Origin of the sequence: Actinomadura sp., assembly GCF_044508335.1 — a bacterium.
GTDB lineage: Bacteria > Actinomycetota > Actinomycetes > Streptosporangiales > Streptosporangiaceae > Spirillospora.
In genome coordinates, this window is sequence record NZ_JBIQHY010000018.1 from 1 (window position 1) to 57325 (window position 57325).

Sequence of the window (57325 nt, forward strand, 5' to 3'; positions counted from 1 at the left end):
CCCGGCGCGGCGCCCGCAGCCCGCCGTGCACTGCGCGCGCGCCGCGGCGCGCACGGCCGGCGCGGTCCGCGCGGCGGGAGGCGCCCGGTGATCCCGAAGGTGGCCAACATCGTCATCGACTGCGCCGACCTGGACGCCATGGCCGCGTTCTGGGGCGAGCTGCTCGGCATGCGCACGACGCGCGCCGACGACGACTGGCTCGACCTCGCGCCGCTCGGCGGGAACGGGCCCGTCCTGTCGTTCCAGCGGGTCCCGGAACGCAAGACGGCCAAGAACCGGCTGCACTTCGACCTGGACGTGCCCGACGTCCGGGCGGCCGGTGAGCGGGCGGCGGGCCTCGGCGCGACGCGGGCGCCCACCCCGCCGGGCGCGTCCTTCCAGGTGTGGCGCGACCCCGAGGGCAACGAGTTCTGCCTGTGCCCCCTCCCGTGACGGGGCTCCGGCGGACCCGCCCCGGGGTCGGTCCTCGACGATCTGGGCGAGCGGCGTCCCCGCGTGTCGACGGCCGGAGCGCGATCACGTCCCGACCATGATCATCCCATGGGGGGTTCCTGGGGTACGTCGTCCGGGACGCCCCGCTCGTCCGGGATCATTGCGTGATGGAGCACAAGGGGCGGGTCGCGAGAATCGCACGCAGGCTGCTGCGCTGGACCGGATGGGCGGCGGCGTACGTGCTCGGCCTCGCCGCCCTCGTCTTCGCGGGGGCGTGGGTCTGGTGGCAGCCCGAGCCGCACGCGCGCGGCACCGAGACCAACGCGCTGTGGGCGCGGCACCAGTGGGTGGGGGAGCCGCACAGCGACGCCGAGTACCGCGCGTTCGGCGACCTGCTCAAGCGGAACCGCATCACCGACGTGTTCTTCCACGCGGGCCCGGTCGAGGCGGACGGGACGGTCCCCGCGTCGAAGTACCGCTATGCGCGGCGGCTCATCGAATCCATGCGCGAGTACGCACCGGGCGTCCGCTCCCAGGCGTACCTGGGGCAGATCCGGATGGTCGACGGCAAGGGGGTCATCGACCTGGACGACCCGGCCGTCCGGGACAGGGTCGTCAGGACCGACGCCGCCTTCCTGGACGCCGGCTTCGACGGCATCCACTACGACTTCGAGCCGATCTACCCCGACGACAGGGCGTTCATGGCGCTCCTGGACCGCACGCGCGAGCTGACCGGGGCGCGGGGCAAGGTGCTGTCGGTGGCGCTGGAGCAGCCGACGCTCATCGACGCCCTGCAGCCCGTCTACAAGGCGCTGATCCCGCGCACCGGGCCGGTCCACTACCCGCCGCGCCCGACGCGGGACTTCCTGCGCGCCGTCGCCGACCGCGCCGACCAGGTCGCGATCATGACCTACGACGTGTCGCTGCCGACCCGCTCCCTGGCCGGCCGGCACTTCGCCCGGCACACCCGCGAGACGCTGGAGCTCATCGGCGACCGGGCGACCGTGTTCATCGGCGTCCCGACCTACCGCCCCCTCATGGAGTGGGCGGAGGACCTGTCCGTCGCGCTGCGCGGCGTCCGGCGCGGGGTCGACCAGCTGGAGCGCCCGCCGAAGCGCCCCTACGGCGTCGGCGTGTACGCGGACTGGACGACCCGGCCGGACGAGTGGGCCCGTTACCGCTCCATCTGGCTGCCCCGGACGACAGAAAGTCCTGCCGGTTGAGAAACCTCCCCGGCCACGTTCCCTTTCCCTTGTCCGCGCAGGTAGAAAGGGTTGGATAGCCCTTCACCTTCGGGGGTATTGCCCCGTGCGGAAGTCAAGACGGAACCACCGGACGGCAAAGGAAGTGGGGACGAGGCCGATGGGCGTTCAGCAGACCGCGCGACGCGACGCCGACCGGATCGGCGAGCTGTCAGCCGAGTTCGCCGGCTGGCGGATCGGACGGGGCGGATCCGGCCTCTGGTGGGCCGTCCGCGGCAACGATCTCGTGCGCACCCCCGACGTCGAGGAGCTGCGCGTCCGGCTGCATGAGATGACCGCTGGGTCACGTTATCCGATCGAGTCCGGGAAGTGGCCGGACTGACCCCGTAACGCGGCTTTTGCGTGCCACGATGTGGTGATGGAAGCCGCCGCCACGCGTACCCCCGAGCGCGTGGCGGCGGCTTCTCCTTTTATGTACGACCTGCGGGTCCAAGGAGAACGGCCGGAACGGTACCGTTCGTTGCATGGCACCCAGCACAACGACTGACGCCCCGTTTGGACGGATGCTGACCGCCATGGTCACCCCGTTCCTCCCCGACGGCGGCGTCGACTACGACGGCGCCGCGCGCCTCGCGACCCACCTGGTCGACGAGCGGCGCCACGACGGCCTCGTCGTCAACGGGACGACGGGCGAGTCGCCGACGACGAGCGACGACGAGAAGAGCAAGCTTCTGCGCGCGGTCATCGAGGCGGTCGGCGACCGCGCCGTGATCGTCGCCGGTGCCGGCACCAACCACACCGAGCACACCCTGCAGCTCGCGCGGCAGGCCGAGGCCGCCGGCGCGCACGGGCTGCTCGTGGTCACCCCCTACTACAACAAGCCCCCGCAGGAGGGCCTCGTCCGCCACTTCACCGCCGTGGCCGACGCGACGGGGCTGCCCTGCATGCTGTACGACATCCCGGGGCGCGCCGGGGTGCCGATCGAGAACGACACGCTCGTCCAGCTCGCCGAGCATCCGCGGATCATCGCCGTCAAGGACGCCAAGGGCGACCTGTTCGGCGCGTCCCGCGTGATGGCGCAGACCGACCTGGTCTGGTACTCCGGCGACGACAACCTCAACCTGCCCTGGCTCTCGGTCGGCGCGGCGGGGTTCGTCAGCGTGGTCGGGCATGTCGTCGGCGTCGAACTCCATGAGATGATCGACGCATACCGCGCCGGTGACCACGGCCGGGCGCTGGAGATCCACCGCCGGCTGCTGCCCGTGGTCACCGCCATCATGACCCGTACGCAGGGCGCCATCGCCGTCAAGGCAGCGCTGAACCTGCTCGGCCTCCCCGGAGGCGGCCCGCTCCGCGCGCCGCTGGTGGAGGCCACGCCGGAGTTCGCGGCGCGCCTGCGAGAAGACCTCACGATAGGGGGAGTCAAAGTGCCGGAGGTCGCCATCCCGGAGGTCACCCGGTGAGTCATCCTCACCCGGAGCTCTCGGACCCGCCCGCGCCGCCCGAGGGCGGCCTGCGCATCGTCGCGCTCGGCGGGCTCGGGGAGATCGGCCGCAACATGACGGTGTTCGAGTACGGCGGACGCCTGCTCGTCGTCGACTGCGGCGTGCTGTTCCCCGAGACCGAGCAGCCCGGTGTCGATCTGATACTGCCCGACTTCGAGTACATCAGGGACCGCCTCGACGACGTCGAGGCCGTCATCCTCACGCACGGCCACGAGGACCACATCGGCGCCGTCCCCTACCTGCTGCGCGAGCGCCGCGACATCCCCCTCGTCGGCTCGAGGCTGACGCTCGCGCTGCTGGAGGCCAAGCTCACCGAGCACCGCATCAAGCCGGTGACGGAGGTGGTCGCGGAGGGCGGGCGGCGGAACTTCGGCCCGTTCGACTGCGAGTTCCTCGCCGTCAACCACTCCATCCCCGACGCGCTGGCCGTCGCCGTCCGCACGCCCGCCGGGCTCGTCCTGCACACCGGCGACTTCAAGATGGACCAGCTGCCGCTGGACGGCCGGCTCACCGACCTGCCGGGCTTCGCCCGGCTCGGCGCCGAGGGCATCGACCTGCTGATGGCCGACTCGACCAACGCCGAGGTGCCCGGGTTCGTCACCAGCGAGCGCAACATCGGGCCGGTCGTGGACGAGGTGTTCCGCACCGCGCAGGAGCGGCTCATCGTCGCCTGCTTCGCCTCGCACATCCACCGCGTCCAACAGGTCCTGGACGCCGCCGTCGCCAACGGCCGCAAGGTCTGCTTCATCGGCCGGTCCATGGTCCGCAACATGGGCGTCGCGCGGGAGCTGGGCTACCTGGACGTGCCCGACGGCATCATGGTGGAGCAGAAGGATCTGGACGACATTCCCGGCGACCGGCTGGTGCTGGTGTGCACCGGGTCGCAGGGCGAGCCGATGTCGGCGCTGTCGCGGATGGCGAACCGCGACCACTCGATCCGCATCACCGAGGGCGACACCGTGCTGCTGGCGTCCTCGCTGATCCCCGGCAACGAGAACGCGGTCAACCGCGTGATCAACGGCCTCACCCGCTGGGGCGCCCGCATCGTGCACAAGGGCAACGCGCTCGTGCACGTGTCCGGGCACGCCTCGGCCGGCGAGCTGCTGTACGTGCTGAACGTGACCAAGCCGGCCAACTTCATCCCCATCCACGGGGAGTGGCGGCACCTGCGCGCGCACGCCAAGCTCGCCGCGCTCACCGGCGTCCCCGAGGAGGGGATCGTCATCGCCGAGGACGGCGTCGTCGTCGACCTCGTGGACGGCCGCGCCAAGATCGCCGGTGCCGTCCCCGCCGGGTACGTGTACGTGGACGGGCTCTCGGTCGGCGAGGTCACCGAGACCTCGCTGAAGGACCGGCGCATCCTCGGCGAGGAGGGGTTCGTCTCCATCGTCGTCGGCATCGACTCGACGTCCGGCAAGGTCGTCGCCGGGCCGGAGGTGCACGCCCGCGGCGCCGGCATCCTCAACGAGGACTTCGACGAGGTCATCGCGCGGATCGAGGACGCGCTGCGGGACGCCGCCGGCGACGGCGTGAACGACCTGCACCAGATGAGCCAGCTGATCCGGCGCACCGTCGGCAAGTGGGTGAGCGACAACTACCGGCGCCGCCCGATGATCGTCCCGGTGGTCGTGGAGGTCTGAGGCCGGGTCCGGACGGCCGCGGGCCCCGCGGCCGTCCGTTCTCCAACACGCCTTGCGTCATCCCCGGAACCCCCGAGGTCCTTGGTTACTCTCATAACCATGGCCACACGTGCGTCCGGGGGTGCGAGAACCTCTTCGCGTGCGGGGGGCACGGCGGCCCGCAAGTCCGCAGGTTCGTCCCCCCGGAAGCGACCGAGCGGCGGCGCCTCCAAGGGCCGCGGCTCGGGTCGGGGGCGGCCCCCGCAGAAGCCCGACCCGATCTCCCAGGCCGTCCTCGGGTTCTTCAAGCTCCTGTTCAGGCTGTACCTGCTCGCGGCCGTCGCGGTCGGGTCGGTCTTCCGCGCCTACGGGCACGGCGCCCGCAACCTCGACCCCGAGCACCGGCGCGACGGGCTCGGGCTGGCGCTGCTCGGCTCCTCGATCGTGCTGGCCTCCGTCACCTGGTTCCGGCCGGACGGCGTCGTCACGATCGCGCTGGAGAAGGTCGCGCGCGGCGGCCTCGGCATCATGGCGATGGCGCTGCCCGTGCTGCTGGCGCTGCTGGCGTGGCGGACGCTGCGCCACCCCGAGGACCACGAGGACACCGGCCGCATCGTCATCGGCATGACCGCGCTCGGCGTCGGCGTGCTCGGCATCCTGCACATCGCCGCCGGCGTCCCGTCCCCGGCGAGGGACATGGCGGGCGTCCGCGAGTCCGGCGGCGTCGTCGGCTGGCTGGTGTCGGCCCCGCTGGAGGCGGCGCTCAGCGGGTGGGTGGCCGTCCCGCTGCTGCTGCTCCTGTCCGGGTTCGGGCTGCTGGTCGTCACCGCGACGCCGATCGCGAAGGTGCCCGAGCGGGTCGCCGACCTGTGGGCGATGGCGACGCTGCAGGGCCGCCCGGAGCGCGCGCCCGCCGGCGGGCGGGAGGGCGAGGACGCGCCGAAGAGGCGGCGGCGCAGGAAGCGCGCCGAGGACGGCGGCGACGAGCTGGAGGTCGGCGAGCACTCCCGGCCGTACGACTCGCCGCTGCTGGAGGACGCGCCGAAGAAGGCCGAGCCGCCGCGCCGCGACCTCGCCGACGAGCTGTTCGAGCCCGATCCGTTCGGCGCCGAGGTCCCGCCGCCGGCCCCGCCCGCCGACGACGAGCCCCCCGGCCCGCCCGGGGACGAGCGCGCGGCGGGCGAGTCCGCGTCCGGGGTGCCGCACGACGTGCCCGACCCGACGCCCGCGCCGCGCCGCTCCGAGCAGCTGCCGCTGTCGTCGTCCGGCGAGATCTACGTGCTGCCCGACCCGTCGATGCTGCGTCCCGGCAGCGTGTCCAAGCCGCGGACGAAGGCCAACGACACGGTCGTGAACGCGCTCACCGGCGTGCTGGAGCAGTTCGACATCGACGCGCAGGTCACCGGGTTCACCCGCGGCCCGACGATCACCCGGTACGAGATCGAGCTGGGCCCGGCGGTGAAGGTCGAGAAGGTCACCGCGCTCACCAAGAACATCGCCTACGCGGTGAAGAGCGCCGACGTGCGGATCATCTCCCCGATCCCCGGCAAGTCGGCGATCGGGGTGGAGATCCCCAACACCGACAAGGACATCGTCAGCCTCGGCGACGTGCTGCGCTCCCCGGCCGCGACCAACGAGCACCACCCGATGATCGTCGGGCTCGGCAAGGACGTCGAGGGCCGCACGGTCGTGGCGAACCTGGCGAAGATGCCGCACATCCTCATCGCGGGCGCCACCGGCGCGGGCAAGTCGACGTGCATCAACGGGCTCATCACCTCGATCCTGATGCGCGCCTCGCCGGACGAGGTGCGGATGGTCCTGGTCGACCCCAAGCGGGTCGAGCTGACGATGTACCAGGGCATCCCGCACCTGATCACGCCGATCATCACGAACCCGAAGAAGGCCGCCGAGGCCCTCGAATGGGTCGTCGGCGAGATGGACCGCCGCTACGACGACCTGGCCGCGTCCGGGTACCGCCACATCGACGACTTCAACAAGGCGGTGAAGGCGAACAAGCTCAAGCCGCCGCCCGGCAGCGAGCGCGTCTACACCCCGTACCCGTACATGCTCGTCATCGTCGACGAGCTGGCCGACCTGATGATGGTCGCGCCCCGCGACGTGGAGGACTCGGTCGTCCGCATCACCCAGCTCGCCCGCGCCGCCGGCATCCACCTCGTCCTGGCGACGCAGCGGCCCTCGGTGGACGTCGTCACCGGGCTCATCAAGGCCAACGTGCCGTCCCGGCTGGCGTTCGCGACCTCCTCGCTGTCCGACAGCCGCGTCATCCTCGACCAGCCGGGCGCGGAGAAGCTGGTCGGGCAGGGCGACGCGCTGTTCCTGCCGATGGGCGCGAGCAAGCCGATGCGCATCCAGAACGCCTACGTGTCGGAGAAGGAGATCCACGGGGTCGTCGACCACTGCAAGCAGCAGATGGAGGCGGAGTACCGCGAGGACGTCGGCGAGTCGAACAAGCCGAAGAAGGAGATCGACGAGGAGATCGGCGACGACATGGACCTGCTCGTCCAGGCCATCGAGCTGGTCGTGTCGACGCAGTTCGGGTCGACGTCGATGCTGCAGCGCAAGCTCCGCGTCGGGTTCGCCAAGGCCGGGCGGCTGATGGACCTGATGGAGAGCCGCGACATCGTCGGGCCGAGCGAGGGGTCCAAGGCGCGGGACGTGCTGGCCAAGCCGGACGATCTTCCCCGGGTGCTCGCGGAACTGCGCGGCGAGGGCGGCTGAGCGACCCCGGCCAGGGCATTACGGAATGATGCGAAATCTTGCCCTGTTTCGAACGTGTCGGCTGTCGCCCAGCGGGCATTCCCGTTCCTAGACTGGTGTCCCTGAAGATCGGCCACGAGTGCCCCCAAAGGAGGCCCGAGGTGAGCATCGGTGAGACCTTGGCGGAGGAGCGCGAGCGAGCCGGTCTCTCGGTGACACAGGTCAGTCTCCAGACGCGGATACGGGAAACCGTCATCCGCGGCATGGAGGCCGACGATTTCTCGCTCTGCGGTGGCAACTTCTACGCCCGCGGTCATATCCGCAGCATCTGCCGGGTCATCGGCATCGACCCGGAGCCGCTCGTCGCCGAGTTCGACGCCGCGCACGGCGGCGCCCCGCAGCCCGTCTCGGCGGTGTCGGCGTTCGAGCCGGAGCAGCCCGTCGCGTTCCGGGAGCGCAAGGCGCCGAACTGGAGCGCCGCGATGGCCTTCGCGCTCGCCCTCGTCGTCATCTACGGCGTCGTCCAGGTGGTCGGGCACGACGGCGGCGGCGAGCAGCGCACCGCGCAGCAGGTCGCCGGGACGCCCGCGCCGCCCTCCCCGTCGCCGTCCGCGTCCGCGCCGAAGACCGGCGCGCCCATCGCGGAGGCCCCGCGCACGAAGGTCGAGGTGCGGCTGGAGGCCAAGCGCACCACGTGGCTGAACGTCATCGGCGACAAGGGCAGGACGCTGTTCATCGGCACCCTGCACAAGGGCGATGAGAAGGAGTTCACCGCCAAGAAGAAGGTCAAGCTCGTGATCGGCGTCGGCGGCAGCGTCGACCTGACCGTGAACGGCAAGGACATCGGCTCGCCCGGCAAGGGCGAGGGCGTGCAGCGGCTGAGCTTCGACAAGAACGACCCCGAGCCCGCGTAGGGGCCGCCGGTACGTCCCGGCGCCGGGGCCCATTACCTTTAGGGGCATGTCCACTCGCCGCAAGGTCTCGCTCATCACGCTCGGCTGCGCACGCAACGAGGTCGACTCCGAAGAACTCGCCGCGCGCATCGAGAACGCCGGCTGGGACCTGGCCGACGGCGCCGACGGCGCGGACGTCGTGGTCGTCAACACCTGCGGGTTCATCGAGGCCGCGAAGAAGGACTCCATCGACACGCTGCTCGCCGCGCACGACTCGGGCGCCAAGGTGGTGGCGGCCGGCTGCATGGCCGAGCGGTACGGCAGGGAGCTGGCCGAGGCGCTGCCGGAGGCCGACGCGGTGCTCGGCTTCGACGACTACGAGGGCATCGCCGAGCGGCTCGACGACGTGATGGCGGGCCGCAGGCGGGAGGCGCACACCCCCCGCGACCGCCGCACCCTGCTGCCGATCAGCCCGGTGGACCGGCCGGCGTCGCACGTGGCGGTCCCCGGGCACGGCGCCCCGGCCGACCTGCCGGACGGGGTGGCGCCCGCGTCCGGCCCCCGGGTGCTGCGGCGGCGGCTCGGCGGCGGCCCGGTCGCGCCGCTGAAGCTGGCGTCCGGCTGCGACCGGCGCTGCACGTTCTGCGCGATCCCCGCGTTCCGCGGCGCGTACGTCTCGCGCCCGCCGGCGGAGGTGCTGGAGGAGGCGCGCTGGCTCGCCGGGCACGGCGTCCGCGAGGTGGTCCTCGTCAGCGAGAACTCGACGTCCTACGGCAAGGACCTCGGCGACCTGCGCGCGCTGGAGAGGCTGCTGCCCCGCCTGGCCGCCGTGGACGGCATCGAGCGCGTCCGGGTGAGCTACCTGCAGCCCGCCGAGACCCGGCCCGGCCTCATCGAGGCGATCTGCGGCACGCCCGGCGTCGCCCCCTACTTCGACCTGTCGTTCCAGCACGCGTCCGGCCCGGTGCTGCGCTCGATGCGGCGGTTCGGCGACCGGGAGCGGTTCCTCGGGCTGCTCGACCAGATCCGCGAGCTCGCCCCCGAGGCGGGCGTGCGGTCCAACTTCATCGTCGGCTTCCCCGGCGAGACCGAGGACGACTTCGAGGAGCTGGCGGAGTTCCTGTCCGCCGCGCGGCTGGACGCGATCGGCGTGTTCGGCTACTCCGACGAGGACGGCACGGAGGCCGCCGGCCTGGACGGCAAGCTCGACCCGGCCGAGGTCGCCCGCCGCGTCGACGAGCTGTCCGGGCTCGCCGAGGAGCTGACGGCGCAGCGGGCCGAGGACCGGATCGGCTCGGCCGTCCGCGTCCTGCTGGAGGACAAGGCCCTGCCGGAGGACGGGCGGGGCGGCTTCGAGGGGCGCGCCGAGCACCAGGCGCCGGAGGTGGACGGGACGGTCCTCGTCCGCGGCGAGGGCCTGGCGCTGGGCGAGATCGTCGAGGCGCGCGTCACCGGGAGCGACGGCGTGGACCTGGTCGCGGAACCGATCGCGGGCCCGATCGCGGGCACCGCATGATCGCGGACGCCACGGGGCCGGTCGCCGGCGCCCCGGAGCCGCCCCCCGCGGGGGTGTGGAACATCGCCAACGCCCTGACGATGATCCGGATCGTGCTGGTCCCGGTCTTCGTGTGGCTGCTGTTCCTGGACGGCACCGGCTGGCGGCTCGCCGCGTTCGCGGTGTTCGCGGCCGCCTCCATCACCGACAAGATCGACGGGGACATCGCGCGGGCCCGCGGCATCGTCACCGACTTCGGCAAGATCGCCGACCCGATCGCCGACAAGGCGCTCACCGGCGCCGCGCTGGTCAGCCTGTCGCTGATGGGGGAGCTGTGGTGGTGGGTGACCGCCGCGATCATGGTCCGCGAGATCGGCATCACCGTGCTGCGCTTCGTGGTGATCCGGTACGGGGTGATCCCGGCGAGCAAGGGCGGGAAGCTGAAGACGATGCTGCAGGTCGTCGCCATCGGCTTCTACATCCTGCCCGGCCCGCTCGACTACGTCCGGTGGGTCACCATGGGCGCCGCCCTCGTCGTCACCGTCGTCACCGGCGCGGACTACCTCGTCCGCGCGTGGCGGCTGCGCCGCGCGCCCCGCGCGTCCTGACCGCCTAGGACGCGGCCAGTTCGTCGCCGACGCGCAGGACGCCCGTCGCGCGGGGGACGCCGAGGCGGCCGAACATGATCCCGCGGGCGCCGCCGAACCGGGCGAGGCGGTAGCGGGCGAGCGCGCGGAGCGTTCCGGGGGAGCGCCGGGCGGTCTCCTGGTCGGTGTTGACGATCATGCAGCGGTCCGCCGGCCGGATCAGCTCGATCTCGGCGGCGGCGCCGCGCAGCCGGGTGGCGGCGTCCTCCCCGTAGGGGCCGAGGCCGCGCAGGACGATGTTGGGCCGGAACCGGGACATCGGCAGCGGTTCCCCGACCCGCCGGTTGAGGTCGTCGAGCGACTCGGCGGACAGCACCGAGACCGGGTAGCCGTCGGCGAACGCGAGCGTCCCGCCGCCGAGCGGGGTGGGCCGCGTGCCGGTGAACCGGACGAGGCGGCAGGGGGCGCCGAGCGCGGTCGAGAACCAGCGGGCCGCGTCGTCGCCCTGGTCGACTCCCCGGCAGGGGCGCTTGTGGACGGTGACGTCGAGCGCCGGGCCGTCCGCCGCCTCGCACACCAGCGGCGCGCCCGCCAGCGGGCTGGAGACGGTGAGCTTCACGCCGTCGAAGACGGGCTGGAGCAGGGCCATCTCGGGGATCTCCCGCTGCGACAGGTGCCGCCCGTCCGGGCGGACGAGCATGAACTCGCGGTCGTGCCGCAGCCCGGTGGGCGTCAGCTCGGCCTCGGCGAGCGCGACGCCGCCCGCGCTCTTGACGGGGAAGACGTTGAGTCCGGCCACGATGGCGGTCATGTGCGGGACGCTACGCGGCCCCCGCCCGCGCGGGCCAGGGGAAGCGGCGATACTTGACGGCGATTCGTCAGCTTGGGGGTAAAAGGCCGGTGACGGCACTGGACTTCACGTACGCCGAGGTCGGCGCGACGCGTGACGCGGAGCGCCCGGCCGGGTACCGGCATCTGCGCGAGCGCACGCCGGTCGGGAGCGGCCCGGAGGTCTTCCGGAACGCGGCCGACGCGCTCATGGAGTTCTGGATGCACCGGGCGCTGCCGCTCCGGGTGGACGCCTCGGCTCCGCGCGCGGCCCCCGGCGTCACCGTCGTGCTCGGGCTCGGGCTCGGCCCGCTGCGGCTGCGCGCGCCCTGCCGGATCGTGTGGACCCGCGAGGAGGACCGCTGCGCCGGGTGGGCGTACGGGACAGTGCCGGGGCATCCGGAGTCGGGCGAGGAGTCGTTCGTCGTGCACCGGGACGAGGAGGACGACGTGTGGCTGACCGTCACGGCGTTCAGCCGCCCGGCGGCGGCCGCGGTGCGGCTGGCGGGCCCGCTCGGGCCGGCGTTCCAGCGCCGCTACGCCCGCCGCTGCGGCGCCGTGCTGCGCCGGCTGGCGCGCCCCTGAGCGAGTGCCGCCCCCGGCGCGGGGGGCTGCGGACGGGCCGTGGCGCCCGCGGGCGGCCGCGAGGCCACGCCCACCCCGGTCGTGGTCCCGCGGCCCCGGTTCGCGGGCGCCACGCGATTCGATTATCCCCGCCCGCGTCCGTGCGGACGAATCGATCAAATGAGTTTTGACTCACAATGTGACCTGGGCTTCTCGGCATTGTTGGACCGCAGGTCGATGCCGCGCGGCGACGATGCGCGTCCACTCGGGCGTCTTCTCCGCGCGGCGTGGCGGAAGCGGTCCCGTCCCGGCGGACAAAGCGCGGCCGCCTCTTTCCCGCGGCGACGGAAAAGGTGATGGGCCGTTGGACCGGTTCGAACACCCGCGCGGCGCTTCCGTCCTCATTCGGCCGATTTTCATGGTGAACCGGGGGCGCGCCGGGGCCGTCGCGGGCGGGCGCCGGTAGATTCGGACGCCATGCGAATCGAACTGCTCACGGTCGGGGACGAGCTGCTCCTCGGCGACACGGTCAACGGCAACGCGGCCTGGCTCGGCCGGCGCCTCGCCGACCACGGCGTGGACGTCACCCGCAGCGTCGTGGTGGGCGATGAGCCGGACGTGATCGCGGCGGCCGTGACGTCGGCGCTCGAGCGGGCCGACGCGGTGATCACCACCGGCGGGCTGGGGCCCACCTACGACGACCTCACCCGGGACGCGCTCGCCGCGGCGGCGGGCGTCCCGCTCGTCCGCGACCCCGGCCTGGAGCGGCGGCTGCGCGAGCGGGTCGCCCGCGCCGGCCGCGAGCTGCAGCCGATGGCGCTGCGCATGGCCGACGTGCCGAAGGGCGCGCGGGTGCTGGCGAACTCCGCGGGCTCAGCGCCCGGCCTGCGCGTCGAGCTGCCCGGCGGGGTCGTGTACGCGCTGCCCGGCGTCCCGTTCGAGATGCGCACGATCATGGACGAGGCGGTGCTGCCGGAGCTGGTCCGCGTCGCCGGGCTGCCCGCGGTCGCGCGCCGGACGCTGCGCACCGCGCGGATGTGGGAGTCGGCCGTGGCGGCGCGGCTCGCCGAGGTCGAGGCGATGGACGGCGTGAAGCTCGCCTACCTGCCCGACCCCGCCGAGGTGAAGATCCGGATCACCGTGACCGGGCCGGACGCCGCCGGGCGGCTGGAGGGCGTGGAGGCGCGCGTCCGGAGGCTGCTGGGCTCGGCCGTCTACGGGGCCGAGGACGAGACGCTGGACCGGGTCGTCCACCGGCTGCTCGCCGCCCGCGGGGAGACGGTCGCGGCGGCGGAGTCGGTGACCGGCGGGCTCATCGGCGCCGAGCTGACCGCGATGCCCGGCTCGTCCGCCACCTACGCGGGCGGCCTGGTGACGTACGCGACGGAGGCGAAGGAGCGGCTGCTCGGCGTCCCGGCCGACCTGCTCGCCGAGCACGGCGCCGTCCACCCGGACGTGGCCGCCGCGATGGCCGCGGGCGTGCGCGACGCGGTCGGCGCGACCTACGGGCTCGCCGTCACCGGCGTCGCCGGCCCCGACACGCAGGACGGCCGCCCCGTGGGAACGGTCTATATCGGCGTGGCCGGTCCCGGTAACTCGCGCACTGTGGCCAGCCCGAAACTCCCCGTGTCGGGCACCGGACCGGAGATCCGCGCGGTGATCCGGCGGATGACCGTCGTGCACGCCCTTGAGCTGCTGAGACGCGTCCTGCTGGGGCTTGACGCCGAGGGTGAGAGCGAGGAGGCTCAGGCAGATCGGGAAGACCGGGACTGATTACAGCGTTACGTTCCGAGCGAACACGAAATCAACGGTCTGCCATGGTCACCGTCAAGGCGGGTACGGTGGAACCGGCAGATGGTCCGAACTGAGGGAGGGAGCGAGACGATGGTCCTGCTTCGCCAGCTGCTCGGTGACGTACTGCGGCAGCTGCGGCTGCGCCAGGGACGCACCCTCCGTGAGGTGTCCGCGGCGGCGCGGGTGTCACTCGGCTATCTCTCCGAGGTCGAGCGGGGACAGAAGGAGGCATCCTCGGAGCTGCTGTCCTCGATCTGCAAAGCCCTGGGCGTTCCGCTGTCGCACGTGCTGAGGGAAGTCGCGGATCAGCTCGCCCTCGCCGAGCTGCAGCACGAGCCCGTCATGGCGGGCGCGCCGGAGCACGAGCGCATTTCCGCCGAGAGCATTCCGGAGACGCCGGAGGAGATCACCGGGGAGTTCCGCGCCGACATGGTCGCGGCCTGACCCGCTCCCCTGCGTTCATGCCTGATCAGAGGCCGCGGGTGTGCGCGGCCTCACGCATGAGCGCGACATTTCTGGGGATCTTTCCGTGTTGTACGGGACAAGGTAACGACGCGGAAGGAACCCGACAATGGCGACGGTCAAGAGCCCGCTTCCCGACGATGCGGTGAAGGTGGTCGGACAGGCCCTGCAGGGCGCACTCATCGACCTCATCGATCTCGCCCTGGTGGCCAAACAGGCGCACTGGAACCTGACCGGACGCAATTTCAAGGTCGTGCACGAGCACCTGGACGAGGTGGTCGCCCTCGCCCGCACCGGCCAGGACGACGTGGCCGAGCGCGCGGTCGCGATCGGCGTGAACCCCGACGGCCGTGCCCGCACGGTCGCCGATCGCACCGAGCTGCCGCAGCTGGAGGCCGGCTACCTGGACGACGACAAGGTCGTCGCCGCGATCACCGACATCCTGGCCCAGATGATCGCGCGTTTCCGGGAGCGCATCGCCGCGACCGACGAGCCTGACCAGGTCACCCAGGACCTGCTGATCGGCATCACCGCCGAGCTGGAGAAGCAGCACTGGATGTTCCAGGCCCAGACCTGACCCGCCACCGGGCCCGCGCCGCGCCGCCACGATCCCGGCGCGAACCGGACCCGGGTGCGTTGGCCCCGGCCCCCGCCGATCCGTTCGGCGGGGGCCGGGGCCTTTCCGCGTCCGCCCGCTGCTCCCGCAGGGCTACCGCGGGGCCGGCTGGCAGCGGGGGCACCAGAACGTGACGCGCCCGCCGGTCTGCTCGGCCCGCTCGATCCGCGTCCCGCAGCGCCGGCAGGGCCGCCCGGCCCGCCCGTACACCCAGTGCTCCCGCCCGCGCCCCCGGTCGCCGGTGGTGATGTGGCCGTGCCGGTCCTTGTTGGCGTCCAGGAGCCGGTGAGACAGCTCCACGAGGGCCGGCAGGCCGGGGACGTCCCCGACCCGCGCCCACGGGTTCACGCCCCGCAGGAACAGGACCTCGGCCTTGTAGACGTTGCCGATCCCGGCGAGCCGGGTCTGGTCGAGCAGGGCCTCGCCGATGGGCCGCGCGGGCTGCTCGCCCAGCCGCGCGACGGCCTCGGCGGCGGTCCCGGGGCCCCAGGACGGGTCGAGCAGGTCGGGCCCGAGGTGGCCGACCGCCCGGTCCTCCTCGGCGGTGCGCAGCAGCTCGACCAGGCCGAGCGAGTAGCCGACCGCCTGCCACTCCGCGTTCGCCAGCACGAGGCGGACCCTGTGGTCGCGCGGGGCGGGGCCCGCCCGGCGGATCTGCCAGCGCCCCTCCATCAGCAGGTGCGTGTGGACGGTGAGCCCGTCCTCGACCCGGGTGAGCAGGTGCTTGCCGCGCGGGACGGTGTCCAGGACGGTCCGCCCGCGCAGGTCGGCGGTGGCGTACCGGGGGACGCGGAAGTCCGAGCGCGCGAGCACCCGCCCGGTGAGCGCCTCGCGCAGCCGCCGGGCCGTCAGCCAGACGACGTCCCCTTCCGGCATGGGCCGTGCCTCCTCCGCGGGCGGGGCTCAGATCAGGGAGGGGCTCTCCCAGGCGGCCGGGTCCTCGGTGAGCTTCTGGACGGCGGGGGGCAGTTCCCCGGACGCGATGTGCGCGAGCGTGACCTGCTCCAGGATCGAGCGTTCGCTGGCGCGCAGCGCGATCCACACCTCCTGCAGGGACCGCGCCGGCCCCTCGTACCCGACGTGCTCGGGGCGCTCGCCCCGGACGCCGAGCAGCGGCCCGTCGATGGCGCGGATGATGTCGGCGAGGGAGATCCGCTCCGCGGGCCGCGCCAGCCAGTAGCCGCCCTCGGGGCCCCGCTGGCTCCGGACGAGGCCGGAGCGGCGCAGCTGGCCGAGGATGTTCTCGAGGAATTTGGGCGGGATCTGCTGCGCCTCGGCGAGCTGCACCGCGGTCACCGGGTGACTCCCGGCGACCGCCAGCTCCGCGGCGGCGCGCAACGCGTAATCGACCCGGGCGGACAATCGCATGAACGTATTATCCCTGGCCGATGGGACCAGTCGGGCATCCGGCGCCGCGGGCGGCGTGACGCGCCCGCCGGAACCGGGCTCTGTCCTCCGGCGGGCGCGCCACGGGTCTAGCCGGCCGAGCCCGGCGCGCCGGTCAGCCCGAGGAGCTCGGCGGCGGCCTGGGCGTTGGCGGCGGCGGCGCCGTAGGTGGCCAGGTAGACGGCCGATCCGGGGCGCCAGACGGGCAGGCCCATCTCCACCACGACGGTGTCGGGGCGGGCGGTGAGCAGGGCCGTGGTGAGGGCGCGCTGGGCCGCGTGCCGGTGCGCGTCGCGCAGGACGACGATCAGCCCGCGCCCCTCGGCGCGCGCGAGGACGCGCTCGGCCGCCCCGTCCGAGCCGTCGGCCCGCACGGCGTCGGGCGCCCACGGGTGCAGCCCCCACGGGGTCGGTCCGACGGCGATGTTGCCGGTCGACTCGGTCTCGACGACCAGGGGCGGCCCGGTCCAGCCTGGGAGCGCTCCCGTGACGCGCACGGCGCGGCGCGCGGCCTCCATCCCGGCGGCGCGGTCCACCGCGGCGGCGCCCTGCCCGGCGAGCCACTCCTTGAGCCGCGCCGTGCGCTCCGCGGCGTCCAGCAGCCGGCCCATGGACAGCCGCCCGGTGCGGACGGCCGCGTCGATCGCGCCGAGGGTCGCCTCGACGGTCTCCGCGTGCTCGCGCGGGCCGAGGCACAGCAGGTCGGCGCCCGCGGCGAGGGCCCGCACGGACGCCTCCGGGATGCCGATCGCGCCGCTCGCGCCCTCCATGTCGAGCGCGTCGGTGACGATCACGCCCGAGTAGCCGAGCCGCTCGCGCAGCAGCCCGGTGATCGCGGCGTGCGACAGGGTCGCCGGCGCGCCCCCGGTGATCGCCGGCAGGTTCAGGTGGCCGGTCATCACCGCGCGGGTGCCGGCGGCGATCGCCGCCCGGAACGGGACCAGCTCGCGGCGGTCCAGCAGCTCCAGGTCGGCGTCCACGAGCGGGATCGACAGGTGCGAGTCGTCCACCGTGGCGCCGTGGCCGGGGAAGTGCTTCGCGCAGGCGGCGACGCCCGCCTCCTGCGTCCCGGTGACGGACGCGGCGGCGTGCCGGGCGACCAGCTCGGGGTCGGAGCCGAACGAGCGGGTGCCGATCACCGGGTTGTCGTCGGCGGTGTTGACGTCCACCGACGGCGCGAAGTTGAAGTTGACGCCGACCTCGGCCAGCTCCGCGCCCATGGAGCGGTAGATGCGCCGGGTCAGCTCCGGGTCGTCCACGGCGCCGAGCGCCGCGTTGCCCGGGTAGGGGCTGCCGGTGGCGTGGCCGCCGAGCCGGGTGACGTCGCCGCCCTCCTCGTCGATCGTGATGAACGGGTCGCCCGCCTTGCGCAGCTGCGCGGTGAGCGCGGCGAGCGACTCGGGGCTCGGCACGTTGCCGGTGAGGGCGAAGAGCGTGACGCCGCCGAGGCCGGCCTCCAGCTCGTCCAGCAGCCAGCGCGGCGCGGTCGCCCCGGGGAAGGACGGGAGCAGCGTGCCGCGGGCCAGCCGGGCGATCTCCGCCGTGGTCGCGATGTCGTCGGTCGTCACCCCTTCACCGCCCCGGCGGTGAGGCCGGACACCATGCGGCGCTGGACGAGCAGGAAGAAGGCGATGACGGGAATGGTGAGCAGCGTGGACGCTGCCATGATGGGCCCCCAGGCGTTGCCGCTGCGGCCGAAGAAGAACTGCAGCATGATCGGCAAGGTGTACTTGTTCTGGTCTTCCAGGAACGTGTAGGCGAAGATGAACTCGTTCCAGGCGGTGATGAAGGAGAAGATGCTGGTCGCCACGAGTCCGGGCGCGACCAGCGGGAGCAGGACGGTGAAGAACGTCCGGACCGGGCCGGCGCCGTCGATCGCGGCGGCCTCCTCCAGCTCGCGCGGCACCGCGGCGACGAACCCGCGCAGCATCCAGATCGCGAACGGCACCGCGAACCCGATGTAGACGAGCGAGAGGCCCGCCAGGCTGTTCAGCAGGTCGAGCCGCTTCAGGTCGAGGAACAGCGGGATGACGAGCGCCTCCAGCGGCACCATCTGCACCACCAGCAGCATCACCAGGAAGGTGGTGCGGAACCGGAAGCGGAACCGGGCGACGGCGGTCGCGGCCATCAGCGCGAGCAGGCCGGACGCGAGCACGGTGACGACGGCGAGGATCGCGCTGTTGGCGAAGTACTCCCAGAAGGAGACCTCGGCGATGCCGCCGTTCAGCACCAGGTCGAAGTGCTTGAGCGTCGGGTGGGCGGGGAGCGGTTTCGGCGTCGTGCTGAAGATCTCGTTGTTCGGCTTGAACGCGGTGGACGCCATCCAGAAGACGGGGAAGACCGCGATCGCGAAGACGAGCAGGCCCGTCCCGTTCAGCAGGATCTTGCGCGGCAGCGAGGTCCTCATCGCGTCTCCCCCTGGCGGACCATGACCCGCACGTACAGGGCGGTGACGATGAGCAGGATGAACGTGAGCACGAGCGCGATCGCCGAGCCCATGCCGAGCTTCGGATTGAGCGACCCGAACGCCTCGGAGTAGGCGTACAGCGACAGGTTGAACGCGTCGCGGTTGGCCAGCCCGGACATGATGAACAGCTGCGTGAAGACCTTGAAGTCCCAGATGATCGACATGACCAGCAGCACCATGAAGATCGGCTTGAGCGTCGGGTAGGTGATGCTCCAGAACGTCCGCCACGGGCCGGAGCCGTCCACCCGGGCCGCCTCGTACAGCTCGCCGGGGACGCTCTTCAGCCCGGCCAGGACGGACACGGCGATGAACGGGCACGCCTGCCACACCACGCACACGGTCAGCACGGTGTAGGTCGACAGCGGGGTGGCGAACCAGTTGTAGTCGAGCCAGCCGCCGCCGACGAGGGCGTCGGGCAGCAGGTCGAGGAACCAGTTCACGAGGCCGCCGGTGGTGCCGAACAGCCAGCTGAAGATGATCGCCGCGGTGACCGGCGGGGTCGCCCAGGCGACCATCACGCCGCCGGCGACGAAGCCCGACATCTTCCTGCCGAGCTTGTTGAGCAGCAGCCCCACCAGCGTCCCGATGACCAGGGTCAGGGTCACCGCGACGACGGCGAACAGCACGGTGTGCTCGAAGGTCTGCCAGAAGAACGGGTCGTTGAGGATCTTGTCGAAGTTCTCGGCGCCCACCTGCTCGGCCGGCTCGCCGCGCAGCTGGCGGTTGCCGACCTTCTGGAACGACATGATCCCGATCTGGATCATCGGCCAGAACATCAGGACGGCGATCACGAGCACGGTCGGTGCGATCAGCAGGTAGGGCCCGAAACGGGGCCGGCGGCCGGGGCGCGCCCGGCCGGAGGTCCTCCGGCCGGGCGCTCTCCGCACCGCGGGAGCGGTGTCGAGCATGGACGTTCCGATCAGCCGGTACTACGGGTTCAGCAGGGTGTTGGCCTGCTCGTTCGCCTTCTTCATCTGCTCATCGGCGTTCTTGCCCTGCATGATCGCCTTGACCGTGTTCGGCAGCACCTTCTTGGCCTGCTCGAACTCGGCCCAGCCGGGGCCGATCGGGGGGAACTTGGTGTTGGTGGCGATCTGGGTGAAGATCTCCAGCTTCGGGTCGGTGAACTTCACGTCCGAGCGCATGGACGAGAAGCCGCTGTAGTCGGCCCACCCCTTGGCGTTCTTGGCGTTGTTCAGGACCGTGATGTAGTCGAAGGCCGCCGCCTTGGCCTTGCTGTCCTTCCAGACGGCGAGGTCGGAGCCGCCCGCCATGACCGGGGCGTTGCCGCCGGTCTTGCTCGGGATCGGGAAGACGCCCCACTTGTCGGCGTTCTTGGCGGAGACCTTCTTCATCTCCTTCAGGGCCCAGCTGCCGTCGATGTACATGCCGAGCTTGCCGAGGGCGAAGTCGCGCTGCGGGCCTTCCAGCTCGTTCTTGCCGATGTACTTCTCGGGCGCGACCTTCTCGGTGCTGACCAGGCCGGCGTAGTACTTGACGGCCTCGATCGCCTGCGGCTGGTCGAGCTGGCCCTTCCAGCCGCCGTTGCCGTCCTCGACGGCCACGGCGCCGTTGTTGCCCCAGATGAAGCTGAGCAGGGCGTTGGTCTGGTCGCTCGGGATGCCGATGCCGGGCACCTTCTTGGCGTCCTGCACCTTCTTCGCCGCGGCGGTCAGCTCCGCCCAGGTCTTCGGCTGCTGGATGCCGAGCTCCTGGAACCAGTCGGTGCGGTACCAGATGCCGCGGACGCCGCCGTACCACGGCACCGCGTAGATCTTGCCGTCGCTGGTGTCGTTGCCGAGCGCGGTCTTGTTGAGGGTCTTGCCGTCCGCCCAGCCGTTGAACTCGTCGGTGATGTCGGCCAGGCTGCCCTGCTCGATGTGGGACTGGACGTCGGTGTTGCCGAGCTCGGTGACGTCCGGGCCCTCGCCGCCGGCGGCCGCCTTCTGGAACGTGGTGGCGACTTGCGGCCACGGCACGTACTTGATCTGGACGTCGGTGCTCGGGTGCTTCTGCTTGAACTCCGTCTCGACGGAGTCGAGGAACTTGGTCTGCTCGGGCGTCCCGTCGCCCATCATCCAGACCTTGAGCTGCGCCGGGTCCTTGCCGGCGTCGGCCGCGTCGTCCTTCTTCTCGCCGCCGCAGGCCGTGGCGGCCAGGGCGATCGCGGCCGCCGCGGCCGCAACCTTGATGTACTTCACTGGGGGATCCTTTCCGGCATCGCCTCGCGCGGCCTTGTGGCCCGCTTACCGGGGATACGGCTCCGACCCTTTAAGGTCCTGGCCATGTCCCTCTCGCTTCCGCATCGCTCGCGGGCACCCTGCTCGCCGGTCCGCGCTCTGCGCGCGCCCCCGGCCCGGGGTACCGGACCGGTCGGCGCTTGGGCGTAAACTAACAAGAAACTTTCCTAAACAAAACTGCTCGTTAGCGGATTGAGACATCGAGGGGGCCGGCATGGCCAGACGCCCGGGAACGCCGAGGCTGCTGCGTGAGCTCAACGACCGCGCGGCGCTGGACCTGCTCGTCGAGCAGGGCCCGCTGACCCGCGCGCAGATCGGCGAGCACACCGGGCTATCGAAGGTAACCGCCTCGCAGCTGTTGTCGAGACTGGAGGACCGCGGCCTCGTCTCGGTCGTCGGCGAGCAGGCCGGGGGGCGGGGGCCCAACGCCGCCCTGTACGCGGTCGTCCCGTCCAGCGCCTACGTCGCCGGGCTCGAAGTGGGGCCGGACGGGATCACCGCCGGCGTCGCCGACATCACCGGGCGCATCGCCGCCCAGGTCACCGTGGACCCGAACGGCGCCGACGAGCCGGTGAAGGCGGTGCACAACGCCGTGGTCAAGGCGTGCCGCTCCGCCAAGGTCGCCGTGTCGCGGCTGAGCGCCTTCGTCATCGGGACGCCCGGCGTCGTCGACCCGCGCTCGGGCGACGTCCAGTTCGCCTTCGACCTGCCGTCCTGGCACGAGGGCGTCCTCGCCGCGCTGCGCACCGACCTGCGCCGGCCGGTGACCATCGAGAACGACGTCAACCTCGCCGCCATCGCCGAGCGGGCCTACGGCTCCGCGCGGGGCGCCGACGACTTCGCGCTCATGTGGTTCGACCGCGGCATGGGCCTGTCGGTCATGCTGGGCGGCCGGCTGCACCGCGGCCGGTGGGGCGGCGCCGGGGAGATCGGCTACCTGCCGGTGCCGGGCGCGCCGCTGCCGTTCGGCGCCGCCCGCCGCGGCCCGATGGACGAGGGCGTCACCGAGTCCACGACCTGGAACAAGCCGACCCTGGCCGGCGGGTACGGGGCGCTGGTCGGCGCGGACGCGGTCCGGGCCCTGGCCCACGAGCACGGCATCGCCGAGGCGACCGCGTTCGACTGCGTCAGCGCGGCCGCCGCCGACGAGGACCGCGGCGGCGCGTTCCTGGACGAGCTCGCCACCCGCATCTCCTACGGCGTGACCTCGGTCAACATCGTCCTGGACCCGGGGCTCGTGGTCCTGTCGGGCAGCCTCGGCCGGGCCGGCGGCGCGCCCCTCGCCACGCGCATAGAGCGGATCGTCGGACGGATCAGCCCGACCAGGCCGACCGTGGCCGTGACCGAGGTGGAGGGCAACCCCGTGCTCCGCGGCGCCCTGTACGCCGCGCTGCAGCAGGCCCGCGACGACGTCTTCTCGGCGGGCGGCGCGTCCTAGCCGGGGTGCCCCGGGCCGGCGTCCGTGAAGATCGCGGCAAGGGAAGAGCCCCCGGCCGGGCGGCGGGGGCTCTTCCCTTGCGCGGAACGTTCCTTCGCCGCCGCTCGGTGCGGCTACTTGGCGGACGCCGCCGCCGCGACGGCGGCCTCTTTGTGGCGCCGCGGGTCGTTGAGCGCGCGGTCGATGACGGTCTGACTGATGATCTGGCGCCTGCGCCGGAGCGCGGCGGCCTTCCGTGCCGTAGGTGTCATGCCGAACCCCGTTCCGCGGTGGCGCTTTCCCCTTGGCCACCGCAAACCCCGTGATGCCCTCATGCTCTCAAACGAGAGGGGCCGAGGGGATCCGTCCGAGGAATGAAATCGAGGTCAGACCTACAGCGTAGAGCGCCCCGGGCGGCTTCCGGGGTCCCCCTGGGATCATGGAGGGAACGACCGTCCCGTATCCGCCGTTGGGGGGACCGTGAACGAAGAACCGAGGGGCCGCCATGGCGCTGCGTGACCGGCTGCGGCGGCTCGTCCAGAAGCCGGGCAGCGTCGACCTGGCGCCCTTCCGCGCCGTGGTGGCCGAGGCGGGCGCGCGCGAGTCCCGGGTCCGGGAGCTGTCCGACGCCGGGCTGACCGCAGCCGCGGAGGCCCTGCGGGAGGAGGAGGACCTCGCGGAGCTGTGCGCCCTCGGCCGGGAGGCCGCGCGGCGGACGCTGGGGGAGCGGCCCTTCGACGTCCAGCTGCTCGGGACGCTGGCGCTGCTGTCCGGGCACGTCGCCGAGATGGCCACCGGGGAGGGCAAGACCCTGTCCGGGGCGCTGGCCGCCGCCGGGTACGCGCTGCGCGGCCGCCGGGTGCACGTGATGTCGGTCAACGACTACCTGGCGCGCCGCGACGCCGAATGGATGGGCCCGCTGTACGCGATGCTCGGCGTGACCGCGGGCTGGATCGGGCAGTCGTCCACCCCCGGCGAGCGGCGGGCCGCGTACGCGGCCGACGTGACGTACGCGCCGGTCAGCGAGGTCGGGTTCGACCTCCTCCGGGACAGGCTCGCCACCGACCCCGCCGACGTCGTCCAGCCCGAGCCGTCCGTCGCCTTGATCGACGAGGCCGACTCGGTGCTGGTGGACGAGGCCATGGTGCCGCTCGTCCTCGCGGGCGCCGCCGACCTCGACGCCGCCGACCCCCGGTACGCCGACCTCGTCCGGCGGCTCCGGCCCGGCCTGCACTACTCGACCGACGACGAGGCGCGGAACGTCCAGCTCACGCCCGCCGGGACGAGGGAGGTGGAACGCGTCCTCGGCGTCGACCTGTACGCCCCGGAGAACCTGCGCACGCTCACCGCCGTGAACGTGGCCCTGCACGCCGAGGTCCTGCTCCACCGCGACGTGGACTACATCGTCCGGGACGGCGCCGTGAAGCTGATCAGCGAGTCGCGGGGCAGGGTCGCGCTCCTGCAGCGCTGGCCGGACGGCCTCCAGGCCGCGGTCGAGGCCAAGGAGGCCCTCGAAGCGTCCCCGAGCGGGGAGATCCTCGACTCGATCACCGTCCAGGAGCTGATCGGGCGCTATCCCGTCCGGTGCGGCATGACCGGCACCGCGATGGCCGTTTCCGGCCAGCTGACCGAGTTCTACTCGCTGCAGATCGCGGTGATCCCGCCCAACCGGCCCTGCGTCCGCGAGGACCGGCCCGACCGCCTCTACGCGACCACCGCCGACAAGGAGGTCGCGATCGTCGAGGAGGTCGCCGCCGCGCACGCGACCGGCCGCCCGGTGCTGATCGGCACCGGCGACGTCGCCGAGTCCGAGCGCCTCGCCCGCAGCCTCGCCCGCGCCGGGCTGGACCGGGTCGTCCTCAACGCCAAGAACGACGCCGAGGAGGCCGCGATCATCGCGGAGGCCGGCGCGTACGGCGCGATCACCGTCTCCACCCAGATGGCGGGCCGCGGCACCGACATCCGCCTCGGCGGCAGCCCGGCCGCCGCCCCCGGCACCGCGCCCGCCGACGCGGCGGGCTCCGACCGCGACCGCGTCGCCGCGGCCGGCGGCCTCCTGGTCATCGGCACGGGCCGCTACCACAGCAGCCGCCTGGACGACCAGCTCCGCGGCCGCGCCGGACGCCAGGGCGACCCCGGCGCCTCCGTCTTCTTCACCAGCCTCCAGGACGACCTCGTCACCCGCTACGCGCCCGACGAGAAGCCCAGGGCGTCCTCCGACGACGACGGCCTCGTCACCGACAGGGGCGCGCACTGGATCGTCGGCCACGCCCAGCGCGTCGCCGAAGGCGTCGACCTCGAACTGCACCGCAACACCTGGCGCTACAACCACCTGATCGGGCTGCAGCGCCGCGAACTGCTCGCCGAGCGCTCCGCCGTCCTGCACGGCGACGCCGCCGACAAGGCCATGGCGGCCGCGGCCCCGGACAAGCACGCCGAGCTGACCAAGACCGCCGGCGCGGAGGCGGTGGCCGCCGCCGCGCGCCAGATCGTCCTCTACCAGATGGACCGCTGCTGGGCGGAGCACCTCGCCTACCTGGCCGACCTGCGCGAGGGCATCCATCTGCGCTCCCTCGGCCGCGGCCTCGACCCGCTGGTCGAGTTCAACCGCGAGGCGGTCCCGGCGGGCAAGCGCCTGCTGTCCGACGCCCGGAAACGCTCGGTGGCGGCCTTCGAGGCCCTGACCGCCACCGAGGACGGCATCGACCTGGAGGCCGCCGGCCTGAAGCGCCCCTCGGCCACCTGGACCTACCTCGTCCACGACAACCCCTTCGGCTCCATGGACGAACGCGCCCTCCGCGGGCTGATCAGCATGTTCAAGGGCCGCCGCCGCTGACGGCCGGGTCCGGTGGACCGGGTCTGCGATGCCGGGTTTGAGAGGCCCGGTTTGAGAGGCCCGGTTTGAGAGGCCGGGTCCGCGGGCCGGCTCTGCAGGGCCGGGTCAGGAGCGGAGGCGGAGGCCCCGGGGCGTCGGGTGGAAGCCCGCCGACTCCAGCGCCGCGGCCAGGGGGGAGTCGTTGATCGCCTCGCCGTCGGCGCGTTCGACGGTCAGCTTGCCGAGCGCGCCCTCGCGGACGGCGAGGGCGAGCGCGTCGACCGCCGGCTGCAGGACGTCCGGCTCGTCGGCCCAGGTGAGCAGGGTGCGGCCGCCGCGTTCGACGTAGAGGACGAGGCGCCCCTCGACCAGCACGACCAGGGCGCCGGCCTTGCGGCCGGGCTTGTGCCCGCTCGCGACCTCGTCGTCGCGCTCCGGCCAGGGCAGGGCCGCCCCGTACGGGTTGGCGGGGTCGGCGGCGGCGAGGACCAGGGCGCGGACGTCCGGTTTGCGGGGCGTCTCCCAGAGCGCGGAGGCGTCGTCCGGGGCGGCGGCCGCCGGGCGGAGGGCGCGCAGGCGGTCCACGGCGCCCGGCAGGGCGAACTGGGCGGCTCCCAGGCCCTCGACGAAGTAGCCGCGGCGGCAGCGGCCCGTCTCCTCGAACGCGCGCAGCACCGGATAGACGGCGGAGAACCCGCCGGGCGCGCGTTCGGCCGCGACCGCGCCGCGTACGACGATGCCGTACCGCTCCAGGAGCGCCTCGGCGAGAGCGTGCGAGCGCAGCGTCGCGGTGGTCTCGCGTTCGGGCAGCGGCCACCAGCGCCCGGCGACCGTGGGAGGCCCGGTGCGGGAGGGCAGGACCGGACGGCCGCGGCGCGTCGTCCGCGAGCGGTGCGCCGGGCGGCCGGACCCCAGCGCGGCGCGCAGCGGCGCCATCGTGTCGTTGGTGAGGCGCCCCGACCAGACGAGGTCCCACACGGCGGCCGCCAGGTCGGCGTCGTTCGCGGTGACCTCCCTGTTCACGCGGTCGGACAGCGTGCGGAAGAAGTGGGCGCCGCCGTCGCCCAGCGCGTCCAGCACGGCCCGGTGCACGGGAGTGAGGGTGATCTCGGCGGGCTCCGGCATGAGGAGCGGCGCCGTGTCGGCCAGGTAGAGCGCCACCCAGCCGTCGCCGCCGGGCAGGCCGCCCTGGCCCGCCCACACGACCTCGCCCGCGGAGGTCAGCTCGTCCAGCATGGCCGGGGTGTAGCCGGGCACGCGGGACGGCAGGACCAGCGACTCCAGCGCCGACGCGGGGACGGCCGCGCCCTGCAGCTGCTCGACCGCCTGGACGAGCGCGTCGACGCCGCGCAGCCGCGACCCGCCGGATATGCCGTGCCAGACCGGCAGGAAGCGCCCGAGCGACTCCGGCGGGGACGGCTCCACCTCGGCCCGCAGCCTGGCCAGGCTGCGCCGCCGCAGCATGCGCAGGACGCCGGCGTCGCACCATTCGGTCCCCGGCGGGCCGGCCACCGCCTCGACGGGCAGGAACTCGCCCTCGACGACGCGTCCCGCGGCGGCGAGGCGGCGCAGCGTCTCGGCGACGACGGCGACGCCCAGCCCGAAGCGCGCGGCGGCCGCGTCCGCCCGGAACGGCCCGTGCGTGCGCGCGTAGCGGGAGACCAGGTCGCCGAGCGGGTCGCCGACCGGCTCCAGGAACGCCTCCGGGACGCCCACGGGCAGCGGCGCCCCGAGGGCGTCGCGCAGCCGCCCGGCGTCCTCGATCGCGGCCCAGCGCTCCTCGCCGGCGATCCTGACCCGGATCGCCCGCCGCGCCGCCTCCAGCTCCACCAGCCACCGCGCCGCCCGGGCGACGTCCGCGCGGGAGACCGGGGCCTCGCCGGCGCCGGCCCGCGCCGCGGGCGCTCCGCCGCCGGACGGGGCGGCCGCGGGGGCCTCGTCCTGAGCGGCGCTCTCGGGGGGCGCGCCGCCGGGCCGGACGTCGTACGCGCTGACGTCGATCGACCCCGGCGCGGGCGCGTCGGCGGGGAGGGTGCGTTCGGCGGCCTCCTCCGCGGTCAGCGGGCCGAGGGCGCGGAGCAGGTCGGCGACGCCCTCCGGGTCGCGGGCGCGGCGGCCGGGGGCCAGGCGCTGGAGCTCGCGTTCGGTCTCGGCGACCGCGTCGGGGTCGAGCAGCTCGCGGAGGTCGGCCTGGCCGAGGAGCTCGGCGAGCAGCGCGGAGTCGAGCGCGAGCGCCTGGGCGCGGCGTTCGGCCAGGGGCGAGTCGCCCTCGTACATGAACGCGCCGATGTAGCGGAAGAGCAGGGACCGGGCGTACGGCGACGGCTCGGGCGTCTCCACCTCCACCATGCGGACCTTGCGCCCCGACAGGTCGCGCATCAGCTGCACCAGGCCCGGGACGTCGAACACGTCCTGCAGGCACTCGCGCATGGTCTCCAGCACGATCGGGAACGACGGGTACTTGCTCGCGACGGCGAGGAGCTGCGCGGCGCGCTGGCGCTGCTGCCAGAGCGGCATGCGCTTGTCGGGCCGGCGGCGGGGCAGCAGCAGCGAGCGCGCGGCGCACTCGCGGAACCGGGCGGCGAAGAGCGCCGAGCCGCCCAGCTCGTCGACGACGGCGCGCTCGATGTCGTCGGCGTCGAAGACGGCGAGGTCGAGGCCCGGCGGCTCGTCCATGTCCGGGATGCGGATCACGATGCCGTCGTCGGCGTGCATGGCCTGCGCGTCGACGCCGTACCGCTCGCGCAGGCGGCCCGCCATGGCGAGGGCCCAGGGCGCGTGCACGCGCGCGCCGAGGGGGGAGTGGACGACCATCCGCCAGTCGCCGAGCTCGTCGCGGAAGCGCTCGACGACCATCGTCCGGTCGTCCGGGACGTGGCCGGTGGCCTCGCGCTGTTCGCCCAGGTACGACACGAGGTTCGCGGCCGCCCATTCGTCCAGCCCGGCGGCGGCGACGCGCTCCCGGGCCCGTTCGGCGGGCAGGCCGGCCAGCTCGCGGGTGAACGCGCCGAGCGCGCGCCCCAGCTCGGCGGGCCGGCCGAGGGTGTCGCCGTGCCAGAACGGCAGCTTGCCGGGCTGGCCGGGCGCGGGCGAGACGAGCACCCGGTCGGGCGTGATGTCCTCGATGCGCCACGAGCTGGCGCCGAGGACGAACACGTCGCCGACGCGCGACTCGTAGACCATCTCCTCGTCGAGCTCCCCGACGCGGGACGCCTTCTCGCCCACCAGGAACACCCCGAACAGGCCGCGGTCGGGGATCGTCCCGCCGCTGGTCACCGCGAGGCGCTGCGCGCCGGGGCGGTCGCGCAGGACGCCGGTGACGCGGTCCCAGACGAGGCGTGGGCGGAGCTCGCCGAACTCGTCGCTGGGATAGCGGCCGGCGAGCATGTCGAGGGTCGCCTCCAGCGCCGAACGCGGAAGGGTCGCGTAGGGGGCGGCCCGTTTGACGAGCGATTCGAGGTCGTCGACGGTCCACTCGTCCATGGAGACCATGGCGACGATCTGCTGCGCGAGGACGTCCAGGGGGTTGCGCGGATAGCGCAGCTCCTCGATCTCGCCGCCGCGCATGCGCTCGGCCACAACCGTGGTCTGGACGAGGTCGCCCCGGTACTTGGGGAAGATGACGCCCTTGGACACGGCGCCGACCTGGTGGCCCGCGCGCCCGACGCGCTGGAGGCCGTTGGCCACCGAGGGCGGCGACTCCACCTGGACGACCAGGTCGACGGCGCCCATGTCGATGCCCAGTTCCAGGCTGGACGTCGCCACGACCGCCGGGAGCCGCCCCTCCTTCAGGGCGTTCTCGATGCCGGCCCGCTCCTCTTTGGACACCGAGCCGTGGTGCGCCCTGGCGATCTCCAGGGGCGCGCCCCTGGCCGCGCCCGCCTGCGCCATCGTGGCGGCGGGGGAGTGGTCCTCGGGCATGGGCTCGCCCGTCGCGCGCTCGTAGGCGAGCTCGTTCAGGCGTCCGCAGAGCCGCTCGGCCAACCGCCGGGAGTTCGCGAACACCAGGGTCGACCGGTGCGCCTGGATGAGGTCGAGCAGGCGGTCTTCGACGTGGGGCCAGATGCTGCGCTGCCGCGGGTCGGCGGTGCCGGAGTCGTCGACGAACCGGCCGACCTCGCCCATGTCCTCCACGGGGACGACGATGTCGAGGTCGAAGACCTTCTCCGAGCGCGGCTGGACGACCGCCGCGGGCCTGGTCCCGCCGAGGAACGCCGCCACCTCGTCCGCCGGGCGGACGGTCGCCGACAGCCCGATCCGCTGCGCGGGGCGTTCGAGCAGGGCGTCGAGGCGTTCGAGGGACAGCGCCAGGTGCGCGCCGCGCTTGGTGCCCGCCACCGCGTGCACCTCGTCCACGATGACGGTCTCGACGCCGCGCAGCGACTCGCGCGCCCGCGAGGTGAGGATCAGGAACAGCGACTCCGGCGTCGTGATCAGGATGTCCGGCGGCTTGACGGCGAGCCGGCGCCGCTCGTCGGCCGGGGTGTCGCCGGACCGCATGCCGACCCGCACGTCCGGTTCGGGCAGGCCGAGCCGCCGCGCCGCCTGCCGGATGCCGGTCAGCGGGGCGCGCAGGTTGCGCTCGACGTCCACCGCGAGGGCCTTCAGCGGCGAGACGTACAGGACGCGGCAGCGCCGCAGGGCGTCGTCCGGGGCGGCCTCGGTGGCGAGCCGGTCGAGCGACCACAGGAACGCGGCCAGGGTCTTGCCGGACCCCGTCGGCGCCACCACCAGCGTGTTGTCGCCGCCCGCGACCGACTCCCACGCCCCGGCCTGCGCGGGGGTGGGCGCGGCGAACGCCCCGGCGAACCAGGCGCGGGTCGCGGGGGAGAAGCGTTCGAGCACGTCACCGCCCATGGCGCCATACTGCCTCGCGGGTCCGACAGAGTGCGCATTGTGGCGTGCGTCACGTTGTAAGCAAGCACTTGTAAGGGCATGGTCTACGGGTAGGCACTCACCCCCACGGAGCCTTCGATGCCCTACGTCATGCTCGCCCTCGGGATCCTGTTCGCGCTGGTCGCCGCCAACGCGCACGCTCCGCGGCGCGGCACCGCCCTGCTCGTGCCGAGCTTCTTCCTCGGCTGGCTGACGATCGAGCTGGCGCCGCACGTGCTCGTCACCTGGGCCGCCGCCACCGCGCTCACCGCCGCGTTCGGCGGGCTGCACGGCTGGGCGGGCTGGACGGGTCTCGTCCTGGCGCCGGCCGCCATGGCGGGCATCGCGGCCACCATCGCCGCGTCCCGCCGCACGGTCGTCACCCTGCGGGAATGCGGCGCGCCCCTCGACCTGGACCCCGAGGACGCCCCCCGCTACCCGCTGGCGCACCTGATCGTCCCGCAGCTCTGCCTCATACCCCGCAAAGGCGTGCGGGTCGACCGGAACATCGTCTACCGGGAGGAAGGCAGCCTGCGCCTGAAGCTGGACGTCTTCCGTCCCGTCGACGACGGTGAACTGCGCCCCGGGCTGATGCAGATCCACGGCGGTGCGTGGGTCATCGGGGACAAGCGCGAGCAGGGCCTTCCACTGCTCAACCACATGGCCCTGCAGGGCTGGGTGGGCTTCAACGTCAACTACCGGCTCAGCCCCCGCGCCACCTGGCCCGAGCACCTGATCGACCTCAAGTACTTCGTCGCCTGGTACAAGGAGCACGCCGAAGAGTACGGCGCCGACCCGGACTTCCTCTGCGTGACGGGCGGCTCGGCCGGCGGGCACCTCACCGCGATGGTGGCGCTGTCCGCCAACGAACCCGAGTTCCAGCCGGGTTTCGAGGACGCCGACACCACCGTGCAGGGCGCCGTCCCGTTCTACGGCGTCTACGACCTCTGCGAAGCGGGGCCATGGCCGATCCCCATGGGAGCCACCCGCCTCATGGAGAAGATGGTGGTCAAGAAGCCGTTCGCGGAGAACCGCGAGGTGTATGCCAAGGCGTCCCCCGTCACCTACATCGGCGAGGACTCGCCGCCCTTCTTCGTCATCCACGGAAGCCGCGACTCGCTCGTCCCCGTGGCGGAGGCGAGGCGGTTCGTCGAGCGGCTCCGCGACGCCTCCGGGTCACCCGTCGTCTACGCCGAGATGAAGGGCGCCCAGCACGGGTTCGACGTGTTCCCCTCCTACCGGACGGCGCGCGTCATCGAAGCCGTAGAGCGCTACCTGACGGGCCTGCACCGCCAGTACCGCCAGGGCACCGGCCCCGCCGTCCCCGGCGAGGTCGAGCGGTCCTTGCAGGAACCCTCCGTCGGATAGCGTGGAGGACGTGCGGCTAACAGTGTTCTGGGATCGGATGAACCAGCAGTTCGGCGAGCGATACGCCGAGAGCGTGGCCAAGGACTACGTCATGGCCGAGCTGGGCGGCCGCACCATCGAGCAGGCGCTCGCGGACGGGGAGCCGGCCAAGAGGGTCTGGCAGGCCGTCGTCGCCACCTTCGACGTCCCCTCGACCCTGCAATAGCGGGCAGGAGCGGATCAGTCCGGGACGGGCAGGTGGGCGTAGAGGTCCATCGCGTCCACGGACGACGGCAGGTCGCTCACCTGGCCGTCCCCGACCTCCACGACGCGCCATACGCCGTCCGTGCGGCGGGCCAGATCGGTCGTGATGAACCGGCAGCCCAGGGCGCGGACGGCCGGCGCCACGGCGTCCAGCTCCGGCTCGGGCTCCACTCCGGGGCTGTCGGGGTGCGGGCCCACCAGCGCGGGCTCGCCGTCCACCCACCACACGCGCGCCTCGCCGTCCCCGTCGTACTCCTCGAACTCGCGGACGACGAGGCCGCCCGCCAGGTGGTCGTCCCGCAGCGCGACCATCTTGGAGGCGATGTCGTGCAGCTGGCCCGGGTTCTTCACGTCGGGGACGAAGCACGCCTCCTCCCACTCGTGCTTGCACGACTTCACGTAGTCCTTGACCACCGCGGGCCCTGCGCGCAGCGGCCGGACCAGTTCGGCGAGCTCGCTGAGGTCTCCCGGATCCTGGCCGGTGCCCAGGGGGCGCCACACGCTGTGCGGGGTCAGCCCCGCGAACGTCTCGTGCCAGCCCGGCAGCTCGTGCGCGCGCCTGTAGTCGTCCGGATGCGTCAGCATGACCGTTCCGCGCTGCTTCAGGGTGGCGGCCATCGCGGCGTACTCGTCCGCCGACAGCATCCAGCCGCGGTACCAGACGGGACCGAGCCCGGCGGGGACGGCGCTCACCGCGTCCTCGACGTCCCCGCGCCGCAGGGCGTCGTGGTCGATGAGGGCGATCTCGCCGTAGTGGTCCCGCACGGCCGCGGCCTCGCGGGAGAAATGGGGGTCAACGCGCCGGGAATGGAGCGGATCGACGCAGAAGAGGACGGTCAGCGTCATCGGGATTCCTCCGTGGAGACCCCCGCCTCCTGACGGGGGAAGGAACGGGCTCCTGTGAGGCACGACACGGAGCCGTGGTCGGTCGCCGGGGCGGGCCGCCCTCCGCCGCCGTGCCGAGATGCCCGCGACCTCACACCTGAGACGCTAATGTGCGGGACGCGGCGCGGCGGGTGAAGCGGGCCTTCCGGCAGCGCCTCCCCCGCGCGGGGGAGCATGCGGCCGGGCCGGCGGCGGCGGCCTGTGGAGCCGGTGTCGGACCTCAACGGGAGTCCTCCCGGACGGGCGGTCGGCTGTGCGGCGGGAGGCACAACCGGCGGCGGTTGGCGCTCCCCGCCATCGAGTGGGGAGGAGGTCGGAATTTCGGAACCCTCCGTGACACGACGCGGCGCCAGCGTACGGGGTCCAGACCGCCGAGCGCACGGAGATTCCCGCCCGAATCGCCATACCGGACGATGATCGAACGGATGTTCGGTAAGCTGGTGCCCGGCATACGGCGCCGTCCACAATCGCGCCGGTGACTCGAAAGTGTCGGTGGCCCGCCGTAACGTCGCCCTCGACATCGCAAGGCAGCGGCCGAGAGCCGACAGTCACGACGAGAAGGACATCTCAATGGCAGCGAACGACCGGGAGAAGGCTCTCGAGACCGCACTCGCCCAGATCGAGCGGCAGTTCGGCAAGGGGTCGGTCATGCGGATGGGCGAGGAGGCGCGCGCGCCCGTCGAGGTGATCCCCACCGGCGCCATCTCCCTCGACATCGCCCTCGGCATCGGCGGCCTGCCCCGCGGCCGCGTCGTCGAGGTGTACGGCCCCGAGGGCTCCGGCAAGACCTCCATCGCCCTGCACGCCGTGGCGAGCGTGCAGAAGAAGGGCGGCATCGCCGCGTTCGTCGACGCCGAGCACGCGCTCGACCCCGAGTACGCCGCCAAGCTCGGCGTCGACATCGACGCCCTGCTGGTCTCCCAGCCCGACACCGGCGAGCAGGCGCTGGAGATCACCGACATGCTGATCCGCTCCGGCGCGATCGACATCGTCGTCATCGACTCCGTCGCCGCGCTCGTCCCCCGCGCCGAGATCGAGGGCGAGATGGGCGACAGCCACGTCGGCCTCCAGGCCCGCCTCATGTCGCAGGCGCTGCGCAAGCTCACCGGCGCGATCAACCAGACCAAGACCACCGCCATCTTCATCAACCAGCTCCGCGAGAAGGTCGGCGTCATGTTCGGGTGCATGAGTTATGGCACTCGGGTGACGCTCGCGGACGGGACGCAGGAGAAGATCGGCAAGATCGTCGACCAGAAGATGGACGTTGAAGTCCTGTCCTACGACCCGGAGCAGGACAAGGTCGTCCCCAAGCGCATCGTCAACTGGTTCGACAACGGCAACGCCGATCACTTCCTCCAGTTCACCGTCGCGAAATCGGGCGGCAATGGCAGGGCGCAGTTCGCCGCGACCGAGAACCATCTGGTCCGTACACCGGGGGGGTACCGGGAGGCCGGCGAGCTGATGGCGGGCGACCGGGTCATGCTCGCCGAGACCCACCGGCTCAGCGACCAGCAGTGGCAGGTGATACTCGGTTCGGTGATGGGGGACGGGAACCTGTCTCCGAACAGGCGTGGCCGGAGCGGCGTCCGCTTCCGCATGGGGCATGGCGCGGACCAGGAGGCATACCTCGACTGGAAGACCTCCCTGCTGGGGAACATCGAGCACAGCCGCACCACGAACGCAAAGGGCGCGGTATTCGCCGACTTCACCCCGCTTCCCGAACTGGACGAGGTGCGGCAGGTGGTCTACTTCGGTGACGGCAAGAAGCACTTCACCTGGGATTATCTGAAGGCTCTCACGCCGCTGGCGTTGGCCGTCTGGTACATGGACGACGGCTGCTTCACCGTCCGGTCGAAGGGCGTCCAGGAGCGTACCGAGGGCGGCACGGGCCGTATCGAGATCTGCGTCGAGGCCTTCAGCCCCGGTTCGCGGGAACGCATGGTCGAGTACCTTCGCGATACGCACGGCCTCGACGTGAAGCTCACGCTTCGGGGGGCCCGGGCGGTCAGCGTCATCCAGTTCACAACCGCGGCGTCCGCACAGTTCCAGAAGCTCATCGCACCGTATGTGCCGGAGGCGATGGAAAGAATGCTGCTGCCGCGCTTCCGCGGCCAGTGCGCCATCGAGCCGCAGTTTGTCGACCCCGAGCCGCGGCTGGTGCCCAGCCGCATCATCGATGTCCATGTCAAGCCGAGGGCTCGCTCGATGAAGAAGTTCGACATCGAGGTGGAAGGATCGCATAACTACTTCGTCGACGGGGTGATGGTGCACAACTCGCCCGAGACGACCACCGGCGGCCGGGCGCTGAAGTTCTACGCCTCGGTCCGCCTCGACGTCCGCCGCATCGAGACCCTCAAGGACGGCACCGAGGCCGTCGGCAACCGCGTCCGCGTCAAGGTCGTCAAGAACAAGATGGCCCCGCCGTTCCGCGTCGCCGACTTCGACCTGCTCTACGGCCAGGGCATCAGCCGCGAGGGCGGCCTGATCGACCTCGGCGTGGAGCACGGGTTCGTCCGCAAGTCCGGCGCCTGGTACACCTACGACGGCGACCAGCTCGGCCAGGGCAAGGAGAACGCGCGCAACTTCCTCAAGGCGAACCCCGACCTGGCGGACGGCATCGAGAAGAAGATCAAGGAGAAGCTGGGCATCGGCCCCAAGGTCGACAAGGAGGCCGAGCCCGCCGCCCCGGACGCCGCCCCGGCGCCTCCCGCCGCGGCCGCCGGCAAGACCGCCGCCGCCAAGAAGACCACAAAGGCCGCCAAGGCGGGCGATTCCTGACCAAGAATCCGCTGATATGGGTGACTCTTGACGAAGAGTAAGCGATGATCTCGTATGCAGGGCGGCGGCGCCTTACCCGGCACCGCGCGACCGGTGCCCGGGCCTTCCCCGATGGCGCCGCCGCTCCCACACCTCCCGCCGGCACCGTGCCCCACCCGGCGGCGAGCGGCCGGCCGCACCGGCCCTCCGCCGCTCGGAGCCTCCGGACGGCGCTCCGGACGCGGGGGTGAGCGACCGTGGCATCGCGGGACCGGCCCGCGCACGACGGGGATCATCCGGACCCTGAGGCCAGGGCCCGCGAGATCTGCCTGCGCCTGCTCTCCGCGGCGCCCCGCACCCGGGCCCAGCTGGCGGACGCCCTGCACCGCAAGAACGTCCCCGCCGACGCCGCCGAACGCGTCCTCGGCCGGTTCGCCGACGTGGGCCTCATCGACGACGAGGCGTTCGCGCAGGCGTGGGTCCAGTCCCGCCACACCGGCCGCGGCCTGGCCAGGCGCGCCCTGGCCGCCGAGCTCCGCCGCCGCGGCGTCGCCGACACCACCGTCAACGAGGCCGTCGAAACGCTCGACCCCGCGCAGGAGGAGGAGACCGCCCGGGCCATCGTCCGCCGCAGGCTCCCGTCCACCCGGGGCGCCGACCCCGCCAAGCGCATGCGCCGCCTCGTCGGCATGCTGGCCCGCAAGGGCTACCCGCCCGGCCTCTCCTACCGCGTCGTCAAAGACGCCCTGGCCGAAGAGGGCGCCGATCTGGAGACCGTCCCCGACCCCGACCCCTTCGACTGACCACCCGCGGCGAGGGCCGCCGAGCCGTCTCCGGCGCCCTCCGCCGACCGGTAACCGCCCCCGCCCCCGGCAAGCGGGGGCCGCCGAGCGGGCGACACGCCGGGGTTGCGGGGCGGGGTTACTCGGAGGTCGCGGGCCCCTGACTCTGACCGGCCGGAAGGCGGCCAGGTGGGAGGGGGTGCGGGCGGTCAGGAGGACCGGTAAGGAAGGACTCACGCCGACGTACGGTTAGTCCGGAATGCCCGTCGTTTGCTTGCTCATTACCTCTGTGCCGCTTACCGTTACGGCAGTGAGGAGTTACTCCGCGTCTCGCGGATTGCCATACGACCGAGCACGTTCCAGCAGCTGAGAGGCAGACAGGACACGTTCGTCGACCGGTTGCGGCCGGATCACCGGGGGCGCGCCGCGCGCGGCCCCGCGAAGTCGTGCATCCGCGCGGGAGTAAATCCTCGCTAGGCAGGGCCCGGAGTCCGGACGGGTCCGCGGCGAGGAAGGATCTGCCTCATGGAGAGCGTCCTGCTGGGTGCAGCGCTGCTGGTGACCCTGGTCGCTCTCGTCATCGTCATCCTGTGGCGCCCCGGCATGCCCGGCAGGGCCGCGGCGGAGATCGCCCGGGCGCAGAGCGAGGCCGACGAGATCCGGGCGAAGGCGCGGCAGGACGCGCGCGAAGCCGTGGAGGAGGCCGAGCGGGAGACGCAGCGGATCGCGTCCGCGGCCCGCGCCGAGGCGGAGGAGGAGGTCCGCAGCCTCCGCGACGACCTGCGGACCGTCCGGGAGGACCTGGAGCGCAGGGAGGCGCGGCTGGCCGAGCGGGAGCAGCGGCTCGACGCCGAGGTGCGCCGGCTGGAGGAGTGGCAGCGCCGGCTCGCCGAGACCCGGCAGGCCCTCGACGCCCGCAAGGAGGAGCTGGCCGAGGTCGCCGAGGAGCGCCGCAAGGTGCTGGAGCGGGCGGCCGGGCTCACCGCCGAGCAGGCCAAGAGCGAGCTGGTCGCGGCGATCGAGAACCAGGCCAAGCGCGAGTCCATCCCGATCGTCCGGGAGATCGAGAACGCGGCGCGGGCGGAGGGCGAGAAGCGCGCCCGCAAGATCGTGACGCTGGCGATCCAGCGGGTCGCCAGCGAGCAGACGGCCGAGTCGGTCGTGTCGGTGCTGCACCTGCCGAGCGACGAGATGAAGGGCCGCATCATCGGCCGGGAGGGCCGCAACATCCGGGCGTTCGAGTCCACCACGGGCGTCAACCTGATCATCGACGACACGCCCGAGGCGGTGCTGCTGAGCTGCTTCGACCCGGTGCGGCGGGAGGTCGGGCGGCTGACGCTGGAGAAGCTCGTCCTGGACGGCCGCATCCACCCGCAGCGCATCGAGGAGGTCTACGAGCGCAGCAAGAGCGACGTGGAGCAGCTGTGCGTCCGGGCCGGCGAGGACGCCCTCGTCGAGGTCGGCATCGCCGACATGCACCCGGAGCTGATCGCGCTCCTCGGGCAGCTGCGGTACCGCACGTCCTACGGGCAGAACGTGCTGAAGCACCTGATCGAGTCCGCGCACATCGCGGGCGTCATGGCGAGCGAGCTCCGGCTGCCGGTGGAGGTCGCCAAGCGGTGCACGCTGCTGCACGACATCGGCAAGGCGCTCACCCACGAGGTGGAGGGCAGCCACGCGCTGATCGGCGCGGAGATCGCCCGCCGCTACGGGGAGCACGAGGACGTCGTCCACGCGATCGAGGCGCACCACAACGAGGTCGAGGTCCGCACGGTCGAGGCGGTGCTGACGCAGGCCGCGGACGCGGTGAGCGGCAGCCGGCCGGGCGCGCGCCGGGAGTCGCTGGAGGCGTACGTCAAGCGGCTCGAACGGCTGGAGCAGATCGCCCGCGAGAAGCACGAGGGCGTGGAGAAGGTCTTCGCCATGCAGGCGGGGCGCGAGATCCGCGTGATGGTCAAGCCCGACACGGTCGACGACATCCAGGCGCAGGTCATCGCCCGCGACATCGCCAAGCAGGTCGAGGACGAGCTGACCTACCCGGGGCAGATCCGCGTCACCGTGGTACGCGAGTCCCGCGCGATCGAGTTCGCCCGCTGACCGGCCCGCCCGCCGGGAGGCGGACGGGCGGGCGTCAGCCGACCGTCAGGTTGATGGGCTCCACTCCGCGGGGCTCGAAGCCGAGGGTCTGCCCGTAGAAGGCCAGTTCGGCCTCCAGGCAGCGGATGACCGTGCCGGCCTTCCGGAACCCGTGCGACTCGCCCTCGAACGTCAGGTAGGCGTACGGCATCTTCTTGGCGGCCAGCTCCAGCGCGAAGCGCTCGGACTGGTCCGGCGGCACGATCGGGTCGTTCAGGCCCTGCAGGAGGAGGACGGGGCACGCGGTCCTGTCGGCGCGGCTGAGCGGTGAGCGCTCCTCGTAGGCGCGCTCGAAGCCGGGCAGCGGGCCGATGAGGCCGAACAGGTAGTGCGACTCGAAGTCGTGGGTGGCCTCGGCGAAGCTCTGCAGGTCGCTGATCCCGAAGTAGGACGTGGCGGCCTTGAACAGGTCGGTCTGCGTGATCGCGGCGAGCGTCGTCCAGCCGCCCGCGGAGCCGCCCCGGATGGCCAGCCGGGCCGGGTCGGCGATGCCGCCGTCCACGAGCGCCTGGGCCGCGGCTATGGCGTCCTCCACGTCGACCACGCCCCACTGCCGGCGCAGCCGCTCGCGGTAGGCGCGGCCGTACCCGGCCGACCCGCCGTAGTTGACGTCGATGACGCCGATGCCGCGGCTGGTGAAGTAGGCCCGCTCCAGGTCGAGGACCTTGGAGACGCGCCCGGTCGGGCCGCCGTGGACGAACACCACGTACGGCGGCAGCTCGCCCTCCGGGGCGGCCGCCTCCGGGTTGGTGGGCGGGAACACGTAGGCGTGGACGGGACGCCCGAACGGCCCCTCCAGGCGCTCGGCGCGCGGCTTGGACAGGTACGCGACGTCCGGCAGCTCGGCCAGCTCGCGGCGCAGCCCCTCGACGCGCCCGGTCGTGGTGTCGACGCGGACGACCGACTGCGGCAGGTCGGGGCCGCCGGCGATGCCGACGACCGTCGTCCCGTCCGCGGACAGCTGGGTCGCCCAGTCCTCGTAGGGGACCTCCAGGTCGACGAGGTCGAGCGTCTCCGGGTCGTAGACGCCGAGGCGCATGTCGCCCTCGCCGTGCAGGACGGCGAGGCGCCCGTCGCCGAGCAGCGCGTACGGCATGCCGCCGAGCTGCCACAGCGGGCCCGCGAACTCCTCCTCCGCCGGGTACAGCGCCTGCGGGGACTCGCCGTGCAGGCCGACCTGGTAGATGTTCCACCAGCCGGGCCAGTCGGAGATGACGTAGAGGGACTCCTCGTCGCGCCACAGCGGCGCCAGGGCCGACTCCTTGAGCCCGCCCTTGACGGTGCGCGGCGCGACCGTGCGGCCGTCCTCGAGCGCGGCGACGCGCACCTCGGTGCCGTCCCACGGCATGCGCGGGTGGTTCCACTGCACCCACGCCAGGTGCCCGCCGCCGGGCGACGGCGCGGGGGAGGCGTAGAACTGCGCGCCGGAGACCAGCTCGCGGATGGCGCCGGCGTCCTCGGCGGCGCGGCCGTCCAGCGGGACGGCGACGATGGCGCGCCGGATCCCCGTGACGGCGCCCTCCTCGGCCGGGGGCTGCGCCTCGCCCTCGGCGGCGGGCTCGGGCGGCGGCGCGGCGATGTGGCCCTCGCAGACGCACCAGATCTCCGTACCGTCGGGGGACAGGACGCAGTCGGCGAAGCGCAGCCCCGCCGGGACGGCCGGCACGGGCGTCAGCGGGTAGGGCTTGGGGTCGCCCTCGTCGAGCCGGTGGAGCCGCTGGTCGTCGTAGTTGGAGAACACGATCGACCAGCCCTCGGCGGTGCGGACCGGCAGGTACGACCGGCCCCCGTACTCGTGGACGCGGGTGCGCGCGTCCCACGGCGCCTGCAGCAGCTCGGTGCGGTGCCCGCCCCTGAGATGGACGACCGTGGTCCGCCCGTTCTCCTCGGGCCGGGTCTCCTGCCACCACACGTCATCGCCCGCGACAGTGGGGAAACTGAGGCGCAGCCGGGCGCGGGCGACATCGGCCGCGGAGATGGGGGAGGGCCAAGAGCCGTAGGGGAGGGTCGCACGAGCGGTCATAACAGGAATCGTCCCGCATACGGGGATCGGTTGGGGCCATGACGGGCTCTTTGACTTCGGAAAGATACAAGGCGGCGACCAGCGGACTCGCGGGTAACCCGCCCCGGGACGGCGAGGGGCGCCGCCGGAGACCGGCGGCGCCCCTCGGCGGGCGTACGGGACGTCAGGTCGACGGGACGGCCTGCTCCCTGACCCCGACCCCGGCCGCGGGCGGCGCCCCGCCGGCGCCGAGGGTCTTCGCCTGCGTCTTGCGGCTGCGGCGGCTGCGCGCCTCCAGCCACGTCGCCAATTGGCTCACCGACATGTTGATCGCGATGTAGATGACCGCGACCACGATGCCGGCCTGCAGGACGTTGTTCTCGTAGTTGGCGGGGACCTGCTTGAAGCCGGCCTGCAGCAGCTCGGGGTAGGCGATGATGAACCCGAGCGCGGTGTCCTTCAGCAGGACGACGATCTGGCTGACGATCGCCGGCATCATCACGGTGATGGCCTGCGGCAGCAGGACGAGCCGCATGACGCCGTTCTTGCGCAGCCCGATGGAGTAGGCGGCCTCCGACTGGCCCTTCGGGATCGACAGGACGCCCGCGCGGACGACCTCGGCCAGCACCGCGCCGTTGTACATGGTGAGGCCGAACACGACCGCCGCGAACGCGGGCACGGTCACCACGCCGGCGTTGCTCTCCACGCCGAAGACCGAGAAGAAGTAGTCGACCGACAGGCGCTGCAGCTGGCCGAACTGCGACTCGGCGATCTCCGGGCTGATCTTGTTGGGGACGAAGAACGCCAGGAAGATCAGGATCAGCAGCGGGATGCCGCGGAAGAACTCCACCACGGCACCGGCGGGCAGCCGGATCCACCAGTGGTCCGACAGCCGGGCCAGTCCGAACACGACGCCGAACAGCAGTGCCAGCACGGTCGCGACCGCGGCGGCCTTCAGCGTGTTCAGCAGGCCCGGGATGATCAGGTGCCGCCAGACCGTCCACTTGGTGAACGGCGTCCAGAGCCGCTCCGCGAACTGCCCTTTGTCGGCCAGCCGCCAGATGAGCGCGGCGAAGATCGCGGCGAGCGCCGCCGACACGACGACGGTGAGGATCATGTTGCGCCGGCGAGCCCTGGGCCCCGGCACATCGAACAGTACGGTCGCTTCCCTGCTACTCACCGGGCCACCGCCATTCTCTTGGCCAGCCAGCCGAAGAAGTAGCCGGTCGGCAGGGTGAGGATCAGGAAGCCGATGGCCACGCCGAGGAACAGCGGGATGACGCCGTTCGCGAACGTCGGCTTGTCGACGATCGTCTTGGTGACCAGCGCCACCTCGGCGTAGCTCGCCGCGGCGGCGACCGTGGTGTTCTTGATCATCGCGATGAAGACGCTGCCCAGCGGCGCGATGATCGCGCGGAACGCCTGCGGCAGGATGATCACGCGCAGCGACTGGTTGAAGGTCAGGCCGATCGACCGCGCGGCCTCCGCCTGCCCCAGCGGGACGGTGTTGATCCCCGACCGGAGCGTCTCGCAGACGAAGGCGCCGGTGTACGCGGACAGGCCGAGGACGGCCCACCAGTAGTAGGTGACCGACGAGCTCGAGGAGAACTTCAGCGCGAGGATGTCGTTGAGGCCGAGGCTGCACATCAGCAGCACCAGCGTCAGCGGCGTGTTGCGGACGACGTTGACGTAGCCCGTGCCGAAGCCGCGCAGCACCGGGACGGGGGCGACGCGGAAGCTCGCGAGGACCGTGCCGATGACGAGGGAGAGCACCGCGGCGGCGGCCGCCAGGCGGATCGTCGCCCAGAACCCCTGAAGGATCTCGTCGAAGCTGTCGAAGAACGGGCTGAAGTCAAACATTGCTCAGCTGTTTCATGGCGTTCCAGCGGTGTCGGGCCGGCCCGGCCGGGCTGACGCGGCCGGGCGGGCGCGGTCGGGCGGGCGCGGTCGGGCGGGCGCTGTCAAGGCCACGCCGGTGCGTCCCGGGAAGCGCTCCCGCTGGGACGCACCGGCGTGGCGGGCCTCAGGCGCGGCCCCGGATCAGGAGCAGCCCTCCATCTGCGGGACGGTCGTGACGAGCTTCAGCCCGGTGCCGGCGAAGTGCTTCTCCAGCAGCGTCTTGGCGGTGCCGTCGGAGTACATGTCGTTGATGGCCTTGTTGACGGCCTCGCAGGTCTCGATGTCGCCCTTCTTGATGCCGACGCCGTACTTCTCGTCGGTGAAGGGGTCGTTGATGACCTTGAAGGAGCCCTTCTGCTGGTTGGCGAACCCGGCGAGGATCAGGTCGTCGGTGCTCACCGCGTCCAGCGCGCCGGACTTCAGCTTGCTCACGCACTCGGAGTAGCTGCTGGCGTCCACCAGCGTGACGCCCTTGATGTTGAGCTGGCCGTCCGGCGGGCCCTCGGTGATGCGGCGGAAGGAGTTGGACCCGGCCGCCTTGCAGAGCTTCTTGCCCTTGAGGTCGGCGGCCTTCTTGATGTCGTTGTTGTCGGCGTTCACCATCGTGTCCTGGTGCGCGACGTAGTAGGGACCGGCGAAGGTCACCTGCTTCTTGCGCGCCTCGGTGATGGAGTAGGTGGCGACCACGAGGTCGACCTGCCCGCCGCCGATGAACGACTCGCGGTTCGCGGAGGTGGTCTCCTTGAACGTGATGCCGTTCTCGGGGACGCCCAGCTTCTGTGCGATGTACTTGGCGACGTCCACGTCGAAGCCGTCGAAGGTGCCGTCGGGCTTCTTCAGGCCCAGCGCCGGCTGGTCGAACTTGATGCCGATGGTGAGCTTCTTTTCGTCCTTGGCCTTCTGGACGACGGTCTTGGCCTCGGTCTTCTCGGTGTCGCTGCCGCACGCGCTGAGCGCCAGCGACAGCGCCATCCCCGCCCCGATGAGGGCGCCGAAACGACGTACTCGCATTTCTCGTGTACCTCTGCTCTCTCTGCCGGAGCCCCGCGGCTTGTGAACCATTTCATCCTCGGTGGACTGGAGGGTTCGACTTCCTGGGCATGGCCGGATGAAATTGATTCAGTGCGTGAGGATCTTGGAAAGGAAGTCCTTCGCGCGGTCGGTGCGCGCGTTGGTGAAGAACTCGTCGGGGGTGTTCTCTTCGACGATCTGGCCGTCGGCCATGAACACGACCTTCTGGGCGGCCCTGCGCGCGAACCCCATCTCGTGCGTGACGACGATCATCGTCATGCCCTCGCGGGCGAGGCCGGTCATGACGTCCAGCACCTCGTTGACCATCTCGGGGTCGAGCGCCGAGGTCGGCTCGTCGAAGAGCATGACCTTCGGCCGCATCGCCAGGGAGCGGGCGATCGCGGCCCGCTGCTGCTGCCCGCCGGACAGCTGGGCCGGGTACTTGCCGGCCTGGTCGGCGATGCCGACCCGCTCGAGCAGCTCCATCGCGTGCTTCTCCGACTCCTGCCTGCCCTGCTTGCGGACCTTCACCGGCCCGAGCGTGACGTTCTCCAGGATCGTCTTGTGGGCGAACAGGTTGAACGACTGGAACACCATGCCGACGTCGGCGCGGAGCTTCGCCAGCTCCTTGCCCTCCTTCGGCAGCTCCTTGCCGTCCACGAGGATCTTCCCGCTGTCGATGGGCTCCAGCCGGTTGATCGACCGGCACAGGGTCGACTTGCCGCCGCCGGACGGGCCGATGACGACGACCACCTCGCCGGAGTCCACGGTGAGGTTGATGTCCTTGAGGACGTGGAGATCGCCGAAGTGCTTGTTGACGTTCTCCATCACGACGAGGGGCCGCCCGTCCGCGGGGGCCGGCTCCGGAACGGAGTCCTCCGGCTCGTCCTTGGTGAGGCCGAGTCCGCCTTCGCTGTCCGTCATGCGGTCGGACTCTACGTCATGGTCAGATTCGCGGAAGTCGCCGAGCGGTACCGATACGATCACGACTGCCCATGTCGGACGGGGTACGCGGTGGCGGAGAGTGATCATCGGGGCGGCGCGCCGCGTGTTCCGCCGGGGCGTTACGCCATGGCGCGCCGGGCCCGTACCCTTGGTTACCGTCATGAGTGCGCCAATGGAGACGGCCCCCCGCACGTACGAGATCCGTACCTACGGGTGCCAGATGAACGTCCACGACTCCGAGCGGCTGTCCGGGCTGCTGGAGGCGGCCGGGTACGTCCGGGCGGAGGACGCCGAGCCCGACGTGGTGGTGTTCAACACCTGCGCGGTCCGGGAGAACGCCGACAACCGGCTCTACGGCAACCTGGGCCACCTGCGGCCGGTCAAGGACGCTCACCCGGGCATGCAGATCGCCGTCGGCGGCTGCCTCGCGCAGAAGGACCGCGACGCCATCGTCAAGCGGGCGCCCTGGGTGGACGTCGTGTTCGGCACCCACAACATCGGGTCGCTTCCGGCGCTGCTGGAGCGGGCGCGCGTGCAGAGCGAGGCGCAGGTCGAGATCGAAGAGTCGCTGGTGACCTTCCCCTCGACGCTGCCGACGCGCCGGGAGTCGCCCTACGCCGCGTGGGTGTCGATCTCCGTGGGCTGCAACAACACGTGCACGTTCTGCATCGTCCCGTCGCTGCGCGGCAAGGAGAAGGACCGCCGCCCCGGGGAGATCCTCGCCGAGGTGGAGGCGCTCGTCGCGGAGGGCGTCCTGGAGGTCACGCTGCTGGGGCAGAACGTCAACGCCTACGGCTCGGGCTTCGGCGCGCTCGCCGACGCGCCCGGCGAGGTACTGGCGATGACCGGGGCGGGCGGCCGAGGCGGCGGTTCGGCGTTCGCGGGGCTGCTGCGCGCGTGCGGGGAGGTGGCGGGCCTGGAGCGCGTCCGGTTCACCTCGCCGCACCCCAAGGACTTCACCGACGACGTCATCGCGGCGATGGCCGAGACGCCGAACGTGATGCCGTCGCTGCACATGCCGCTGCAGTCCGGGTCGGACGCGGTGCTGCGCGCGATGCGCCGGTCGTACCGGCAGGAGCGCTACCTCGGGATCATCGAGAAGGTCCGGGCCGCGATCCCGGACGCGGCGATCACCACTGACATCATCGTGGGGTTCCCCGGCGAGACCGAGGCCGACTTCGAGGAGACCCTGCACGTCGTGCGGGAGGCCCGGTTCTCGTCGGCGTTCACGTTCCAGTACTCCAAGCGCCCCGGCACCCCGGCCGCGACCATGGACGGCCAGGTCCCGAAGGAGGTCGTCCAGGAGCGCTACGAGCGGCTCGTCGCCCTGCAGGAGGAGATCTCCTGGGCGGAGAACCGGAAGCAGCTCGGCCGCACCCTGGAGGTCCTGGTCGCCGAGGGCGAGGGGCGCAAGGACGAGGCGACCCGCCGGCTGTCCGGCCGCGCCCCCGACAACCGCCTGGTCCACTTCACCGCGCCGGACGAGGGGGTCCGGCCCGGCGACATGGTCACCGTCGAGGTCACCTACGCGGCGCCGCACCACCTGGTGGCCGACAAACCCGTCCTGGACGTGCGCCGCACGCGGGCGGGCGACGCGTGGGAGGCCCGCCAGGGGCGGGGCGCCGGGCAGAAGGGCGTTCCACTCGGCATGCCGTCCATCGGGCGGCCCGCCCGGCAGGCGGCGCCCGTCCGCGGGTGTTCCTGAGCGCCGGTCCACGCGGCGGGTCCGGTCCCGGAGGAGGCAGTGTGCTCGTAGCGGCGGCGGTGTGCCCGCATCCGCCCATCCTCGTCCCGGAGATGGCGGGGGAGGCGGCCCCGGAGCTCGACGGGCTGCGCGCCGCCTGCGACCGGGCCGTCGGCGGCCTGGCGGACGCGGAGGCGGACGCGCTGATCGTGGTCGGCGGGGCGCCGGAGACGCGGGCCTACGGCCCGGACGCCTACGCGTCGCTCAGGCCCTACGGGCTCGGCTGGACGAGCCCCGCCGACCCCGCGGAGGGCGCCGAGGCGCTCCCGCTGTCCCTGACGATCGGGCGCTGGCTCCTGGAGCGGCGGGGGACCGCCGCCGGCGCGCGCTACCAGGCCGTGGCGTTCGACGCCGGCCCGGAGGAGTGCCTGGCGCTCGGGCGGGAGCTGGCGAAGGAGGCCGGCGACGTCGCGCTCCTGGTGATGGGCGACGGGTCGGCGTGCCGTTCGGAGAAGGCGCCCGGCTACCTGGACGTGCGCGCGCACCCCTACGACGAGGGCGTGGCGCGCGCTCTCGCCGACGCCGACACCGCCGCCCTGGCCGCCCTGGACCCCGGCGTCTCCAGGGACGTCCGGGCGGCCGGGCGGGCGGCGTGGCAGGTGCTGGCCGGCGCGGCCGGCGGCACGCCCGGCCTCACCGGCGAGCTGCTCGCCGACGAGGCGCCGTACGGCGTCGGCTACTTCGCGGCGCGCTGGTTCCGGCCGGGTCTGTAGGGCGCGGTGCTCAGGACGGGCCGCCGCCGGGCTCCCCGCCCATGCCGGGGTCGCGGCCCTGGCCCGCCGCGCCGCCCTGGCCGCCCTCGCGCTCGATGTAGTCGCCGGCCTTCTCCTGGGCCTTGTCGACCTTGCCGGCGTGCTTGCCGCCGGTCCGCTGGTCGAACATGTCCCCGGCGCGCTCCACGCCCTCCTTCGCCTTGTCGGAGTGCTGCCCCAGCATCTGCTTGACCTTGTCGACGATGGACATTCCCGATACCCCCGGTTCCGGTCGTCCGATCGGTGCGGCGCGTGCCCGCGCGGCACCCGTACGACCTCGGCCATACCCGTTCTGTTGCGACAATCAATCCCGTGACCTCACCTGATGCGTTCGATGTCGTCGCGGTCGTCGGGGCGACGGCGGCCGGGAAGTCCGACCTGGCCGTGGAACTGGCGCTGCGGCTGGACGGCGAGGCGGTCAACGCCGACTCGATGCAGCTTTACCGCGGCATGGACATCGGCACGGCGAAGCTGTCCGCGGCCGAGATGCGCGGCGTCCCGCACCACCTGCTCGACGTGTGGGACGTGACGCAGACCGCGAGCGTCGCCGAGTACCAGCGGCTCAGCGCGGACGCGATCGCGGGCGTCCGGGCGCGGGGTCGGCTGCCGGTCCTGGTCGGCGGGTCGGGCCTGTACGTGCGGGCCGCGCTGGACCGCCTGGAGTTCCCGGGGACGGACCCGGCCGTCCGGGCGCGCCTGGAGGAGGAGCTGGCGCGGGTCGGCCCCGCCGCCCTGCACGAGCGGCTCCGCGGGCTCGATCCGGCCGCCGCGGACGCGATCCTGCCGAGCAACGGCCGCCGGATCGTCCGGGCCCTGGAGGTCGTCGAGATCACCGGCCGCCCGTTCACCGCGACGCTGCCCGAGCACCGTTACCGGTACGGCTCCGTCCTGCAGATCGGGCTGAGCGTGCCCCGCGACGCCCTGGACGAGCGCATCGCGCTGCGCGTCGAGCGGATGTGGGAGGCGGGGCTGGTCGACGAGGTCCGCGAGCTGGAGAAGCGCGGCCTGCGCGACGGCCTGACCGCCGGGCGGGCCCTCGGCTACGCGCAGGTGCTCCGCTTCCTCGCGGGGGAGTGGACGCAGGAGCAGGCCAAGGAGGACACGGTCCGGACGACCCGGCGCTTCGCCCGCCGGCAGGAGTCCTGGTTCCGCCGCGACCCGCGCGTCCGCTGGCTGCCCTACGACGCGCCCGACCTGGTCGGCCGCGCCCTCGCGCTGATCGAGGGGGAGCGGCGGCCCGGCGCCTGACGAGGCGCCGCGACCGGGCAATACGATCGGAGGATGCGGTTCCTCAAAGGCCACGGCACCGAGAACGACTTCGTGATCCTCCCCGACCCGGACGGCGTCCTCGACCTGACGCCGGAGACCGTCGCGCGGCTGTGCGACCGGCGGGCCGGGATCGGCGCCGACGGCGTCCTGCGCGCCGTCCGGACCAAGGCGATGGAGCACGGGCCGGCGGAGGGCGGCGCGGCGGAGCACGCGGGCGGCGCCGAGTGGTTCATGGACTACCGCAACGCCGACGGCGGCATCGCGGAGATGTGCGGCAACGGGATACGCGTCTTCGCCCGCTACCTCGTCGACGCCGGCCTGGCCGCGCCCGGCGAGTGGGACGTCGCGACCCGCGCCGGCCTGCGCCGCGTGGCGCTCGGCGCGTCCGGCGACGTGACCGTGGACATGGGCGCGCCCGAGCTGCTCGGCTACGGCGAGGCGTCGCTGGCGGGGACGACGTTCCAGGGCCGGCGGGTCTCGGTCGGCAACCCGCATCTGGCGTGCCGCGTGGACGAGCCGGTCGCCGCCCTCGACCTGTCGCGCGCCCCCGGCTTCGACCCGGCCGCGTTCCCCGACGGCGTCAACGTCGAGTTCTTCCGGACCGTGGGGGAGCGGCACCTGGAGATGCGCGTGTACGAGCGCGGCTCCGGCGAGACGCGCTCCTGCGGCACCGGGACCGTCGCCGTGGCCGCCGCGGCGGCGCTCGGGGCGCCCGGCGCGTCCGAGTGGACCGTGGACGTCCCCGGCGGCCGGGTGACCGTCACCCTCGACGGGGAGACCGCGTTTCTGCGGGGCCCGGCCGTCCTGGTCGCGGAGGGCGAGACCCGGCCCGGCTGGATCTGAAGCACCCCTGCTCACCGGGTATTGTGGCGGTTCCAGAGCGGTCCCGGAAGGAACGGGACAGGTGTCCCTCTCCAACGGGACCATGCGCCGCATAGCTTCTTACTTGCACACCCTCTGGTGAATGGCCCGTACGGACCGGGATGGGAGCCCCGGAGCCGTACGGAGCCCGAGGGCCGGTGGCGACCTTCTTGGCGGGGGGCGGTCACCGGCCCTCCCACCGGGTGGCGCGGGAGATCTCCGGGGACGCGCAAGAACTGAGGGCGCGTCAGTGATGGTTGCCGTTGCCGACCGGGAGCCTCGCCCGGACGAGAGTCCCGCCGCGCGGCCCGGGGCCCACCGTGCAGGACCCGCCGAGTTCGGCCGCGCGTTCGCGCATCGACGACATGCCGACCCCGGATCTCAGCCGCTCGGGCAGCCCCACGCCGTCATCGCCGACCGTGACGTGCAGATCCCCGTTCAGGCACAGCGTGACCTCGGCGCAGCCGGCGTTGGCGTGCCGGTGCACGTTCGTCAGCGCCTCCTGCACGATCCGGTACGCGGCGACCTCCGCGGCGGCCGGCAGGCCCGTCAGGTCGCCCTCGACGCGGACGTCGACCTGCGGGCCGTCGCCGGTGGCGACGACCCCGCCGAGCGCCTGGATCGCGCCCTCCAGCCCGAGGTCGTCCAGCGCGGGCGGGCGCAGCCCGTACACCAGGTCGCGGATGTCGCCGATGGCGCGTCCCATGGTGGTGCGCAGGTCCTCCAGGAGCGCGTCCACCGCCTCCGGGTCGGTCTTCAGCGTGATGCGGGCGGCGTCCACCGTCATCGCGAGGCTGGCGAGCGTCGGGCCGAGCCCGTCGTGCAGGTCGCGGCGCAGCCGCCGCCGCTCCTCCTCGCGGGTGCGCAGGATGTGCTCGCGGGAGCGCTGGACGTCGGCGGCGAGCCGGGCCGCGTTCGCCAGCTCGGCGAGGTTGCGGGCGAGGACCCCGGACAGCCGCGCGTCCGGGGTGCGGGTGACCCCGATCAGCAGCCGGCCGACCGGCTCGCCGTGCCACACCAGCGGGATGAGCTGCGGCCGCGCGCCGAGCACGCCGTCCTCCGCGGAGATCGTCCGGCCGTCGCGGTCCAGGACCTCGATCACCACGCCGGTCGCGTGCAGCGCCGAGCGCGCCACCTCCGCGGCGACCGCCAGCGCGGCGCCGGGGTCGGCGGCGGTCTGCAGCCGCCGGTTGAGCCGGTCGGCGATCCGGTACGGGTCGCGCTCGCCGTGGATGAACCCGTCCACCGTGCGCTGGAGCCGCCGCCGGACGGGCTCGAACACCGCGCCCGCGACGATCGCCCCGGCCAGCCCGGCGAGGGTGCCCCTGCCGTGGGCCAGCACGCTCGCCGCGCCCACCAGCGCGAAGTACACGCCGGTGATGACGGCGGCGAGCCCGGCGTACACCAGCGTCCGGCTGACCACGAGGTCGATGTCGTACAGCCGGTACCGGGTGATGGCGACCGCGATGCAGATCGGGACGGCGACGATCGTGATGTTGCGCAGCGGATCCCCGATGGGGCTGTTCTCGCCGATGTAGATGACCCCTTCGGCGAGGATGCCGGGGTAGACGACCCATGCGATCTGCCGCCGCACGTCCGGCGCCGCCTTGACGAACCGGATCAGCACCGAGAGCAGGCCCGCGGCCAGGGTGCCGATGATGACGACGCTGATCGGGAGCGGGATCTCGTCGAACGGGTACACCGACACCCCGTTGTGCCACCGCCGCACATCGGGGTCGATCGTCAGGTGGACGCACACGATGACCGGCACGAGGCACGCCAGGACCAGCACCGGCCGGAACCAGCGCGACACCAGCCGCCCGTCCGGGAAGATCAGCGGCAGGACGAGCGTCAGCGTGTAGGTGTCGACGGCCCACAGCCAGGTGCCGAGCCAGTCGAGGAACCCGGCGGCCGCCCAGTCGTGCCGCCCCGCCCACGGCCCCAGGTTCAGCGACAGGACGTACGTCGCCGCGCTGAACCCGGCGCCGACCATCAGCCAGGCGACCTTCAGCCCCGGCCGGTGCCGCAGCAGGACGGCGCCGACGGGCGTCCAGGCCAGCGCGACGAGGATCTCCGGGTGCCACCACACCATCCGCACGCCCGCCGGGAGCCGGGCGCCGATGGCGAGTGACGCGGCGACGAACGCGACCGCGGTCAGTGCGAGCAGGACGCCGATACGTCCTGCCGCACGGCCGTGCACTGCCGTCTCCATCACACACTCCCCGCCCGAAAGTAATGGAATGTTAAAGCGTGCGGCTCCCTGTCTCGCAGTACCGGCGGCGTCCGCCTCAGGACACTCCGCCGCGTGCCGCCGTGCGCCCACTGACGGGCATGGTGCACTCGGCGTGCAGCGATGGTAACCGGCGATCCCGCTCAGGAGAACAGAAGTCCCAGGTCAGCGCACGTTCTGTAACATTTCCGCACGCTGCGTGCCCGGTGCGTCCCAAGGCGTGACCCCTACCGCTCGGTACGAGCGCGCCGGCCCGCCGATCGCCGCGGCCGGCGGGCGGTGCGCTCGGCGGGCCGGTCGGCGGGCCGGTCGGCGGGCGGTCAGCGGGCGTCGTCCGCCCAGGCGGGCGGGCGCCGCTCGGCGAAGGCGGCCATCCCCTCCGCCGCCTCCTCGCTCGCGAACAGCTCGGCGGACAGCGCCTGCATCTCCTCCACCCGGCCCGGCAGTTCCGGCTCCGCCCACTGGCGCACCAGCCGCTTGATCACGGTCTGCGCCCGCGGCCCGCCCCGCGCCAGCTCGCGCAGGACCGCGTCGAGGGCGTCTCCGGAGGGGCCGGGCGTCACCGAGGTGACCAGGCCCAGCGCGGCGGCCTCCCCGGCCCCGAAGCTCGTGCCGCTGAGCAGGTGCGGGACCAGGAGGCGGACGGCCAGCTGCGGCCGGGTCACCGCCAGGACGAGCGCGGGCGCCACGCCGACCCGGGCCTCGGAGTAGGCGAACGTGGAGTCCGGGGACGCCAGCACCACGTCCGAGCAGGCGAGGAGTCCGAGACCCCCTCCCCGCACCGCGCCGTCCACGGCCGCCACCACCGGCCGCGGATAGGACCACAGCTCGCACAGCAGTTCCCCGAGCAGCACCGAGTGCGCCGACCCGGAGGCGTCCGCGCGGCGCTCCTTCAGGTCGACGCCGGAGCAGAAGGCCGGGCCTTCGTGCGTCACGACGAGGCCCCGCGAGGAGCCTTCGGCGCTGTCGCGGACCGCGTCCGTGAGGCGGTGGAGGAGCTCGACCGACAGCGCGTTGCGGTTGCGCGGCGAGTCGATCACCAGGGCGTCGAACCCGAGGCGCGTGGTCACCGTCAGGAGGCTCATCGCGCCTCCCCGGCGGCGCCGGCGCCCGGCGCGTCGTCGTAGTCGAAGAAGCCGCGCCCCGACTTGCGTCCGAGGCGCCCCTCCGCGACGAGCCGTTCGAGCACCCCGGGCGGGCGGTAGCGCTCGTCGCCGGTCCGCGCGAACATGCTCCGCAGGTTGTTCAGCCGGGCGTCGAGCCCCACGAGGTCGGCCAGCCGCAGCGGCCCGAGGGGGTGGCCGTATCCGAGGGTCATCGCCCGGTCGATCGACGCGGCGTCCGCGACGCCCTCCTCGACCATGCGCATCGCCTCGGTGCCGAGCAGGAGGCCGAGCCGGCTCGTCACGAAACCGGGCACGTCGCGCACGACGATCGGCTCCTTGCCGAGCCGCCGCGCCAGGGCGACCGCGGCGGACTCCGCCTCACCGGAGGTCCGGTCGCCGGTGACCACCTCGACCAGGCGCATCTTGTGCGCCGGGTTGAAGAAGTGCATGCCGACCACCATCGCGGAACCGCCGCACGCCTCGGCGAGGGCGGACACGCTCATGGTGGAGGTGTTGGAGGCCAGGAGGACGTCCGGCGGAGCGCTCTTCAGCCGGCCGAAGATCTGCTCCTTGAGCGCCGGCGTCTCCGGGACGGCCTCGATGACCACGCCGGCGGCGTCCAGGACGTCGTCCAGGTTCCGGGTGGTGGCGAGCCGTCCCCGGACGGGTTCCTCCGACGGCTCGGTCCGCGGGTGGCGGGCGAAGTAGCCGGAGATCCACGCGCCGGCGGCCCGGAGAGCGCGCTCCTCGACGTCGACGAGGTCGACGTCCAGCCCGGCCAGCAGGGCGCTGAGCGCGATGCCCCGGCCCATCGTGCCGCTGCCGATGACGACCATCCGCTCCGGTGCCGTGCCGGTCATGTCCGAACACCTTTCTCGGCCGCGAGCCGCAGCGCGCGCCGGTCGATCTTGCCGGTCGCCGTTCTGGGGAGGGCCGCCACGAACTCGACCCTGCGCGGGTAGGCGTGCGCGCCGACGCGGTCGCGGACCTGCTGCTGCAGGCGCCGCACCAGGTCGTCGGACCGGCTCGTGCCGGCGGCGGGAAGGACGAAGGCGGTGACGACGTGGCCGCGCTCGGGTTCGGGGACGCCGACCACGGCGCACTCGGCGACCGCCGGGTCCGCCCGCAGGGCCGCCTCGATCTCCGCCGGCCCGAGCCGGTAGCCGCCGCTCTTGATGATGTCGTCGGCCCTGCCGTGGAACACGAGGGTCCCGTCCGGCTCGGCGTGCGCGGAGTCGCCGGTGAGCAGCCATCCGTCCCGCACCTTGGCGGCCGTGGCCTCCGGAGCGTTCCAGTAGCGCAGCATGCACACCGGGTCGTCGCTGCGGACGGCCAGCTCTCCGGCCACCCCGGGTGCGACCGGGACGCCGTCGGCGTCCAGGACGGCGATCTCGTGGCCCGGGTAGGGGCGGCCCAGAGCCCGCGGATCGAGCGGTCCGAGGGCGGCGGCATGCCCGATGAGCGCGTTCGCCTCGGTCTGGCCGAACGCGTTGTTCACGGTGAGGCCGATCTCGTCGCGCGCCCAGGCGGTGAGTTCGGGTTCGACCGCCTCCGCGCCCGTGATCAGGCACCGCAGCCGCAGATCCCGCATCGACTCCGCGGTCAGCGCCCCGGAGCGCCGGAGGATGCGCAAAGCGGTCGGGGGGAACATCCCGATGCTGACTCCCGCCTCCCGGAACAGGCGCACGGCGTGGTGGGGGTCGAACCTCGGCGAGCGGTGCGCCAGTACCGTGACGCCGTGCGCGAGTGGCACCAGGAGTCCCAGCATCAGCCCGCCGGCCCAGGCCCAGTCGATCGGGCTGTAGGCGACGTCGTCGGACCGGATGCGGTCCCAAGCCAGGTCGATGGCGTGGTGCCCGAGCAGGACGCGGTGCCCGTGCAGGACGCCCTTCGACTTGCCGGTCGTGCCCGAGGTGTAGAGGAGGAGAGCGGGGTCGTCGGGTCCGGTGACCGGCGTGTCGGTGAGCGGCTCGTAGGGGTCGAGCCCGCCGTGGAGCCACGGCGTCCCGCCATCGGTCGCCAGCACCGCCGTGCCGGCCTTCTGCGCCAGGCCGAGTTCCCGTTCGGTGCCGGCGCACACCAGGAGGCGCGCCCCGCTGTCGGTGAGCCGGTGGAGCACCGCCTCGTCACCGAGGACGTCGGAGACCGTGACGACGACGGCGCCCAGTTTCAGCACCGCCAGGACGGCCACCGCCATGTCGGCGCCCTGGGGCAGCTTGACCGCCACGCGGTCGCCGGGGGAGACGCCGTGGACCTCCGCCAGGCGGCGGGCGAGCCGCGCCGCCAGGTCGGCGAGGCCGGCGAAGCTCAGGGTCTCGATCCGGTCGCCGGCCGGGGTGAGGACGGCGGCCCGGCCGCCTTCGTGGTCCAGGCAGTCGGCGGCGATGTTGTAGTCCCCGATCGGCGGCCAGGTGAAGGCGGCGCGGGCCTCGTCCCAGTCCCGCGCCGCCGGGAACCGGAGATCGGACAGCCGGATCACGATGCGTCCCCTTCCTCGATGTCCAGTTCGGCCAGCACCTCGCCGGTGTGCTCGCCGAGCCCCGGGGGCGGGCGCCGCACCGAGCCCGGGGTGTCGGAGAGCTTGACCGGGACGCCGGTGACCCGCAGCGGGCCGGTGTGGTGGGCGGTCTCGACGACCATGCCGTTGTGCAGCACCTGCGGGTCGGTGAAGACCTCGTCGTAGTCGTTGACCGGCCCGACGATCACGTCGGCCGCCCAGAGCCGTTCGAGGGCCTCGTCCCGGGTGAGCTTCCCGAGGTGCTCGCCGATCACCTGGTCCAGTTCGTCCCGATGGGCCAGCCTGGCCTCGTTGGAGGCGAACCGGTCGTCCTCCGCGAGGTCGGGGCGTTCGAGCGCGGCGCAGAGGTTGCCGAAGAACTTGTCGTTGTAGCAGGCCAGGTGCACGTACCGGCCGTCCCCGCAGCGGTAGGCGTTGTACGGCGCGTACCAGTCGATGCTGTTGCCGGTGCGGGGCTGCTGGGTGCCGAGCAGGAAGTACTGCCCGGTGTAGGGGGCCTGAACGTGCAGCAGCCCGTCGATGAGGGAGACGTCGACCTGCTGGCCGCGGCCGGTGATCTCCCGGGCGCGCAGCGCGGCGAGCGCTCCCACCGCGGCGAGCATGGAGGCGGTCGCGTCGCCGACGGGCGGGCCGGCCTTGGTCGGCGCGCCGCCGCGGGGCCCGGTCACCGCCATGAACCCGGTCAGGGCCTGGGCCACGGGGTCGATGCCGGCGCGGCCGGCGTAGGGGCCGTCGGCGCCGAAGGACGACAGCGACACCGAGATGACGCGCGGGTTGAGCGCGCTGACGGTCTCGTAGTCCAGGCCGAGCCTGCGACGCGCCTGCGGACGCAGGTTGTCCACCACGATGTCCGCCCAGGCGACCAGTTCGGCCAGCACCTCGCGGCCCCGGTCGGTGCGGAGGTCGAGCACCACGCTGCGCTTGTTCCGGTTGACGCCGACGAACACGCCGCTGTCGTCGCCCCGCCGCGGCCCGAACCGGCGCGTCTCATCGCCGGCCGGGGGTTCGACCTTGACCACCTCCGCGCCCAGGTCGCCGAGCAGGGTCGCGCAGTACGGCCCGGCGAGCATGGACGCCGCGTCGAGGACGTTGATCCCTTCCAGTGCCATCATCGGCGTCACCGCGGCCTCAGGCCGAGTTCGCGGGCCACGATGTTGCGCTGGACCTGGGAAGCCCCGCCCGCCACGGTCGCGATGACGGCGTCGGTGTAGTGCATGGTCAGCGGATGCTCGTCGATGTACCCGTAGCCGCCGTGCAGCTGCATGCAGTACCGCGCGGCGTCCGCGTACAGCTCGGCGGACGCGATCTTCGCCATCGACGCCTCCTTGGTGTGCGGGAGGCCCGCGTCGTGGAGTTCCCCGCCGCGGTAGACGAGCAGCCGGATGCTCTCGGCCCTCGTCCAGAGGTCCACCAGGAGATGCGCCACGGACTGGAAGTCGCCGACCGGGCGGCCGAACTGCTCGCGCTCCTTGACGTGGCGCAGCGTGTCCTCGAGCACCTGGAAGGTGGCTCCCACGAAGCCCGCGCTGATGATGAGCCGCTCCAGCGGAAGCTCGGCCCCCAGCTGGCGCCAGCCGCGGTTCTCGGCGCCGACCAGCCGGTCGGCCGGGACGCGGACGTCGTCGAGGAAGACCTCGTACACGCCGGTGATATTGCGTCCCATCGTGGGCAGCCTGCGGAGGGTCACGCCCGGCAGCGCCGGGTCGAGCAGGATCATGCTGATCCCGTCCTGCTTGCGGGCGGCGCCGTCCGTCCGCGCGTAGAGCTGGATGATCGTGTCGGGCAGGCCCGCGGCCTCGCAGAAGGTCTTCTGCCCCTTGATCACGTAGTGGTCGCCGTCGCGGCGGGCCGAGGTCGTCAGGGCGGCCGCGTCCGATCCGGCCTCCGGCTCGGTCACCGCGATCGACAGCCGGACGGTGCCGTCCATGAGCTTCGGCACCAGCTCGGCGCGCTGCGCGGGGCTGCCGTCGGCCACCAGCGTGCGCAGGCCCGAGGCGGTCAGGCTGAAGCAGGCGACCAGGTCGGTGCTCCCGCGGCCGAGCTCCTCGGCCACGACCAGCAGGTCGCCGGCGGTCCCGCCGGAGCCGCCGTCGGCCTCGGGTATCCCGATCCCGAACCAGCCCAGCGCGGCGATCCGGTCGAACACCTCCTTGGGGTAGGTGCCGGCGCGGTCCCACTCCAGGCACTTCCACTCGTCGCACTGCTCCTGGACGAACGCGCGCACGGTCTCCCGGACCGCCTCGCGCGTCGCCTCCGCCTCGGTCATCGCTCCGGTCACTGGGATGGCTCCTCATTCCATGCGTATTCGGGCGGCGGGGTCAGCAGGCCGCCGGCGCGGGGGCGCAGCACCTGCTTGGCGTGCACGACCGGCGTCCCCGGCGCCCGCGCGAGCGCCCCCGCCACTTCTCGCGCTCGCTCCTCCGCGGACGCCGAGTCCGGGAGGACCCGGCCGACCCACCCCCAGGCGAGGGCCTGCTCGGCGGTGTAGACATCGCCGGAGTAGGCGATCTCCGCCGCGCGCACCGGGCCCACGACCTCGGCCAGCCGGTGCAGGATCGCCGGAGGGAGCCGCAGCCCCGCGGGCAGCTCGGGCAGGCTGAACGTCGCGTCCGCCGCGGCGTAGGTCAGATCGCACGCCAGGGCGAGCCCCCACCCGGCGCCGAAGGCGGCCCCCGACACCGCGCAGACCGTCGGCCGCTCCAGGTTGCGCAGCCGGCCGACGACCCGGCTCACCAGGCGGATCCTGCGCAGCGCCCCCTGCTCGCCCGCGGCCCCCCGGAACTCCTTGAGGTCCGCGCCGGCGCAGAACACCGCGCCCTCGCCGCACAGGACCACCCCCCGGACCGCGGGGTCGTCCGCCACGGCGTCGAGCTCGTCCGACAACCGGCGCAGCAGGTCGGTG

General features: G+C 72.9%; 47 protein-coding genes (1 of these 47 cut by a window edge). 24 read left to right on the forward strand and 23 right to left on the reverse strand.

Annotated elements, in window-relative coordinates:
• Positions 1 to 87: 87 nt before the first annotated feature.
• The 9 genes from ACIWVC_RS09650 (at position 88) to ACIWVC_RS09690 (ending at position 10472) form a co-directional block, all read left to right on the forward strand.
• Complete coding sequence (locus ACIWVC_RS09650) at positions 88 to 432, forward strand: VOC family protein (RefSeq protein ID WP_396445296.1); 345 nt, start codon at positions 88 to 90, stop codon at positions 430 to 432.
• A 167-nt stretch (positions 433 to 599) separates the two neighbouring features.
• On the forward strand, positions 600 to 1655 hold the full coding sequence (locus ACIWVC_RS09655) for a hypothetical protein (protein WP_396445295.1): 1056 nt from the start codon (positions 600 to 602) through the stop codon (positions 1653 to 1655).
• Between the two features lie 139 nt (positions 1656 to 1794).
• Entirely contained in the window at positions 1795 to 2016 is a 222-nt protein-coding gene (locus ACIWVC_RS09660) for a hypothetical protein (protein ID WP_067631925.1), read from the forward strand.
• Positions 2017 to 2158: 142 nt separating this feature from the next.
• Positions 2159 to 3097, forward strand: a complete 939-nt coding sequence (dapA, locus tag ACIWVC_RS09665) for a 4-hydroxy-tetrahydrodipicolinate synthase (protein WP_396445294.1) — start codon at positions 2159 to 2161, stop codon at positions 3095 to 3097.
• Positions 3094 to 4779, forward strand: coding sequence for a ribonuclease J (locus ACIWVC_RS09670; RefSeq protein WP_396445293.1), 1686 nt, complete (start codon positions 3094 to 3096; stop codon positions 4777 to 4779). The genes dapA and ACIWVC_RS09670 overlap by 4 nt, the downstream gene beginning before the upstream one ends.
• A gap of 99 nt (positions 4780 to 4878) precedes the next feature.
• Positions 4879 to 7497, forward strand: coding sequence for a DNA translocase FtsK (locus ACIWVC_RS09675; RefSeq protein WP_396445292.1), 2619 nt, complete (start codon positions 4879 to 4881; stop codon positions 7495 to 7497).
• Positions 7498 to 7637: 140 nt separating this feature from the next.
• On the forward strand, positions 7638 to 8390 hold the full coding sequence (locus ACIWVC_RS09680; RefSeq protein ID WP_396445291.1) for a helix-turn-helix domain-containing protein: 753 nt from the start codon (positions 7638 to 7640) through the stop codon (positions 8388 to 8390).
• A gap of 46 nt (positions 8391 to 8436) precedes the next feature.
• Positions 8437 to 9885, forward strand: coding sequence for a 30S ribosomal protein S12 methylthiotransferase RimO (rimO, locus tag ACIWVC_RS09685; protein WP_396445290.1), 1449 nt, complete (start codon positions 8437 to 8439; stop codon positions 9883 to 9885).
• The gene (locus tag ACIWVC_RS09690; RefSeq protein WP_396445289.1) at positions 9882 to 10472 is read left to right on the forward strand and encodes a CDP-alcohol phosphatidyltransferase family protein; all 591 of its coding nucleotides are present in this window, start codon (positions 9882 to 9884) and stop codon (positions 10470 to 10472) included. Before rimO ends, ACIWVC_RS09690 begins: the two co-directional genes overlap by 4 nt.
• A gap of 4 nt (positions 10473 to 10476) precedes the next feature.
• Here the strand turns inward: ACIWVC_RS09690 and ACIWVC_RS09695 are convergent, their stop codons facing one another.
• Positions 10477 to 11262 carry an MOSC domain-containing protein gene (locus ACIWVC_RS09695; protein WP_396445288.1) on the reverse strand — a complete coding sequence of 262 codons (786 nt, stop codon included), beginning with the start codon at positions 11260 to 11262 and terminating at the stop codon, positions 10477 to 10479.
• Between the two features lie 89 nt (positions 11263 to 11351).
• Here ACIWVC_RS09695 and ACIWVC_RS09700 point away from each other — a divergent pair, with 89 nt between their 5' ends.
• The 4 genes from ACIWVC_RS09700 to ACIWVC_RS09715 all read left to right on the forward strand — a co-directional run bounded on the left by ACIWVC_RS09700 (position 11352) and on the right by ACIWVC_RS09715 (position 14676).
• Positions 11352 to 11864 carry a DUF1990 family protein gene (locus ACIWVC_RS09700; protein WP_396445287.1) on the forward strand — a complete coding sequence of 171 codons (513 nt, stop codon included), beginning with the start codon at positions 11352 to 11354 and terminating at the stop codon, positions 11862 to 11864.
• Between the two features lie 456 nt (positions 11865 to 12320).
• Positions 12321 to 13616, forward strand: a complete 1296-nt coding sequence (locus ACIWVC_RS09705; RefSeq protein WP_396445286.1) for a CinA family nicotinamide mononucleotide deamidase-related protein — start codon at positions 12321 to 12323, stop codon at positions 13614 to 13616.
• A 111-nt stretch (positions 13617 to 13727) separates the two neighbouring features.
• On the forward strand, positions 13728 to 14081 hold the full coding sequence (locus ACIWVC_RS09710; protein ID WP_141577403.1) for a helix-turn-helix domain-containing protein: 354 nt from the start codon (positions 13728 to 13730) through the stop codon (positions 14079 to 14081).
• Positions 14082 to 14208: 127 nt separating this feature from the next.
• Positions 14209 to 14676, forward strand: a complete 468-nt coding sequence (locus tag ACIWVC_RS09715) for a Dps family protein (RefSeq protein WP_396445285.1) — start codon at positions 14209 to 14211, stop codon at positions 14674 to 14676.
• Between the two features lie 132 nt (positions 14677 to 14808).
• On the opposite strand, the gene ACIWVC_RS09720 is transcribed toward ACIWVC_RS09715, so the two are convergent.
• The 6 genes from ACIWVC_RS09720 to ACIWVC_RS09745 all read right to left on the reverse strand — a co-directional run bounded on the left by ACIWVC_RS09720 (position 14809) and on the right by ACIWVC_RS09745 (position 20769).
• The gene (locus tag ACIWVC_RS09720; protein WP_396445284.1) at positions 14809 to 15591 is read right to left on the reverse strand and encodes a DNA-formamidopyrimidine glycosylase family protein; all 783 of its coding nucleotides are present in this window, start codon (positions 15589 to 15591) and stop codon (positions 14809 to 14811) included.
• 27 nt (positions 15592 to 15618) lie between these two features.
• Positions 15619 to 16083: an RrF2 family transcriptional regulator gene (locus ACIWVC_RS09725; protein WP_396445283.1), complete on the reverse strand. Its 465-nt coding sequence runs from the start codon at positions 16081 to 16083 to the stop codon at positions 15619 to 15621.
• Positions 16084 to 16190: 107 nt separating this feature from the next.
• Positions 16191 to 17669: a glycoside hydrolase family 3 protein gene (locus tag ACIWVC_RS09730; RefSeq protein ID WP_396445282.1), complete on the reverse strand. Its 1479-nt coding sequence runs from the start codon at positions 17667 to 17669 to the stop codon at positions 16191 to 16193.
• Positions 17666 to 18508: a carbohydrate ABC transporter permease gene (locus tag ACIWVC_RS09735; RefSeq protein WP_396445281.1), complete on the reverse strand. Its 843-nt coding sequence runs from the start codon at positions 18506 to 18508 to the stop codon at positions 17666 to 17668. Before ACIWVC_RS09735 ends, ACIWVC_RS09730 begins: the two co-directional genes overlap by 4 nt.
• Positions 18505 to 19476: a carbohydrate ABC transporter permease gene (locus ACIWVC_RS09740; protein WP_396445280.1), complete on the reverse strand. Its 972-nt coding sequence runs from the start codon at positions 19474 to 19476 to the stop codon at positions 18505 to 18507. Before ACIWVC_RS09740 ends, ACIWVC_RS09735 begins: the two co-directional genes overlap by 4 nt.
• A gap of 21 nt (positions 19477 to 19497) precedes the next feature.
• The gene (locus ACIWVC_RS09745; RefSeq protein ID WP_396445279.1) at positions 19498 to 20769 is read right to left on the reverse strand and encodes an extracellular solute-binding protein; all 1272 of its coding nucleotides are present in this window, start codon (positions 20767 to 20769) and stop codon (positions 19498 to 19500) included.
• A 253-nt stretch (positions 20770 to 21022) separates the two neighbouring features.
• On the opposite strand from ACIWVC_RS09745, the gene ACIWVC_RS09750 reads away from it, so the two are divergent.
• Positions 21023 to 22246, forward strand: coding sequence for an ROK family protein (locus tag ACIWVC_RS09750; RefSeq protein WP_396445278.1), 1224 nt, complete (start codon positions 21023 to 21025; stop codon positions 22244 to 22246).
• Positions 22247 to 22359: 113 nt separating this feature from the next.
• On the opposite strand, the gene ACIWVC_RS09755 is transcribed toward ACIWVC_RS09750, so the two are convergent.
• A complete protein-coding gene (locus ACIWVC_RS09755) occupies positions 22360 to 22497 on the reverse strand; it encodes a hypothetical protein (RefSeq protein ID WP_396445277.1) in 138 nt (45 codons plus the stop codon).
• Positions 22498 to 22730: 233 nt separating this feature from the next.
• Here ACIWVC_RS09755 and secA2 point away from each other — a divergent pair, with 233 nt between their 5' ends.
• Positions 22731 to 25061 carry an accessory Sec system translocase SecA2 gene (gene secA2, locus ACIWVC_RS09760; protein ID WP_396445276.1) on the forward strand — a complete coding sequence of 777 codons (2331 nt, stop codon included), beginning with the start codon at positions 22731 to 22733 and terminating at the stop codon, positions 25059 to 25061.
• A 105-nt stretch (positions 25062 to 25166) separates the two neighbouring features.
• On the opposite strand, the gene ACIWVC_RS09765 is transcribed toward secA2, so the two are convergent.
• Complete coding sequence (locus ACIWVC_RS09765) at positions 25167 to 29897, reverse strand: DEAD/DEAH box helicase (protein ID WP_396454016.1); 4731 nt, start codon at positions 29895 to 29897, stop codon at positions 25167 to 25169.
• A 117-nt stretch (positions 29898 to 30014) separates the two neighbouring features.
• Between ACIWVC_RS09765 and ACIWVC_RS09770 the strand changes: the two genes are divergently transcribed.
• The gene (locus ACIWVC_RS09770) at positions 30015 to 31283 is read left to right on the forward strand and encodes an alpha/beta hydrolase fold domain-containing protein (protein ID WP_396454018.1); all 1269 of its coding nucleotides are present in this window, start codon (positions 30015 to 30017) and stop codon (positions 31281 to 31283) included.
• A gap of 10 nt (positions 31284 to 31293) precedes the next feature.
• Positions 31294 to 31488 carry a DUF3046 domain-containing protein gene (locus tag ACIWVC_RS09775; protein WP_396445273.1) on the forward strand — a complete coding sequence of 65 codons (195 nt, stop codon included), beginning with the start codon at positions 31294 to 31296 and terminating at the stop codon, positions 31486 to 31488.
• Positions 31489 to 31502: 14 nt separating this feature from the next.
• Here ACIWVC_RS09775 and ACIWVC_RS09780 read toward each other — a convergent pair whose 3' ends face one another.
• Positions 31503 to 32372 (reverse strand): ATP-grasp domain-containing protein, encoded by an 870-nt coding sequence (locus ACIWVC_RS09780; protein ID WP_396454019.1) that lies wholly within the window; start codon positions 32370 to 32372, stop codon positions 31503 to 31505.
• Between the two features lie 609 nt (positions 32373 to 32981).
• On the opposite strand from ACIWVC_RS09780, the gene recA reads away from it, so the two are divergent.
• The 3 genes from recA (at position 32982) to rny (ending at position 38047) form a co-directional block, all read left to right on the forward strand.
• Positions 32982 to 35189, forward strand: a complete 2208-nt coding sequence (gene recA, locus ACIWVC_RS09785) for an intein-containing recombinase RecA (RefSeq protein WP_396454021.1) — start codon at positions 32982 to 32984, stop codon at positions 35187 to 35189.
• A gap of 236 nt (positions 35190 to 35425) precedes the next feature.
• Positions 35426 to 35971, forward strand: coding sequence for a regulatory protein RecX (locus tag ACIWVC_RS09790; protein WP_396454022.1), 546 nt, complete (start codon positions 35426 to 35428; stop codon positions 35969 to 35971).
• Positions 35972 to 36475: 504 nt separating this feature from the next.
• Complete coding sequence (rny, locus tag ACIWVC_RS09795; RefSeq protein WP_396445269.1) at positions 36476 to 38047, forward strand: ribonuclease Y; 1572 nt, start codon at positions 36476 to 36478, stop codon at positions 38045 to 38047.
• 34 nt (positions 38048 to 38081) lie between these two features.
• Here rny and ACIWVC_RS09800 read toward each other — a convergent pair whose 3' ends face one another.
• The 5 genes from ACIWVC_RS09800 to ACIWVC_RS09820 form a co-directional block, all read right to left on the reverse strand.
• Positions 38082 to 40109 carry an alpha/beta hydrolase family protein gene (locus ACIWVC_RS09800; protein WP_396445268.1) on the reverse strand — a complete coding sequence of 676 codons (2028 nt, stop codon included), beginning with the start codon at positions 40107 to 40109 and terminating at the stop codon, positions 38082 to 38084.
• A gap of 163 nt (positions 40110 to 40272) precedes the next feature.
• Positions 40273 to 41205 carry an amino acid ABC transporter permease gene (locus tag ACIWVC_RS09805; protein ID WP_396445267.1) on the reverse strand — a complete coding sequence of 311 codons (933 nt, stop codon included), beginning with the start codon at positions 41203 to 41205 and terminating at the stop codon, positions 40273 to 40275.
• A 59-nt stretch (positions 41206 to 41264) separates the two neighbouring features.
• Entirely contained in the window at positions 41265 to 41948 is a 684-nt protein-coding gene (locus tag ACIWVC_RS09810) for an amino acid ABC transporter permease (RefSeq protein ID WP_396445266.1), read from the reverse strand.
• Positions 41949 to 42128: 180 nt separating this feature from the next.
• Positions 42129 to 42998, reverse strand: a complete 870-nt coding sequence (locus ACIWVC_RS09815) for a glutamate ABC transporter substrate-binding protein (protein WP_396445265.1) — start codon at positions 42996 to 42998, stop codon at positions 42129 to 42131.
• A 108-nt stretch (positions 42999 to 43106) separates the two neighbouring features.
• Positions 43107 to 43826 (reverse strand): amino acid ABC transporter ATP-binding protein, encoded by a 720-nt coding sequence (locus ACIWVC_RS09820; RefSeq protein ID WP_396445314.1) that lies wholly within the window; start codon positions 43824 to 43826, stop codon positions 43107 to 43109.
• A gap of 289 nt (positions 43827 to 44115) precedes the next feature.
• Here ACIWVC_RS09820 and miaB point away from each other — a divergent pair, with 289 nt between their 5' ends.
• Positions 44116 to 45648: a tRNA (N6-isopentenyl adenosine(37)-C2)-methylthiotransferase MiaB gene (gene miaB, locus ACIWVC_RS09825; protein ID WP_396445264.1), complete on the forward strand. Its 1533-nt coding sequence runs from the start codon at positions 44116 to 44118 to the stop codon at positions 45646 to 45648.
• A gap of 41 nt (positions 45649 to 45689) precedes the next feature.
• Positions 45690 to 46400 (forward strand): hypothetical protein, encoded by a 711-nt coding sequence (locus ACIWVC_RS09830; RefSeq protein WP_396445263.1) that lies wholly within the window; start codon positions 45690 to 45692, stop codon positions 46398 to 46400.
• A gap of 10 nt (positions 46401 to 46410) precedes the next feature.
• Here ACIWVC_RS09830 and ACIWVC_RS09835 read toward each other — a convergent pair whose 3' ends face one another.
• Positions 46411 to 46650: an antitoxin gene (locus tag ACIWVC_RS09835; protein WP_396445262.1), complete on the reverse strand. Its 240-nt coding sequence runs from the start codon at positions 46648 to 46650 to the stop codon at positions 46411 to 46413.
• A 101-nt stretch (positions 46651 to 46751) separates the two neighbouring features.
• On the opposite strand from ACIWVC_RS09835, the gene miaA reads away from it, so the two are divergent.
• Both miaA and dapF read left to right on the forward strand, forming a co-directional pair.
• A complete protein-coding gene (gene miaA, locus ACIWVC_RS09840) occupies positions 46752 to 47687 on the forward strand; it encodes a tRNA (adenosine(37)-N6)-dimethylallyltransferase MiaA (protein WP_396445261.1) in 936 nt (311 codons plus the stop codon).
• Positions 47688 to 47720: 33 nt separating this feature from the next.
• Complete coding sequence (gene dapF, locus ACIWVC_RS09845) at positions 47721 to 48551, forward strand: diaminopimelate epimerase (protein WP_396445260.1); 831 nt, start codon at positions 47721 to 47723, stop codon at positions 48549 to 48551.
• Between the two features lie 265 nt (positions 48552 to 48816).
• On the opposite strand, the gene ACIWVC_RS09850 is transcribed toward dapF, so the two are convergent.
• The 7 genes from ACIWVC_RS09850 to ACIWVC_RS09880 all read right to left on the reverse strand — a co-directional run.
• On the reverse strand, positions 48817 to 50781 hold the full coding sequence (locus ACIWVC_RS09850; protein ID WP_396445259.1) for a histidine kinase: 1965 nt from the start codon (positions 50779 to 50781) through the stop codon (positions 48817 to 48819).
• A 338-nt stretch (positions 50782 to 51119) separates the two neighbouring features.
• Entirely contained in the window at positions 51120 to 51884 is a 765-nt protein-coding gene (locus tag ACIWVC_RS09855; RefSeq protein WP_396445258.1) for an enoyl-CoA hydratase-related protein, read from the reverse strand.
• Positions 51881 to 52765, reverse strand: a complete 885-nt coding sequence (locus tag ACIWVC_RS09860) for a 3-hydroxyacyl-CoA dehydrogenase family protein (RefSeq protein WP_396445257.1) — start codon at positions 52763 to 52765, stop codon at positions 51881 to 51883. Before ACIWVC_RS09860 ends, ACIWVC_RS09855 begins: the two co-directional genes overlap by 4 nt.
• A complete protein-coding gene (locus ACIWVC_RS09865; RefSeq protein WP_396445256.1) occupies positions 52762 to 54384 on the reverse strand; it encodes an AMP-binding protein in 1623 nt (540 codons plus the stop codon). The genes ACIWVC_RS09860 and ACIWVC_RS09865 overlap by 4 nt, the downstream gene beginning before the upstream one ends.
• A complete protein-coding gene (locus ACIWVC_RS09870) occupies positions 54381 to 55535 on the reverse strand; it encodes a CaiB/BaiF CoA transferase family protein (protein WP_396445255.1) in 1155 nt (384 codons plus the stop codon). Before ACIWVC_RS09870 ends, ACIWVC_RS09865 begins: the two co-directional genes overlap by 4 nt.
• Before the next feature lie 5 nt (positions 55536 to 55540).
• Entirely contained in the window at positions 55541 to 56701 is a 1161-nt protein-coding gene (locus ACIWVC_RS09875; protein ID WP_396445254.1) for an acyl-CoA dehydrogenase family protein, read from the reverse strand.
• Positions 56698 to 57325: the 3' portion of an enoyl-CoA hydratase/isomerase family protein gene (locus ACIWVC_RS09880; RefSeq protein WP_396445253.1), read on the reverse strand. Its footprint extends 86 nt past the window's final position; 628 of the gene's 714 nt are visible here — the last part of the coding sequence; its start codon lies beyond the right edge, outside the window; it ends in the stop codon at positions 56698 to 56700. The genes ACIWVC_RS09875 and ACIWVC_RS09880 overlap by 4 nt, the downstream gene beginning before the upstream one ends.

Bases quoted from the DNA above. Each gene is read 5' to 3' on its own strand.
- ACIWVC_RS09655 (WP_396445295.1), top strand. From the start codon at position 600: ATGGAGCACAAGGGGCGGGTCGCGAGAATCGCACGCAGGCTGCTGCGC.
- ACIWVC_RS09660 (WP_067631925.1), top strand. From the start codon at position 1,795: ATGGGCGTTCAGCAGACCGCGCGACGCGACGCCGACCGGATCGGCGAG.
- dapA (WP_396445294.1), top strand. From the start codon at position 2,159: ATGGCACCCAGCACAACGACTGACGCCCCGTTTGGACGGATGCTGACC.
- ACIWVC_RS09675 (WP_396445292.1), top strand. From the start codon at position 4,879: ATGGCCACACGTGCGTCCGGGGGTGCGAGAACCTCTTCGCGTGCGGGG.
- rimO (WP_396445290.1), top strand. From the start codon at position 8,437: ATGTCCACTCGCCGCAAGGTCTCGCTCATCACGCTCGGCTGCGCACGC.
- ACIWVC_RS09690 (WP_396445289.1), top strand. From the start codon at position 9,882: ATGATCGCGGACGCCACGGGGCCGGTCGCCGGCGCCCCGGAGCCGCCC.
- ACIWVC_RS09695 (WP_396445288.1), bottom strand. From the start codon at position 11,262: ATGACCGCCATCGTGGCCGGACTCAACGTCTTCCCCGTCAAGAGCGCG.
- ACIWVC_RS09705 (WP_396445286.1), top strand. From the start codon at position 12,321: ATGCGAATCGAACTGCTCACGGTCGGGGACGAGCTGCTCCTCGGCGAC.
- ACIWVC_RS09710 (WP_141577403.1), top strand. From the start codon at position 13,728: ATGGTCCTGCTTCGCCAGCTGCTCGGTGACGTACTGCGGCAGCTGCGG.
- ACIWVC_RS09715 (WP_396445285.1), top strand. From the start codon at position 14,209: ATGGCGACGGTCAAGAGCCCGCTTCCCGACGATGCGGTGAAGGTGGTC.
- ACIWVC_RS09720 (WP_396445284.1), bottom strand. From the start codon at position 15,591: ATGCCGGAAGGGGACGTCGTCTGGCTGACGGCCCGGCGGCTGCGCGAG.
- ACIWVC_RS09725 (WP_396445283.1), bottom strand. From the start codon at position 16,083: ATGCGATTGTCCGCCCGGGTCGATTACGCGTTGCGCGCCGCCGCGGAG.
- ACIWVC_RS09735 (WP_396445281.1), bottom strand. From the start codon at position 18,508: ATGAGGACCTCGCTGCCGCGCAAGATCCTGCTGAACGGGACGGGCCTG.
- ACIWVC_RS09740 (WP_396445280.1), bottom strand. From the start codon at position 19,476: ATGCTCGACACCGCTCCCGCGGTGCGGAGAGCGCCCGGCCGGAGGACC.
- ACIWVC_RS09750 (WP_396445278.1), top strand. From the start codon at position 21,023: ATGGCCAGACGCCCGGGAACGCCGAGGCTGCTGCGTGAGCTCAACGAC.
- ACIWVC_RS09755 (WP_396445277.1), bottom strand. From the start codon at position 22,497: ATGACACCTACGGCACGGAAGGCCGCCGCGCTCCGGCGCAGGCGCCAG.
- secA2 (WP_396445276.1), top strand. From the start codon at position 22,731: ATGGCGCTGCGTGACCGGCTGCGGCGGCTCGTCCAGAAGCCGGGCAGC.
- ACIWVC_RS09765 (WP_396454016.1), bottom strand. From the start codon at position 29,897: ATGGGCGGTGACGTGCTCGAACGCTTCTCCCCCGCGACCCGCGCCTGG.
- ACIWVC_RS09770 (WP_396454018.1), top strand. From the start codon at position 30,015: ATGCCCTACGTCATGCTCGCCCTCGGGATCCTGTTCGCGCTGGTCGCC.
- ACIWVC_RS09780 (WP_396454019.1), bottom strand. From the start codon at position 32,372: ATGACGCTGACCGTCCTCTTCTGCGTCGATCCGCTCCATTCCCGGCGC.
- recA (WP_396454021.1), top strand. From the start codon at position 32,982: ATGGCAGCGAACGACCGGGAGAAGGCTCTCGAGACCGCACTCGCCCAG.
- rny (WP_396445269.1), top strand. From the start codon at position 36,476: ATGGAGAGCGTCCTGCTGGGTGCAGCGCTGCTGGTGACCCTGGTCGCT.
- ACIWVC_RS09800 (WP_396445268.1), bottom strand. From the start codon at position 40,109: ATGACCGCTCGTGCGACCCTCCCCTACGGCTCTTGGCCCTCCCCCATC.
- ACIWVC_RS09805 (WP_396445267.1), bottom strand. From the start codon at position 41,205: ATGATCCTCACCGTCGTCGTGTCGGCGGCGCTCGCCGCGATCTTCGCC.
- ACIWVC_RS09810 (WP_396445266.1), bottom strand. From the start codon at position 41,948: ATGTTTGACTTCAGCCCGTTCTTCGACAGCTTCGACGAGATCCTTCAG.
- ACIWVC_RS09815 (WP_396445265.1), bottom strand. From the start codon at position 42,998: ATGCGAGTACGTCGTTTCGGCGCCCTCATCGGGGCGGGGATGGCGCTG.
- ACIWVC_RS09820 (WP_396445314.1), bottom strand. From the start codon at position 43,826: ATGGAGAACGTCAACAAGCACTTCGGCGATCTCCACGTCCTCAAGGAC.
- miaB (WP_396445264.1), top strand. From the start codon at position 44,116: ATGGAGACGGCCCCCCGCACGTACGAGATCCGTACCTACGGGTGCCAG.
- ACIWVC_RS09835 (WP_396445262.1), bottom strand. From the start codon at position 46,650: ATGTCCATCGTCGACAAGGTCAAGCAGATGCTGGGGCAGCACTCCGAC.
- dapF (WP_396445260.1), top strand. From the start codon at position 47,721: ATGCGGTTCCTCAAAGGCCACGGCACCGAGAACGACTTCGTGATCCTC.
- ACIWVC_RS09850 (WP_396445259.1), bottom strand. From the start codon at position 50,781: ATGGAGACGGCAGTGCACGGCCGTGCGGCAGGACGTATCGGCGTCCTG.
- ACIWVC_RS09855 (WP_396445258.1), bottom strand. From the start codon at position 51,884: ATGAGCCTCCTGACGGTGACCACGCGCCTCGGGTTCGACGCCCTGGTG.
- ACIWVC_RS09860 (WP_396445257.1), bottom strand. From the start codon at position 52,765: ATGACCGGCACGGCACCGGAGCGGATGGTCGTCATCGGCAGCGGCACG.
- ACIWVC_RS09870 (WP_396445255.1), bottom strand. From the start codon at position 55,535: ATGATGGCACTGGAAGGGATCAACGTCCTCGACGCGGCGTCCATGCTC.